Source organism: Oceaniferula flava, assembly GCF_016811075.1.
GTDB lineage: Bacteria > Verrucomicrobiota > Verrucomicrobiia > Verrucomicrobiales > Akkermansiaceae > Oceaniferula > Oceaniferula flava.
Genome location: NZ_JAFBGL010000011.1, coordinates 1 through 57,671 on the forward strand (window position 1 = coordinate 1; position 57,671 = coordinate 57,671).

The window sequence follows — 57,671 nt, forward strand, 5'->3', positions numbered from 1 at the left end:
CGCGATCGACGTCGATCGCCTCCTGGGTTTCCAGGTCGATGGTGTTGGTGTCGTAACTCATGTTAGATTAGATCTTGGGGTTGCAATTATGCGTTGGCGAATTCGCCTTCTTTAAGGAAATCGTAGCCGCTTTCTTCAAGCTCAAGCGCGAGATCCTTGTCGCCAGATTTCACAATCTGACCGTCGCTCATGACGTGCACGTAGTCAGGCTGGATGTAGTCGAGCAGACGCTGGTAGTGGGTGATGATGAGGAATCCACGGTCGGGGGAACGCATGGCATTCACACCCTTGGCAACGATCTTGAGAGCATCGATGTCGAGACCGGAATCGGTTTCGTCGAGGATGCAGTATTTAGGCTCGAGCATCATCATCTGGAGGATTTCGTTGCGCTTTTTCTCACCGCCGGAGAATCCTTCGTTGACGGCACGGGCAGTGAACTTGCGATCCATTTCCAGCACGTCCATTTTCGAGTAGAGGTTCTTGTAGTAGGCCACGGCATCCAGCTCTTCACCTTCTGGAAGGCGAGCCTGTAGGGCGGCGCGGATGAAGTTGGCATTGGAAACGCCGGGAACTTCAGCCGGGTATTGGAAGGCGAGGAAGATGCCGTCGCGGCTACGCTCATCGACGTCTTTCTCGAGGATTTCTTCGCCGTCGAGGGTGACACTTCCGGAAGTGACTTCGTAGTCGTCGTGACCGGCGATCACTTTCGAGAGAGTCGATTTTCCAGAACCGTTCGGTCCCATAATGGCGTGAACTTCACCCTTGGGGATCTCAAGGTTGAGGCCCTTGAGAATGGGGGTTTCTTCGATGTTAGCGTGCAGGTCTTTGATGATCAGGCTCATGGTCTAGTAGGTATTGGTGATGGGTGTGTGGGAAATTAAATGTTGGAAAAAAGGAATGAAACAGGCGGCTCGTAGGCCTCGAGGTCTAGCCTTGTGGCACACGACCACGCAGGGTGATTTCCAGGTTGTCGATTTGAGCACCTTCGGGGAGGTCGAGAAGATCGCTCAGGCTGGCACCTTGTTTGAGAGGGATGTCGATGATTTTACCGCTGGCTTCATCATGCAAATGCGCGTGCTCGGAGAGATTCGGGCAATAGCGTGATGATTCGCGTTCGAAGTTAACCTGACGGACAACGCCGTGCTGCACCAGGGTTTCCAGGCAGTTATAAACGGTGGCGAGCGAGATGCTGGGCATGTTCTGCTTGGCGCGGTCAAAGACCTCACCAGCTGTTGGGTGATCGCGGTGGGCCATGAGGACGTTGAACACCTCGCTGCGCTGACGCGTCATCCGCAGCCCCTTTACCTTCGGTAGGTCTGTTGATTTTGCGCGAGTCACTTTGTTGTCCATAAAGGTTCGATGTTTTCCGCCTCTGGAAGCGGGTGCGAGGGAAACTAGCTCAGCTGTGACGACTGACAAGCACGAATTAGAATTATTCTAATTCTAACGAAATGGCAGCGGTCGACTGTCGCATGAACTGATTACCGCGTGCAGGCAACACAAAAATGCCGCGCGACGGCTAGAAATCCGGCTACCACCAGATCAACGCGCAGGCCATCACTGCGAGGCCGTAGCATAATCCGCCAATGCTGAGCATGACGTAGCGATCGTTACTTTTCAGAGCCCAAGTAATGGCATCCCGCATGGTGTAGGGCATCCCAACCCAGAACAGGCCTTTGAAAATCATGACGTAGGCGAAAATAGGGACCAGCAGACGGCTGGCGGGGGGCTCCAGGTAGGCGGCGTACAGTAACGGCGCAGCAGCCATCAGGGCGAGCAGACCAATCGCACGCACGGTGAGGAACTCTTTCACGTGCACGATCATGCCGTAAGCGGCGATGGGAACGAGGATGCGCAAGATCGGCTTTGCCTTATTGAACTCGCCCAGATCCATGTGCAGCGAACTCAGCACGCCGAGACGCTCCGGAGCGATCAGCAGCCAGAACCAAGTCATCCCAATGCCCAGCAGCCATGGGCCAAGCACGCGGTTCCTTGGCAGCTTTTGCAAGAAATCCTTACTTCCCTTGGATTTCCACAGCATCCAAGCGTGCAGAACAATCAGCCAGATGCCAAGTGCGATGCCGGCAACATCGAGCGGTATTTTCTCGTAAGGGTGCATAAGATCAGTGGAACGCGGCGGATACTAGGGGGAAATGAGTGGGTGAAAAGGCTTATTTACCATCTGCACTGTCTGGCAGGTAGGGAGTGAGCACCGAGATACAATCGTATTCCGATGCCTCAAGCACAAATCGTTGTTCCTGATCGATAAACCACTCCGGCAATCGGGTGCCTACGTCGAGCTCAATTTCATAGCTCGGTATCTTTTTCCGAAGCTCGTAGCTCATGCTTTCCTCGCCGGGAATCCGCTTGATCTTGCCAGTCAGACTCATGCCCCAAGTATTGAATTCAATGCTGCCGTCAGGCTTGGCGATTTTCAATGTCACGGCGTGACCACCTTGTTTTTTCCGACCGCTGTAGGTGGTGACGTAGAGAACCGTGGCATTGGCCCCCTGCGTGTATTTGGCCAAATTCTCAGGGCTGTAATCGTAATCAAAACGGTGCGTGAAGGCGACCGGAGTGTGCATTTCCTCGCGGAAAAATTGCTGCATGTTCTCGGCCAGCCTAGACGCTCGGGTGCCGGAGTTGTTCCTTGTTTTCATCCGCCGGGAGAGTCGGTCGTGCAGCCAGTCGACCTGCTTGTCGGCCGCCTTTCTCGACTCGGGCATCTTCACCCAGCCGGACGTATGCCACCAGCTGATGAACATCGCGTAGCTATTGGGCACGCAGTCGCTAGCTTTCTTGCCGTAGTCGGCTTGGTTGAAGTTCGGCACATTCCGCCGGGTGACCTGATCATGCGGAACCTCGCTGCGCCCCGCGACTTCGACTTTTTTATCCGCGGAAACCTCGACAACTTGCCCAGGTCTCAGTTTCAGGGAAGTGGGACCACCGGGAGCTTTTTTCTCGGCGGCCTGCATGGCACGCCGTTTGTCGCGGCGGATGCGCTCGGCATCACGCTGCTTGATACAGCGTTCAAACCAGAGGCGGGTCGTGGAACTGAGACCGTTGATGTTCACCGGAGTGGGAGCCTCCCGCCCACGGATCATGAGGAAAAGGGTGTCATCTTTGCGATGCATGAACTTCGCGGTCAGGACACGGCCATTTTTTCCTGTCCACGGACGATACTCATTCAGCTGGTTCCACTCGGGCAGCCGGGGGCTTAACCGCCCATCCGCCCGAACGTCCGCCGAGGTGCCAGCCCAGAGCATCAGCCCAAGAAGGGTGAGGAGCTGTGGGAAATGGAGGGGTTTCATGGGATTGTTTTCCCGATGACTAGCTCAACACCGGCGTGCCGTAAAGGGAGAAGCCGGTCGCCTCCTCAATGAGGACATCGAAGACCTCACCAGTCATCCGCTTTTCATCACCATCGAAAATGACAATCTTGTTCTGCCCGGTGCGTCCCATGAGGCGCTCCTTGTTGGTTTTCGACGGCCCCGTGCAGAGGACCTGCTGTCGCGTGCCGACGAGCGCTTCATTCTTGGCCACCGCCAGTTCGTTGACCACTTGCAGCAGGGCTTGGTTGCGCTCCTCCTTAACCCGCTCGGACAGCTGACCGTCCATTTCCGCCGCCGGTGTGTTGCGGCGTTTGGAGTAGCGGAAGACAAAGGCATTATCAAACTCCAGCTCCTTGACGGTATCCACCGTGGCCTGGAAGTCCTCCTCGGTTTCGCCCGGGAAGCCAACGATGATGTCGGTGGTGATCGCGAGATCGGGACGGGCCGCCTTCATGTTCTGGCAGATCTCGACGAACTTCTGGTGCTTGTACGGACGACGCATCTTTTTCAGAATCGCATCGGAGCCGGACTGCATCGGGAAATGGATGTGGCTGCAGAGTTTCGGCAGGTAGGTGAAGGCCTCCACCAGGTCAGCGCGGTAGCCGATGGGGTGTGGCGAGGTGAAGCGGATTCGCTCCAGGCCATCGATCTCGTGCACTGCCTCAAGCAGCTGAACGAAGGGGCTTTTGCCATCGACCTTGGGAAATTCGGTGCGACCGTAGAGGTTGACGATTTGGCCCAACAACGTGACCTCCTTGACACCTTTGGCCACCAGCATTTTACACTCCTCGACGATATCGACAATCGGACGACCGCGTTCCTTCCCCCGAGTATCCGGGACGATGCAGAACGAGCAGCGCATGTTGCAGCCCTGCATGATGGAAACGAAGGCAGTCGTTTGGTTTTCCTGCGTCACATGATCGCGGATGGTGTTCTGGCTGTCTTTTTCCTCCTCGATGTCACAGACACTTTCGCCTGTTAACGAGTAGGAGGGATCGTCCATACGCATTTCAAGACGCTTACTGAGGATACCATCCACGTATTCGAACACCTTGTGGTATTTCTGCGTGCCCACCACCACATCGAGGTGGGGGATGTTTTGGAACAACTCGGAGCCGCGGCTCTGGGCCATGCAGCCCATGTAGCCATAAACCACATGAGGTTTCTTCTCACGGTGCTTGCCCATCATACCCATCTTGCCGAGCGCTTTCTGCTCGGCCTGATCACGCACACTACAGGTGTTCACCAGAATGGCGTCGGCATCGAATTCGGACGGGGTCACGGTGTAGCCACCTTCGACAAACATCCGCGCCACCTGCTCGGAGTCGCGTGCATTCATCTGGCATCCGTATGTCTTGATAAAAACCTTGGGCATAGCGTTTGAGCCGCATTTTGCGGGAGGGGCAGATGTAAAAGCTGCGCGCTAAGAATCAAGTCTATATCTGCGCTGAGCCACGACATCAGGTAGATTCCAATGACCGCCGACCCAACATTCTTACCCACGCCCTAACCAACCTGACACGGAAGACGATTCATCATTTCCAAAAAAACTGCTAATTATCAAGTAATGCTCTTTCCATCAGTGGAGTTAATTAGAACCACTATGATGAAAACTTATCACGTATTGCCCCCCTCCCCCCGATCTCGCGGCGCCCGTGGCTTCGCGCTGATTGCCACCATTTCGGTGATGGTTCTACTCGTCATGATCGCTCTGGCGATGCTGAGTTTATCAACCATCAGCACTCGTAACGCATCCCACGAGGACGCGCAATTACAGGCTCAGGCGAACGCCCGCATGGGCCTGATGCTCGCCCTAGCCGAACTGCAAAAACACGCCGGCAGCGATCTCCGGGTCACCGCCGACGGCTCCATCCTCGGCAGCTCCGTCGCCGTGCCCCATGCAGTGGGCGTTTGGGAGTCGTGGTCGCCCGCACTGGCGCGCAACACCAAGGGGAGCGCACCGAATTACGATCAGGAAAAGCAGAGCCGCTTCCTCCGCTGGCTAGTTTCCGGTGAAGAAAGTGAACTCACCCAGCGCAATTGGCCAAGCACGACTGCCAACGGTCAGCAGATCGACCTCTTTGGAACTTCCCACGATGGCTTCAGCTTGCAAGGCCGACTGATGCCGACGGAAAACGGGCAAAACCAAGGAGCCTATGCCTGGGCCGTCAGTCAGGAAAACACCAAGGCGAAAGTCAGCGTGGCAGGCCCCGAGCTGGCCGACCGAGAAACCAATGACGACCTCCAAGTCCAGCCACGCCCCCACGTCGGCCAGAGCGGTGTCTTTTCCCAACCTAACGCCGGCTGGAACCGCCGCTCAGCCCAGCTACTTAACTTCCGCCAAGTCAGCCTCGATAGCAGCATTAACACAGGAGGAGACGCCCCCAGTGTAGGGGCCGACTTCACCACCTCGTCCTACGGCTTATTGACCAATGTCGTCGATGGCGGGTTCAAAGTCGACATGAGCCTCGGTTTCGAAATGAGCGATACCGACTACGCCAGGGACAGCTGGTCGGTGGATGGCGAAACCATTGCCAACCCTTTCCGCAAGAGCTCAGTGAGCGATTTCAACGTGCCTGCCAGCTACGCATCACAACGCCCGCTTTACGAGCCGATCACCGACAGCGGCACCTACAGCCACGAGCGAGCCTGGAAGAGAACCAAGGACCAGGTCCACTCGCACTTTCCAGTCACCGCGGTGCCCACCTTTGACACCTTGCGATCCTATTACCGGATCCCCCACCACCTTTACCAAAGCAGCAAGGGCGTGACCGTCTATGAGCGACAAGGCGACCACATTGCAGCCGGTGAGGGATCGCTTTCCGCCGGTTACACCCGTCCACCACACATCGCAGCCAATGGTGCCAGCACCCAGATGGCGGTTCGACCTTTACTGGATCGGATCATCTACATCTTCAGCATCACCCTGAGTTCGGACAACACCCCACAATACGCCATCACCCCGATCATTACCTTGTGGAACCCCTACAATACCGCCTTGGAAATCGAGGGTGCTGTGGCTTACCCATGGTTGGACATTCCGATCCACCGCGATTACCGCGGAACCTCCAGTGGGGCCTCGATAAAAAAGGCGACTTACATGTCGAGAGATCTGACCGAAGGCCCACTGGACGCCCAAGGCCGCCAAATTGAGCCATACATCTTCGCCGCCATCACCGCGGACGGAAATCCGATCACCGGAACAGCCCAGCCGATCCAGTTTGAGCCCGGCGAGGTTCGAGTCTTTGCTCCAGCTTCCTCCACCATGGTCGATCTCACCGCTCGCGACAGCACACCTCGACAGCGGACAATTTTCATGAAACCGGTCGATAGCATTTCCGACTGGAACCTCACCGGCGGCATCAGCTTCACCCCCTATGAAAATGGTAATGCCGACTTCGTAATGACCTCTGGCGACTACGTCAACGTCACCTTCCAGTGCCTCGATGACCACCCGATCTGCATCGGCCTGAGTGACACAACCATGGCCAAAGGCAGCAGCAGCCCCGCCGAAGGAACCCGCAGCCAGCTGATCACCGACGTGCTCGACTCATCGTTCGGAACCACCGCCCGGGACGATGGCACCTACTACGTCAAAACGCCGGACATCACCTACTCCCAACTCAAAGAAGAGCCCTACCCGGCCTTCACCCTCGAGGTCTATCACCGCGTTGCCCAGTCCAGCGGCAGCGTGCAGAATGCCGATCTCGTCTACACCGGCAACCCACGCCAATCGTCTATGAACCCCTACGTCACCAAAACGGGGTTCCAAACCGGTCCGCAGTACAAAGCCAGAATGCGTGCTATTTCCTCGCTCAACGATGTCATGGAAATCGCCACCTCGGGGCTGAACCGTCCCGCTGCCTTCTACGGTGCCGGGCAGTCGTCCGGAAGTGGTCGATCCCACCTGTCATTCTTCGAAATTCCGCGCGCTCCCTTACTTTCCTTGGCCGCCTTTCAGCATGCCGACCTCGCACCCAGCCCCTTCGCTCCCGCAAATCAAGCCGGCAACAGCTGGGCCAGTGCCTACGTGCCGCGCGATCAGGTGATCGATGGCAACGAAGGTCTCGAAGTCGACCACAGTTACCTGGTCAACGAATCGCTCTGGGATGGCTATTTCCTCAGCGGCGCCGCCCCCACACTGGCTCCAGGCAACAGCGGAGGCAGTAGCAACGTGTGGAACACTCCGGTCGCATCCGCCACCCGCTCACTCAGCCAGGTGCTGGAAGATTTTGCCTCCGACCCCAGTGCCAACCCACTGCGCAACCCTCGCATGCGCCTGCTGCATCAGAGCCTCCACGGCATGACACCGGCTGAATTTGCCGCCGCCATGACCCAGCCTGAAGCCTGCACCCAGATCGCCGAGCACCTGATGCTGGACGGCTCGTTCAACATCAACTCCACCAGCGTCAAAGCCTGGGTCGCCATGCTTTCCGGCCTGCGCGGAGCTTCGATCGAGCTTGGCGACACTTCCGGCTCCACCGAAGTCAGCGACACCCCCTTCCCCCGCTTCCGTGACCCCCTCGGAAGTGAAAACGATATCTGGCAGGGCTTCCGCAGCCTGAGCGACACCCAGATCGAACAATTGGCGGAACAAATCGTCGAGCAAGTCCGCGCCCGAGGCCCCTTCCTCTCGCTGGCCGAGTTCGTCAACCGTCGGGTGGAAGACAGTCCGCTGGGGCTGAGTGGTGCCCTGCAAAGCGCCATCGATGCCACCAACATCAACCAGGCCGCCCTGCAGGGCACGCTGGACGACAGCAAATACGACAGCTCCGAAGCGACTAACATTTCCCCCAAGAACACCGGAGTCGGCATCCCCGGTTACCTAACACAGGCGGACTTGCTGAAACCTCTCGCGCCAATCATCACCCCGCGCTCGGACACCTTCACCATCCGCAGCTACGGCGAAGCCAGAGACGGCTCCGGCGAAATCACCGCCACCGCCTGGGTGGAAGCCACAGTCCAACGCTTCCCTGATTTTGTCGATCGCAGCAACTCCGCCGACACCGCCATCGATGAGCTCTCCGCCGAGAACCAGAAATACGGCAGAAAATTCCGCATCGTATCGTTCCGCTACCTCGCAGCCGAGGAAGCCCAATCACTATCCCAATAACATTTCACCCGTATGAGATCCACCACCCTCGCGCTGCTCCTGAGCAGTCTCACCGCCGTCACTTTGCAAGCTGCCCAGCTCCATGTTCTGGCGTGGAATGAAGCCATCGCCGATCGCAAACTCGCCATCGCCCACGGTGGTGGTGACAAAAAGTCCACGCCCATCCTGCGCATGCACCCCTTCGCGCGATCCGCTCCCATCAAGATCCCGGCTGCGGCGGAAAACCTGCGCATTCTAGTCTCCGATCGATCTTCCGAAGATGGCAAACCTCTGCACCTCCCTCTGGAAATCCCATCCACCATCAAGCGCCCGTTGATTCTGCTACTACCCGACAATCAATCCACCGTTGGGATCAAGCCCCTTGTGTTAGACGACAGCCTGACCAACTTCCGCTGGGGTTCCCTGCGCATGATCAACGTCACCGGCAAGCCGCTGGTCTTCCGCTACGATCAAAACAACGTCGCCATTCCCGCAGGCTGGAAGCCGGTGGTCGTGACTCCGGGTGGGAAAAAAAGAAACATGGCGGTGTCCATTTTCCTCAGGGAGAATCTGAAACTTCCACCCCTCTATTCCTCCATTTGGAAACACCGCGAGGATCTGCGTCAGCTGGTGTTCATCGTGCCCTCGAAGAATAAAGAACGTGGCTATGTGGATTTTAAATTCATCACCGAGAACCGCGCCGTGGTGCAGGCCCAGAGAGCTGAGGCTGCGATGAAGCCGTAGTGCCCCACAGCCCTAGAAACCTCACAATTCATCACCGCACTCACCATCAGTCCATGGAGAATATTGAAGCTAACAGCTCTGCCGACGGTGACTTTGTCAACCTGATCGTCACCCACCAGCCTCTGATCCGCGGCCGCATCATCTCGCTGCTGCCCGGTGTCAGCGAAGTCGACGACATCATCCAGAACGTCAATCTGGTGATCTGGAACAAAAGGGAAAGCTACGCGCCAAAGACCAACTTCAAAGCCTGGTTGAACTCCATCATCCGCTACGAAATCCTCACCCACTGGAGGACCCAGCAGCGACGCAAGGAGTTCACTTTCCCAGAAGACGTCTTCGACCTCCTTCTGGAAGAATCCACCAGCCAGATTGATCAGGACATCATGGACGAGCGGCTTCCCGCGCTGCGTCTCTGCATCTCCACCCTGCGCGCCGAAGACCGTGCCCTCATCCTCCAGCGCTACGTCCACCCGACGTCAATTGCCGAGCTCTCCCTAAAAACCAACCGCAGCGCCAACAGCCTGCGCGTGGCCCTGCACCGCATCCGCACCAGCTTGCGCCTCTGCGTGAAAAGGCGTCTCAGCCTGAATGCCGCCACACCCAACTAATCTCCCATTTCCATGCCACCGAACACCGACCAGCTGCCTCTCGTGCAGAACCTCACTGAAGATCTCGAGGATCAAAACATTTCCCCGGAACGACTGGAAGAACTCTATACCCTCCTCCGGAACTCTCCTGAAGCCCGCCAAGTCTATCTGGAAAACATGAGCTTTGCCGCCCTGTTGCAGCACGAGGCTCGTAATTTGGATGCCCAGGACAAACTCCCCCAGATACCTGCCATCGATCGGCGCCAAGAGCGCAAGGCCATGGTGCGGGCATTCTCTCTGGCTGCCGCAGCCATCGTCGCACTGGCAGTGATCGCCCACTTCATCTTATTGCCCAAACAGCAGCCAGCTTACGCGTCCTACACCCTCTCCCCCGGTGCCAGCTGCACCATCAGCCACGCCTCCTCCACTGAAGACCAGCCTGAGGCATCCATCACCGCCGGCACCCGGGTGAACCTGAAATCCGGAGGACTCACCGTGAAGATCCCGGGGTCCACCACGGTCTACGTGCACGCACCGGCATCTCTACATTTCAAGTCCCTGCACGAAATCGAACTGCACTCCGGCGAACTCTGGGCGCGCTCCGAATCCCCGGAGGGCAAACTAACTATTCTCACAGAGGGATACAGCATCGAAGACATCGGCACCCAGTTCGGCGTGCTCCAGCGGCCGAACGCTCCGCTCGAGGTGCACCTGATCGAAGGCGCGGTGAAAATCCACCGCCACAAGTCCGAGGTGATCACCCTGAAACGACCCAGTGGCGTCTCCTTGGCCAACGCGGAGAAGCCCGACATGATCGACCTCGACTGCGGACCTTTCCCCAACCCGTTTGAAATCGTGCAAATCGATTTCGGTCCTGAAAACAGTATTTACGAAGTTCGCGATGATGGAACTTATTGGAACGAGCTCGCACGCACCACCACGCCAAAACGTAGCTGGCACAAGGCATTCTCAAACCATGTCATTAAAAACTCCCGGGGGACCAAAACCGATCTCGGCATCGTGATGACCACCAAAGGGAAGCTCAAAAACCACAGTGCCTTTGCCCTCGATGACCCCGAACGTGAGTTCGGCGATTCCTTGCTCGATGACTACCTCTACCTGCGAGCCGACGAGCCACAGACCAATCAAATTTTTTCCAGTGTCATCCTCACCGGCCTGAAAGCCGATGCCATCTACTCACTTGAAGTCTTTGCCTCCAGCAAGCTCTACCTTCTCGATGGCTCACCGGATTATCACGATACAGACCTCCGCGTGCACCACTCCGAGGGCTCGCTGGAAGATCGGAACGAGGCGGGATCTGCCGCCCCCATCGTCTTCAACCAACTCAAACCTGTCATCCATGAAAAATACGGCCCCGTGCTGATTCTCGATTGGGGGTGGATCCATAACACCACCGACAAAGAACGTGATTGGGCCCTTTTGAATGGTCTGATCCTCACGGAGAAATAACCGACATCAAACTTCATTCATTTTTATCAATAAACTGAGTAATGATCGAGACATGTCTGGAGTTCATTAGTGCTGGAAAATGTTAGTCGCGCAGAAATGGCAGCCATGAATGCATGCGGCTCTCCCAGTAGAGCATGCACGAGCATGACAAATCCCCCCCTCAGCCAAACAAAAAACAAACAGTTATACGAACATGACAACGATCACAAAATCACGCCTAACGACCGCCACTCTATTGTTAGCTGGCAGCATCTCAGCCCATGCTGCTCTAGTCGGTGAATGGACCTTCGATGAGCAAAGCTTGGCCAACACCGGCACAACAGAATCCGTCCACGATGGCACCTTCGAAGGCGGCACAGCTGCTTATTCAACGAACACGCGCAGTGGCAGTGGCTTCTCACTGATCATTACATCACAATCTGATACTCAAGATACGATCGGTGGTGACGTCCTATGGATTAACAACTCTAATTCTGCCGACGCTGGCTATGTCAGCACCTTTGATGGCACAGCCTTTACCGTTTCCATGTGGGTAGCTTCAACAGACGGAGTTTGGTATAACTGGGATACACTCGCTGAAAAAGGAAGCGAGGACGGTAACTCCGGCTGGGAAATGCGGGCGCGACTTAACGGGAACCACGGGCTGTATGGCAGCCTCTATCACACCGCTGGAACAACTCAGGTTAAAGGATTCGGCCCCGATGGTATTGTGAATGATCTGGTCGATCAAGACTGGCATCTAGTGACAATGTCCTATGATCAAACCGCCACAACACTCGCCGTTTATTTCGACGGCGTTGAAGTATCCTCAAACACATCAGCCAGCAGTTTCGATAGTGGTGCTGCACACGATTTGGTTTTCGGTGCACGTGAAGCAGGTAACCGAGGAGAGAATATTCTCATCGATAGCATTCAATACTACGACACCGCACTTTCATCCTCCGAAGTTGCCTCGCTGGCAGTTCCAGAACCCTCCTCCAGCGCCCTGCTCGGCCTTGGCGGTATCGCACTCATCCTGCGCCGACGCAAGTAATTCCCAGCAAGCCCCCTTGCTGACAACCACAACAAGCACGAACGGTATGAAACATAAAAATCTAACTGCAATCCTCATGGCGAGTGGACTCCTCAGTTCCCCCACCTGGGCAGCCACTTTCTTTTCCAATGACCTCAGCGAGGAAACTAGCGTGCTCGCAGACTTCACCGAAAATGAAGGGGTCAACGGCACCTGGAGCTACTCGACCACCGCTGTCAACGGCCAAGACGGAACCCTTAACACGGTGCTCACCAGCGGAGCCACCCTGACGGCGTCCACCGATGACGATAACGCCCGCAGCTACCTGGCCACCCAGTTCAAGGACTACGCCAATTTCTCCTGGACGGCACACATCGCGGTGGAAACCGGCAACATCGACCCGAAAAACTGGATCTTCTTCGGCATCGGGCCCGGCATTCCGGACACCACCTACTACAACGAACCACGGACCGGAGATGAGGGGATCTTTCTCAATTTCCAATCGGGTGTTTCCGCGCGCAAGGTGAAGGTCACCACCAATACGGGTGCCGTTTTAGAAGATACCGGCCTCTGGCGTGGTGACCCGGGTTACGACATTTGGATGCACTACGATCACGTCAACGAGACGATTCAGTTTGAACTGGACGACTGGAATGGCGGTCGTTTCAGCGATATTGATATCATCACGGACCCCATCTCCACCGTCGGCTGGCTGGAAGGCAGTGACAACATGAGCATCTACTTTGGCGGTAATGGCACCCAGACGTTTGGCGATTTCTCCGTCGTGGAAACCGTTCCTGAGCCATCGTCAACGGCCCTGCTCGGCCTTGGCGGGCTCGCACTCATCCTGCGCCGACGCAAGTAAAACGGTAGCAGGCAAACACTCCAAACCCCACCACTCAGGACGTCACGCTTCACCGCGTGGCGTTCTTTTTTTGCCCGGATCAACCAAGCTTAAAGCCCCCGTGGGTGCCTGACGTAATAACCCTTGGCTCCACGGCGCTGAGGCTTCCAGCGGGGGCCGGTGGAGTTCCAGGTGCCACCGGTGTCAAAGCGCAGACCGGCGATGACCAGGAAGACGTGGCCTTTTCTCACATAGACCGTCACCCAGTCGCCATAGCCCTTTTTCCCGTAGTCAAAAAATTGTTGGGAGACCAATGGCTTATCGAGCTTCCCGCCAGCGTTCAAGACGTAGGAGGTGGCACCTGAGCAGTCGTAACCACTGTCGTTGAAACTACGGTGTCCACCGCCGTAGACGTAAGGTTTGTTGGTCAACGAGTTCGCGGCTGCAATCATCTTCTTGACCTTGCGTGGAGCCCTCGGCGGGGCGGTGGCTAGCCCCTCAGGGCTGATATAGGCTGTCTTCCCATAATCAAACTTATGGATGATGTGCCGTTCTTTGGCCTTGAGCTGCGAGGAACATGAATTGAGTGAAAATGCCACCAGCGCAGAACAAAGCATCGTAAGGGGAATGCCTATATTTCTCATGAATATAGTTAACCATGACTAAATAAATAGATCAAATACGAAAATTGCTCATAGCTCCCAAGAGTTCGACCGATAAGATGAAGGTATGCATCTTCCCCGTTTGCTCATCATCAGTCTCATCCCCCTATCTATCCTTCAGGCGCGGGAGGCCACGGATCGGCCGAATGTGGTGATCATCTATCTGGACGACAGCGGCCACGGCGACTACGCCCACAACGGCAACCCGGTTATTGAGACGCCGAACATTTCCAAGCTCGCCAGTCAGGGCACCAGCTTCACCCAGTTCTACGTCACCTCCCCAGCCTGTAGTGCCTCGCGTTACTCCCTGCTAACCGGTCGCTATCCAGCGCACTCGCAGCTCGGCTCTTGGGTCATCGGCCCGGGGACTAAAAGCCACCTGCGCGAGGAAGAAACGACCATCGCCGAAGGCCTCAAGGCGGTGGGGTATGCCACGGGGATGTTTGGCAAATGGCACCTCGGCTCGCCCAATAAAAGCAACCAGATGTCGCCAGCCTCCCTGCCGCTGGCCCATGGATTCGATCGGTGGGTCGGCACCAACGTCTCCCACGATTATGCTAACTCGAAACTCCTGGCATCGGATCCCAAGGGAGAGGACCCCATTCCCGGCTATCGCGAAGTTGCTAGGAATTTGCCATCGGATGTCGAGGCGTCGGAGTCGCTGACAGGCCGCTACACCGCAGCGGCGGTCGATTTCATCAAGGCGCACAAGAAGCAACCGTTCTTCGCCTACATCGCCCACAACCAGCCGCACCTGGGACTCTTCGCGAGCGACGAGTTCAAAGGCAAATCGCGGCGGGGTTTGTTAGGTGATGTCATGGCGGAGGTCGACCACTCGGTAGGACAAATCATGGATACCCTGAAAGCCGAAGGCATTGAAAAAAACACCCTCATCTTCTTCGCATCGGACAACGGGCCGTGGGTGAAGTTCCGTGATGCCGCTCAACACAAAAAATACGGTGAGGCGCGGATGCACGTCGGCTATGCCATGCCTTTCCGCGATGGTAAAGGTTCCTGCTGGGAGGGTGGCCATCGGGTGCCCGGCATCTTCTACTGGCCGGGGGTCATCCCCGCTCAACGCCAGCTCAACCCAGCCAGCACGCTGGACGTTCTACCCACCATTTTCGCCCTAACAGGATCAAAACATCCACACACTAAAAAGCTCGATGGACGTGACATCCGCCCTCTCTTAGCGTCGAAGAAATTCCCCGGTCAACTGGCTGAATTTGAATTCTACTACAGCCACTCCCGTAACCAACCCATTGCCATCCGTCTTGGCCCATGGAAGCTAATGACTGCCATCCCCTCCCAAACTGGGAACAAATATGGCTTCCAGGCAAGCGATGAAAAACCGCTACTCTTCAACGTGGAACAAGACATCAGCGAGCGTATCAACCGCGCTGCCAAACATCCACAGCGAGTGCAGGAGATGTTAGAGAAACTCAAAAAACAACGCGGCGGACACTAAGTCAGCTTGCCGTTTACTTACTCTTGCAGCGGTGGGAACCACTCCATTTCCACTTCATCGAGGTAGCTAGCCTCTTGCAGACGTAACATCTCGATATTCAACAAGGCCGCTCTAGGGTCATCTTTCTTAAACGCAAAACCGTATCCCTGCGGCTGATACTTGAGTGGAGACAGCCTGAATTCCAGATGGTCTTTCCCTTCCAGATAATAACGTAGCTGTGGGCGATCAAAGACCACGGCATTGACTTTTTTTCGATGTAGCAGCTCCACTGCATCTGAGAGACTCGCGGCAAAGATCTTCCGACCATCGTGTTTTTCCACAAACTCTTCGCCAGGGCTTCCTTTGATCACCGCAATTCTTTTTCCTGAGATATCCGCAGCGCTTTCAATTTTCACTCCAGTCTCGCCAGAGAGAGCAATGGTGCCGGCTAGCCCAGCCAGCAACGAGGTGGCGGACAGCAGGGCGATCACCATCCAGCCACCTAACACAATCCGACCCAACACCGTCTTCGGAGCCAGATCACCGTAACCGACCGTGGTCATGGTCACCAAGGCGAGCCAGATTCCATTGCCAAGCCCCTTCACCGGACCTCGACTGAACGGGCCGTCGCAGGTCCGCCGTTCCACCACCCATACAAGAAACCCGACCACCGTCAGAATAATCATGAAAATGGACAGGGCGATAAAGAAGGTCTTACTGAAAAAAGGCTTCACCATGCCCCAGAGAGTGTGGCCCTGGTCGCGTGACAGAATCCCCAGACTGGAGCTGAAATAGGGCTGGGTAAACTCGAACTTTTCTTGCCGGGCCGAGGTGATGCTCACAGGCCCCACTACCATATCGATCTCGCCTAGCTCGAGCTGATCGAGGGCCTTGCCCACACTGGTAAAGCCACGGTAATCGTAATCATAGCCAGACTTCACGGCCATTTTTTCCCAGATGTCGATGGACATCCCCTTGTATCCCTGCCCGCCTTCCACAATGAAGGGTTCACTCCCGGCGACTCCCACACGCAGCTTTTTCTCTTGAGCTAGCCCCAAGCCACAAAGCACGAACATCAGGAGACAAATAGACGGCAAGAAGCGACGAGAAGAGGCGATCATAGACAGCAGCATAGCGAATTATCGGATCCGATTCAATCACGGCATTTTATCTGTATAAAATCGCTGTTCCCCTCCGTTTAGTAGGACTCACACCCGGTGCCCTGCGCATCCTGACACACCTCGCAATTTATGTTTTCAAAAGCCGTTACGTTCACACTCAGCAGCCTCGCCCTGATCGTTCATGCCACCGCCGCGCAGGATCCGGACCTGGGCGATCACCCACGCTTCGCCCACGCGATGCAGGTGGAAACACGCAGCATTGATGACTTCCCTGTGGTCTTCCACTACGGCCAAGTGCGCCCCGACTTCGAGGATGTTGCAGAAAATCCGCACCGCAGCCGCGTCAGCCTCGATGGTGAGTGGCAGTTCCGTTTCGACCCGAAATCCCGTGGCACCAGCGAGCAATGGTTTGCCACCGAGACCGACCTCAGCGACTGGAAAAAAGTCCAAGTCCCGCACTGCTGGGACGCCATGCCCGGCGGCAAGTTCTGGGACTGGAACGATCAAAGCAGCAGCAACCCACCACACTACAATGGCGCGGCATGGTATCGGCGCAGCTTTGAGTTCCAACCGAAAACTAACAAACGCCAACGCATCGCCTTCCTCGGTGTGCAGCAGCGCGCGCGGGTCTTCCTCAACGGCAAGGAAATCGCCCAGCACGAAGGCGGCGGCGCTCCGTTTTCCATCGATGTCACCGAGCATTTGAAAAGCGGCGGCAACACCCTGGCACTGAAAGTGATCCGACTCCCCAATTTTAAGAAAAAGAAAAACGGCAAGGGCTGGGACGAGCTGGAATACACCCACACGCTGCATCCGAAAGCGCCCGACTGCTGGCCCTACGCCGGCATCCACCGCAGCGTCAGCCTGATCGAGGAGCCTGCGCTCAGCATCCGCAAAAGCCAGATCCACAGCAAGAACGGCAGCATCCGCCACGCGGTGGTGGTTTCCAATCACGGCAAAGCCGATGCCACCACCCGGGTCTCGGTGAAGACCAACATCCCCGACACCAAGACCATCGTCAGTGGCCCGATCCAGCTCGCCGCCGGCCAGACACGCGTGGTCCCGATCACTCTCCCTGCCGGGGATCAGGCGAAGCCATGGTCGCCCGACTCACCCGTCGTCTACCAAAGCACCGCCACCCTGTTAGACAACCAGCAACAGGCCACCGACCAGCTCACCAGCACCTTTGGCATCCGCGAGTTCCGCACCCGTGGCAGTCAGTTTGTGCTCAATGGCAAGCCGATCTTCCTCAAAGGGGCGTCGGTCTACGGCGAGCACCACAGCCGCGGCGCAGCGCTCACCAAGAAAGACCACCAGGAGCTGTTCGGTCTGCTGCATGATAGCCAATCGAATTTCGCCCGCCTGCACGTCATCCAGCGCGACCCCTACGCCTATCAGCTGGCCGACCAGCAAGGCATCCTCGTCTGTGGCGAGTGGGGTGGATTTTGGTACAAGGAAAAGTCGATGCATGCTCAGACGGTCGACCCCCAATCGATCTATCAGACCATGGGCCGCTGCGCCGTCTGGGATCTGATGAACCACCCCTCCGTTGTGCTCTGGGGCCTGAACAACGAGTGCCACCAGTTCTGCAAGGAATACGAACCCTTCCTGAAAACCAGCCGTGAGCTGGTGCAGGAGATCGATCGCTTCCAGCAGCTTCCCATCACCTGGGCCGCCTGGCACCCGCACAAGGGACAGCCGCATTTCGAACACGCGGATGCCGTAGGTTTCAACGAATACCGCGGTGCCATGGACCCCTTCGAGCTGCTCGACCCCGACATGAAAAAGGTCCGCAAGCAAAACCCAGACAAGCCGCTCATCATCCTCGAGAACGGTGCGTGGTCGAAGCGTGGCAGCCGCGGCAGCGTCACCAAGAAGAACAACGAGAACTGGCAGGCCGACCTGCTCAAACGTCAATGGAAAGTCCTCAGCAAGCACAGCCCAGCCTTCGCCGGCTACACCTACTGGCTGCTCACCGACTACCGCTCACGCAAACCCTACACCGGCAACAAAGGCCAGAACGGTTACTCCCGCATGGGCATCTACGATCACGAAAACAAACCGAAACTACTCGTCCGCGAAGCCTTCAGAAATCTGGAGAATCCGCTCGAGCAATAAGCGGCGCCACGGATAGGTCCTAAGGTTTGGGCTTTTCTGGGGCCGCGAGCCGCTCTTCTCCGTCGCCGGGCTTCGGTGGCTTGGTCGATCTCTGATAGGAGGCTTTCTCCACCTCGCCGTTCGGTTTCTTGAAAACAAAGTCCGCTCCCTTTTCAGTGATCTGATAATCGACCTGCCCGGTTTTCCCCCGCACATCATACTGCAGCGAAAAACCCTTTTCCACGTCACCGCTGAAGCCGGTAATCGTAGCTCCGTCGAGCGGCCGGAGGAAGGGGCGCACCGGATGCGTCGGTGGCCGGTCTGCCAGGTCGGCCTTCCCTCTGAAATAGGCCATCACATAGGGCGGTTTCAAATTTCCGATGTAGCGATATTTCCCCTGATCATCGATGTAGCCATGGCAGAGGTCCAAGGGTTTATCGGTGGCCGGATTGGCCAAATACACCGGGTGGCCATCCATGCCAAATGCCACCGGATTCCCCTTACCCACCGATTTTTCCAAATGCGCCGGGGCGATGTGGTAGTGGTAATCGTCGGCGCGACCACAATGCCCGCCCCATTGATCCAGCTCGCCGGCGGCATAGGCATCTCTGCCGCTCTGTGTCAGTGCGTGGAAAATCGGCACTCCGTTCACCGCCAGAGCGATCGGCCCCATGATGGTGAGCTCTTGCGGCTTGCCGGTGGTGATGACCGGTTTCAGGGGGATTTTGAAGCGTTGGGTGCCGGTAAAATCATGCGCCAGCGGCACCTGCTGCTGCCACGCCTTGATCCCCTTCATCATCGGGTGATCAGGCAGGCCATTGCCTTCGATGTATAAAAAATCGTCGTCCCAGGAGATCCCCAGAGTTTTGGCGAATGGCAGAAAAGCCTTCACCGCATCCGGCCGCTCCGTGGTGTTCTCGAGGGTGTATTTCCCCGGGAACTTTGCCTCATACGGCTTGACGTCCACCTTGGCGTGCTGGTGTGACTCGTGCGCGGTCGATACCTGCGCACAGGCGAGTAATAGCCATGCGATCTGTTTCATCGGTGAGTTCGGTTTACTGGTTTGTCTGGCTAGCTGGCTTCTCGCTGGCGTCGATCACGCCGCGCGGCCACGTTTTCGGCAAAGGGTCGCCATTCGGCGGACTTTTGATCGTCTTGCGGAAGATCACCGTGTTATCGAGCGCAAGATCTTGGGTCCAGATCCACTTGGCTCCTTTGAAATCGTTTTCGTAATACGGCTGCTTGGGGTCCACCGCTTGCTCCGTGTGCTCGACCGCTTGCGGCCAGGTGGAATCGTCGAAATCCGTCACCATCCAGTCCTTGGGGATGTCCCAATGTTGGGTCGTGGCACCCTGCACCTTGCCATTCAGCGGACCGCGGAAGAAGCTCTTCGCTTTCCAACTGGCATCCGTCACCGTGCCATCGCCGAACTTGAGAATAAACCCTGCATCGCCAATGTTGCTGTTGTTATATTCCAGCCCTGTTTTCGGATCGGCATTGTCCTTCGCCATCACCGCAATGGTCATCGGATACTCGGGTAAAATATCCACACTGACCACATTGTGCGGGATGAAGGAAATCGAGTCCACCGCCACCAGATTGCCATTGATGTAGAGCTTGAACCAATTGTCCGCGTAAACATTCGCCTTCACTGTGTCGGTGATGCGCGGCTTCGCAATGCGGGGACCTCGTTTTCTCTCCGGCCCCGGCTTTTGCTGCGCGACCACAAGGCCACCACTCAAGATCAGGAGACCACACATCGTAAGCTGTCTCATCTTCATACGAGACGTAACACCGCGAGTTCGACGAGGTTGCGGTGTCTTCCCATATGTCCTCATTTTTAAAGTGGCCCATCGCCCCCATGACTCTCCGCTAATCTTCGCGGAGGAGTTCGCGGGCTTACCTTTCAGTCAGATTGTTAAGAAAATAACCGTGACTTAGTTCGGCAGGGCATCCAGCGACTGCAAAATTTTTCTCACAATCGCCTCCCGCTTGAACAGGTCATCCATGCGCTTCGGGGTATCGATGTTGAGGGCAAAAAACACAGCGCCCGTGGGATGCTCGACCCAGCCGACCCACCAGCCGATGCTGCCGCTCCAGCCGGTTTTGGCGCGTAATATCCAATCGCGCCCGGCTTCATTGATCATCACATCCTTGACCAATCGCTGGGCATTGAGGCTCAGTGGCAGTTGGTTACGGTGCAGCTTTTGCAGAAACTCAATCTGCTCGACCGCTGAGACCCTCAAATTCCCCTCCACCCAGAACGGCGCCTTACCGGTGGGGTCGGCATTGCCGTAGTGGATCTTTTCCATGTAGGCCCGCTCACCGGCCTGACCGATCGCTTGCTCAAATGTCTGATACACCCAAACCACCGAATGCCGCATCGACGAGCGCAGCGTCTGGTCCTGGTTCCACGGTTCATAGAACCTCTTCTTGCCATCCCAGGGAATCACCTGAAATTCATCCTTCACCACCCCCGCATCAATCGCGAACATGGCATGCGGAATCTTGTAGGTGGACGCTGGGGAAAAACGGGTCGCCGCCCGCTTGCGATCATAGACAAAACTCCCGCGCGAATTCGCCCGTTCATCGACTACTACCATCGTTCCCTCAGCCTCAAACTCTGTGAAGACAGCCTTCCATTTGGGGCGGGAGACAAGCTTGTCTTCAGCTGCTGTGCAGAGGATAGGCAGGCAGGTTATTAATGCGGTTAGAGATAGGAATAATTTAGTCATTGGATTGAGTTCCTTGCTTCATTTCCTCCCGCGCAGCAGACAGCGCGGATGCAAATAAACCTGTTGGGACTGCGACAAATCCTAGACCGATCATCAAAACGATAAAGGTGAATATTTTCCCACCTACGGTGATCGGATAGATATCTCCATATCCCACCGTGGTCAGAGTCGCCACGGCCCACCAGAAGCTATGGAAGACCGATGCGAAGGTCTCAGGCTGGGCCTGGTTCTCGAAGTAATAGATTCCCACCGACGCTAAGTAAAACATGATCAGAGCTGTGAAGCCAAAGAGGATAAGCTCCTCGCGGGCGATCATGAATGCACGATGGTATCTCTGCATCGCAGAGCTATATCTCGCTAGCTTAAGTAGGCGAAACAGACGCAGGAGCCGAAATGCTCTGACCGAACGCAGATCAATTCCGGTAGCGACATAAAACGGCAGGATCGCAATAAGATCGACGATACCAAAGAAGGACCAAGCATAGAAACCACGCGGACGCGAAAGGCAAAGACGCAGTAAATATTCAACGGTGAATAGGACCACCGTGCCAATCTCGAATGCTCGCAACCAGCCCTGATGTTGACTCGTTAGATTGGGAAGCGTTTCCAGAGCGAAGGAGATCAAGGACAAGATGATCAGCCCTTGAATGATAAAATCGAATCGGCCGAAGCTCACGCGGCCATTTTCATCATGGGAAATCATATTTTTCAGGAGAGTTGATCTAGAACATTGTTAGAACTATCTTATCCGAAGACTTATCTACAGAAAAAATTCGAGAGTCTCTCGATTGTGCCACATGCAGTGTGATTGGATAACGGACATTCTTGTTCCTTGTTTGCTGAAGTTGCCCATGGACAGGAATGCGCTCGTCCGCTCGCGCTAGGCTACAACTCCCCGCATCGAAGGGTTTGCACCCTTCGTTTTCTAACGCTTCGTCCTGCTCTACCCCGACGAAGGGTGCAAACCCTTCGCTACGTAGGCTTCGCTTTTTTTCACTCACCTCGTTTTCTATGCCGGTAGACCAGTAGCCCTGCGAGAAAAACGGACGAAAACATGGCTGCCGCCAGGTAACAGGTCACCTGAATGGTCTGCGTGATCAGCATGGGTAAAGTGCTCGTGGGATACCAGCTTGCCGGATAGATTCCCCTGCCGCTCTTGTAAACAATGTATCCGGAACTGGCTGCGACCACTTCCGTAGCGAGAACCACAACGAACACACCGAGCAGAATCCGCCGGACACGAACCTTTGGCCATTCCCCACCCCGCGCAGCTGCGGCACAACAGAAGCCAAGCAGTAAGCCTGGCGAAAACGATGCTCCGAATGCATAAACGGCAGCCAGGGTGGTCGGGTCTTCGATCCCCAACAAGGGATCATGATAGATGGTAAAATGCTCGGGAGCGATCCGCACAATATATTGATCGTGGCACACAGCGTAGATGGCAACAATGAACCAGACCTGCAGAATCACGGCGTAGGTAAGCGATCGTTTTTCGCTCAACAAGGGCTGCAACATCAATCGGGGCATCATGATCTTCTCTCAAGATAAGACGTTTGCTCCGAGTGTAAACAACATGCTTCTCAGACCCACATTGCAAACATGACTCGCCAAGCAGAATGACACCGTCGCGGCATCCAAATTTTGAGGAAAGAGAGCATCGCTATGACATGCGCGGAACCTTGGAGAGCCCCGTAACGAAGGGTTTGCACCCTTCGTTTTCTAACGCTTCGTCCTGCTCTACCCCAACGAAGGGTGCAAACCCTTCGCTACCTGAACCATTCGCCGGTTCAACTTTGATCAATAACAGCACGGGTTACCTCACGCACACGACGCTTGATCGGCCTACTTTTTTTTCTTCTTCGGCACGTGCACCAGGCGTTGTTTGTCGGCTAGCAGGCGGGGCTTGAGGTCTTTTTTGTAGTCGACATCTTGCACGTTGACGCCGCGTTCCACGGCGATGCTGGCGGCGGTGCCGGCGCTTTGGCCGAGGATCATGAAGGTGGGTTCCATGCGGACCGATCCGAAGGCAATGTGCGAGGCGGAGAGGGCCATCGGGACTAACAGGTTCTTGGCTTCCGCCGCCTTGGGCACGATGGCGCCGTAGGAGATCGGGTATGGGTGCTTGATGTGCAGGCCGACGTCGCCCTCGTTTTGCACATAGCCGTCTTGGGTAACGTAGCGCTGGGTTTGGTGCGAGTCCATGGTGTAGACACCGAGGCCAACGCTATCGGTGACGTCGGTTTTGCTCAGGCAGTCGTGCTCGGTGACGACGTGCTGGCCGATCATCCGACGGGCTTCGCGGATATAGAGCTGGTGCGACCAGTTGCCGTTATCGACAAACTCGTCCTTCGGCAGTCCCCAGGTGGACATTTCCTTTCGCACCTCCTCCGGCACCCTGGGATCGTTGGCGAGGAAGTACATCATGCCTTTCTGATAGGTCTCGTGCTCCTTGATGATCTCGCGTCGGCGTTCATAGCTGGCTTCCGGGTAATCGTAGTTGGCTCCGATGTTATCGGTGCTGAACGGGCCGTGGTTATTCTGGTCCGTCTTCTTGTTAGGCATCAGGTCAAACTTGCGGAAGGTCTCGTCCCAGCCGCTTTCATAGACGCGGAGGATGAGCTCGTATTGCGTGGGATCGTAGCCCTCAGGTTTGGGAAATGGGATACGATTGTCCGGATCGTTGGTCAGGCAGGCGCGGAAACAGTAAGCCTGGATCTTGTTATCACCACTGCCGTTTTCGCTAGGGTCCTCGGCGCTGATGCGTTCGAGCAGGCCGCTTTTCGGATCGCCCGGGATTTTATACGGGCTGATTTTAGCGGTGAAAAAATGATCGTGGTCGCGGCGATCTTTTTGCACGCCGTTGGCCGTTTCACCGTAAGTGGCATTGCTTTCACGGCCGACGTGGTAGCTCACTCCGGCGGCGGCCATGAGGTCCCCCTCGTAAGTTCCGTCAATGAACACCTTGCCGACAAAGCGGTCGCCGGCCAAGGTCGTGATGGCGGTGATTTTCCCATCCTTCATCTCCACACCGTTCTCCCGATCGAGCCAGGCGTCGCGCAGGACTTGGATCTGATGTTTCGCCACAAAGTCGTCCATGATGCCCTCCGCCACGTGGGGCTCGAACACCCACATTGCCTTGTCGCCCGGGCGGTTGCGATTGTAGGGACGCTTGTTTTTCCGATACTCCTCGTGCGTCTCCTGACGCCAGGCCTCCGGCTTCTCGTAGTGCTGCTTCACCGCCTGATAGAACTCCAGCGACAGTCCACCGATGCCGGCGGCGTGACCGTTATCGGTCCAACCCAGACCACCACTGGTCAGCCCACCGAGATGTTTGTCCGGGCTCACAATGATCACTGTTTTCCCCATGCGTGCCGTCTGCACCCCGGCCATCACCGCTCCGGAGGTGCCGCCGTAAATAATCACATCGGCCTGATAATCCTTGGCCGTAGCTGGTGAAAAGGCGGCCACGAGCCATGGCAAAACCAACAAAGAGCTGCGCGAACAGAGCGCCCGTAACGATAGAAGGATTTTCATCAGGCCAGACTAACGGCCAAGGAGACGGAGTCAAAATCTCCGCGTGCCATAATCGACGGCGGGCGGTCGACCGGAATCAAGTCGCCATGCCTCCGCAGTCGTTCGCAGTCAGACATAGTCGTTTGCAGACGGTCGTGCCGATTCGTGCTGGTCCTGTGGGGAGCCATCCGTCTACCACCGAGAGAACCCCCAAGGCCTCTAGCGGTTCCATTTGCGCACCGGGGTGCGAGAAAACGGGAGCTCGAGCTGCTGCCACTGCGGGCCGCGGTCGTCGCCATGTTTCTCGCCACGCAACAAACAAAGGCCACGCTGGCAAACAGTTTTCAACACATCGACAACCGGAAACGAATCAAGGGTGAATTTATTCATGTGAACAGTGTTCATAAAAGTAGCCTCGTGGTCAAGAAAAGTTGTTAAAAACTAATCCATGCCTGCGGAATCATCGTGACGCGGTGACTTCTGCACACACGGAGTTTGTCCAGGCTTCGCTTGCCAAGAGATGAGGGGTCCAAGAGCTCGAGACTGACTCGGCACCACAGCGGGATCAAGGCTCCAGCTCCAAGGCATCGCCCTCCTTCGGCGCTCTGACAACGCGGTCGACCGTGTGTTTGGTCACCAGGTTGCCTTTCACAGCCCGACCTTTCAAGGCGAGCTCACCGAAGCTGAACAGGCGCGACAGGCTGCGAAGGCGGGGGACCGGCTTGAGGTGGACGAGCACGGTGTTCTCCTCACTCTCCTTCTCGGTATCGTGCACCGCGAGATAGAGCACGCGGGTGCCTTTGGTGCCCTTGGTGAGGTTGTATTCCTTGTCGCGGGTGACACCGCCGACTTTGAAGCGCTTGGCATAGACGGCGCCTTGGCGACCATCGCGGTAGATCATGGAGAAAATCTTCTCTTCCTCCTTGCGGAAAACGGCGATGTGCTGGAGGCGCTTGCCGACGAAGGCTTTGTCCGCGACCTTGGAAACGCGCATCACACCTTCGCCATCGATGGCGATGATGTCATCGATCTTGGAGCACTTCTCAACGCTCTCCTCCTTCTTCAATCCCCAGCCGGCAAAGCCGTCCTTGCGGTTGACGAAGAGCGTCTCGGTGGCGGCGACCACTTGCACGCGGTTGACCACGCCGAACTCGGTGATCTCGGTGCGGCGCTCGCGGCCTTTGCCGTATTTCTTGATCAGGTTCTTGAAGTAGGCGATGGCGTAGCGTGTGAGCTGGGCGAGGTGTTTCTCGACCTCGGCGATATCGTCTTCGAGGCCCTTAATGATTTCGTCCGCCTTGAAGCTATCGAACTTGGAGATGCGTTTGATTTTGATCTCTGTTAGGCGCACGATATCTTCCTCGGTGACTTCGCGGTGCAGCAGTGCCTTGAAGGGATCCAGTCCCTTGTCGATGGCCTCGATCACGGCTTCCCAGGTTTCACATTCCTCGATGTCGCGGTAGATGCGGTTCTCGATGAAAATGCGTTCCAGTGAGGAGAAGTGCCACTTTTCCTTGAGTTCGCCGAGTTTGATCTCGAGTTCGATCTTAAGCAGCTCCTTGGTCTGGAAAGCGCTCTGCTTGAGGATCTCGGTGACGCCCATGAAACGTGGTTTGCCATCGAAAATGACGCAGGCGTTTGGTGAGATGGAGACTTCACAGTCGGTAAAGGCGTAGAGTGAATCACGCGAGGTCTCAGGGTCCACGCCGGCGGGCAGGTGGATCAGGATATCGGCCTCGGCGGCGGTGTTGTCCTCGATCTTGGAAATCTTGATCTTCCCCTTCTCATTGGCCGCCACGATGTTGTCCATCAGGCTGCCGGTGGTGACACCGAAGGGCACCTGGGTGATGCGGAGGATGCGTTTTTTCTCAATCTTGATTTCGGCGCGCACCCGGATCTTACCACCGCGCAGGCCGTCGTTGTAATTGCTGGCATCCATGATACCGCCGGTGGGGAAATCCGGATAGAGCTCGAAGCTTTCCTTCCGCAGCGCGGAGATGCAGGCTTCTAACAACTCGATGAAGTTATGTGGCAGCATCTTGCAAGCGAGGCCCACGGCGATGCCTTCAACGCCCTGTGCTAACAGCAGCGGAAACTTCAGCGGCAGGGTGACGGGTTCCTTATTTCGTCCGTCGTAACTGCGGGTCCACTCGGTGGTCTTCGGGTTGAAGGCGACTTCGAGGGCGAAGGGTGTCAGGCGGGCTTCGATGTATCGTGGCGCGGCGGATTTATCACCTGTTAGAACGTTGCCCCAGTTTCCCTGGGTATCGATGAGCAGTTCCTTCTGGCCGAGTTGCACCATGGCATCGCCGATGGAGGTATCGCCGTGCGGGTGATACTTCATGGTGTTTCCCACCACGTTGGCCACCTTGTTATAGCGACCGTCCTCCAGCTCGCGCATGGAGTGTAAAATGCGGCGCTGCACCGGCTTCAGGCCATCACAGAGGTGGGGCACGGCGCGCTCCATGATCACGTAACTGGCGTAATCTATGAAATAGTCCTTGTACATCGTGCCCAGGCTTTGCTGCTCGCGGGCATCATCTCCAAACTCAGGGTCCGGGGTTAAATCTAGTTCATCCATGGGGAGAAAATCGTCAGAAAAAGGGTATCAGGGAGAGGGTGAAGGTATTTAAGCACCCTTAAACACCGATGCAAGCCTGGAAGTCAGACTGACAGGCGAGGCCCAACGCAACCAGCCGCGCGAGCCTCTGTCGCCCAGCTCAAGCGATCTGTCATCGAGCCGTCCCCCGTGTGCCTAGCGAACGCCGGCTTTGAGTTCCTTGAAGCGTTTGCGCATTTCCACAAGCACCTGCTGATGCTCAGGATCATTCACCAGATCGTTCTCCTCGTGAGGATCTTTCTGGATGTTGAACAGCTGCTCAACGTCCTGCTCGGGCCAGTAGAAATACTTGTAGTCCTTGCGCACAAGAGCCTCCGAAGCGGGGATGAAGCTGGCTTTTTGCAGCGTGGGATGTTCGTAGAAAAACTCGCTGCGCCATGGCTCCTTGACTCCACCCAGGTAGAGCGGTGCGATGTCGCGCCCCTGCATCCCTTTCGGAGCGTCGATGCCGGCGGCGGAGAGGATAGTCGGAGCGAGATCGACATTCAGGGTAAACTCTTCGTTAGTCTCTCCATTTTTGCTGTCGGCCATACGTGGGTCATCGATGATCAGTGGCACGCGGATACTTTCCTGATGCGGATACCACTTATCAGCGAGACCGTGTTCGGCGTGGTAGTAGCCGTTGTCGGTGGTGAAAATCACCAGGGTGTTCTCGCGCAGGCCACGCTTCTCGAGCTCGGCCAGGATGCGGCCGCAGGTGGAATCGACCTCGGTGGCGAGACGGTAGTAATTTTTCATCATCGTCTGGAATTTCTCCGGCGTATCAAAGCGCCAGTGCCAGCGGTTGCGGCCTTCGTTTTTCTCGTTAAAGAACTTCGGAAGTCGGTTCCACGACTCCTCGGTGGCATTCACCGGAACCGGGATCTTCACGTCCTTGTAGAGCTCCATGCTCTCGGGCTGCGGCAGAAACTGCTTCGGGTGTCCGTCCTGGGCGTGGGTGGCGAAGAAGGCGACGGTGAGACAGAACGGTTTGTCGTCGGGCATCTTGTCGAAGAACTCCAGGGCATCGCGCTCGTTGCGTTGGGTGACGTGGATTTTCTCGCCGGTCTCGGTTTCATACCAGTGCTTGCCGTGGTAGAAGCGGGCAAAATCGTAGTGTTTCTTCGGATACGGGCCGTTGTGCCATTTGCCGACGTGACCGAGGTAGTAGCCATTGTCTTTGAGCAGACCAGGGTAGGTTTCGTCCCAAGGTGTCTGGAAGGCTTTGAACCCCTTGCAGCCGTGGCGCGACATCCATTGGCCGGTGTAAATCGACGCCCGACTCACCCCGCAGATGGCGGTGGTGACGCAGTTCTGGGTGAAACGGTAACCCTGCCCGGCCAGACGGTCGATGTTCGGCGTTTTCACCACCGGATTTCCTGCCACGCCCAAGGTGTCGTGGCGCCAATCGTCAGCGTAGAGCACGAGGATGTTGAGCGGTTTGTCAGCGGCTGAGCCGATCGCGCTGAGCGTCAGGGATGCGGCGAGTGTGAGTAAGATTGATTTCATCATGAGATGCTGGTGAATGAGGTGACGGATCGAGCGGAACCAGATGCCTGCCGAGATCGAGATTCCCGTGCCTCGGACGGCCCTTGTTTAGCTAGTCAACAAGCAGATTACGACTCCTCGCCTGCAAAGATTACAGGCTAATTTTAATCCCATCTCTCTTGGCTCTTGATTCTTCGTCGGTTCGTCCTAAAGAAAACCCATGCGAATTCTCACCGGCCTTCAACCCAGCGGCAAGCTCCACATCGGCAATTACTTCGGCGCCATGCAGCCCGCGGTCCAACTTCAGGACCAGGGGGACGCCTTTTATTTCATCGCCGACTACCACGCCATGACCACCATGGAAAATGCCGCCACCCATCGCGAGAACGTCAAGAACCTAGCGATCGACTTCCTCGCTTGCGGCCTGGATCCGGAAAAAGCCACCATCTTCCGCCAGTCCGATGTGCCGGAGGTGAACGAGCTCGCCTGGATCCTCTCCACCGTCTGCCCGATGGGCCTGCTCGAGCGCGCGCACTCTTACAAAGACAAAGTCGCCAAAGGCTTCGATGCCAACCACGCCCTGTTCGCCTATCCGGCGCTGATGGCCGCTGATATCCTGCTCTACGATGCCGAGCTGGTGCCGGTGGGCAAGGACCAGAAACAGCACCTCGAAATCACCCGCGACCTCGCCGGCAAGATCAACGATCGCTTTGGCGAAGGCACCCTCGTCGTCCCCGAAGTCCAGATCAAGGAGAACACCGCCGTGGTGCCCGGACTCGATGGTCAGAAGATGTCGAAAAGCTACCACAACACCCTGCCGATCTGCCCGCCGGACACCATGACCCAGAAGCAGGTGCGCAAGCTGGTGATGAAGGTGAAAACCGATTCCACTCCTGTCGAAGACCCCAAACCCACCGAAGGATCCATCGTGATCGACCTCTACAAACTCTTCGCGTCTGAAGCCGACGTGGAAAAAATGATCGCCGACCACCAAGCCGGCGGTATTGGCTACGGCGACTTCAAACAGCGCCTGTTCGATGCCTATTGGGAATACTTCGCGCCCATTCGTGCAAAACGTGCCGAGCTGGAAAATAACCTCGACTACGTCAACCAAGTCATCGCTCAAGGGGCGGAAAAAGCCCGTGCGGAGTCCACCAAGGTGCTCGACCGCGTGCGCAAGGCGGTGGGACTGCGCTAGCGAGCGGCAAGCATCAGCCATTCCTCGACGCCTAAGCAAGCCATTCTCCCCCACCGGCTGTGAGCAAGTCATCCAAGAAAGATAAAAAAGGCTGCGGCCTGCTTGGCTTTGCCATCTTCTGGACGCTGTTCAGCTCCATCTTTCTGGTCCTCGGCATCAAGTCCACCTACGATGCCATCCATCGCAGCCAGTGGCCCGAGGTCGACTGCACGGTCACCCATTTTCGCGTCAGCACGCGGAGTAGCGACGATCCACCGTTCCAGCCGAAAGCCCGCTTCACTTACGAGTGGCAAGGCCAGAGCTACACCGGCGACCAAGTCTGGGCGAAAAAGAAGGGCGAGGAGGATTACGAAGACCTCGCCGAGCTGATCGAACAGCACCACGCAGGTGAGCTGGATCGCTGTTATGTCAATCCAGACGACCCCAGCGAAGCTGTTCTGTTAGCCAAAGGAGATGATCTTTGGGGCGGCATCATCTTTGCTCTGGTAGGTGGGCTTTTTGTCGCCATTGGGATCGGCCTGATCTTTACCGATCGCATGGCAAAGAAACAAGAAAGCGCCGCCCTATCGTCGAAAAAGACCAAGAACAATGACGCCCCCCTGACGATCCTGGTGCCTTTTTTCAGCCTCTTCGGACTGGCAGGTTTGGGGATCTTTTTCTTCCTCGTGGTCCCTTCCGCGAAGAAATACATCGATGCCCAAGGCTGGGTGGAAACACCGGCCAAAGTCATCTGGAGTCGTGTGCGCTCGCATAGCAGTGACGATGGCACCACCTACAGCGTGGATATTTTTTACCGCTACAACTTTGATGGTCGGGTTTACAAATCGAACAACGAAGGCATCATGTCCGGCAGCTCCAGCAGTGGACGCTCGAGCAAGGCGGCCAAGGTTAAGGAACACCCGCCGGGGAAAGAAATTACCTGTTATGTGAACCCCGAGAAACCCTGGCAGGCGATGCTTTCGCGCGAGCTTGGTTGGTCGGCCCTCTTCGCCCTCTTTCCCCTCCCCTTCATTGCCGTCGGCGTGGGTGGCTTGTGGTATACCCTGCGCAAACATGCTCGGGAAAAGGGCGCCTCTAACCAGTCATCGCCCTACCGGAAAAAGAGCCGGAACATCCGCCACCGGGTCGCCCTCCGGGATGCGGGTGGTGCCGGTGAGAGTTCCGCAAGCCGCCCCGACCCGCTGACATTCAGCCCGGCGAGTAGTCGGCGAAAATCCTTCCTCGGCGTGCTCGTCTTTGCTCTCTTCTGGAACGGACTGGTTTCTGTCTTTGTCACCATTGCCGTCAAGTCCTGGCTGCGTGACGATCCTGAATGGTTCCTGACGATCTTCATCATCCCCTTTGTCTTGGTCGGCTTGGGAGCCTTGATTTACTGCTTCACGCGTTTCCTCGCGATGTTCAGCCCAGCCGCCTCACTCCTGCTCAAACCCGGCGCTGTGCCGCTGGGAGGTCAGGCCACTGTCACCTGGAAACTCAAGGGCAACGCCGATCGCATTCAGCACTACGCCATCTACTTGGTGGGTGAGGAAGAGGCGCAGTATCAGCGAGGCACCGATACCGTGACCGCTCACGAAACCTTCTACGAAGAAGAATTGTTAGAAACCAAAGACCCGCGCAAGATTCGCCGCGGCACGGTGGAAATCGATCTTTCGAAGCAACGCGACATCATGCCCAGTTGGAAGGGCGCTCACAACCGCATCAAGTGGTCGCTCCAAGTTCGCGGCAAGCTCTCACTCTGGCCAGACATCAAGGACCGCTACGATATCGATGTCCTGCCGCTCGACATTTCAACCCCATCCTAACATGCCAGCCGACATTACCATTGAGGTCGATTATCAGAACACCCAGTTCACCCCGGGTGATACCATATCCGGCAAGCTGCGCTGGCAGGCACCGCGCGGGGAAAATAAGATCGCACTCCGGCTGTTCTGGTTCACCTCCGGACGCGGCACCCAGGAAGTCGAGGTGATCGATGAGCTCAGCTGGTCTACCTCCCAAGGCTCCGCGAACTTCTCCTTCCCCCTCCCCCATGAACCCTACAGCTTTGCCGGCAGCCTGATCGAGCTCACTTGGGCACTGGATGCGGTGTTTCTGCCATCCGAAGAGGCCTCCGAGCGCTTTGAGTTCGATCTCACCCCCGATGGTCAGAAGATCAGCCTGAGTCCGGTGCAGACTGCGAAGACGAAGGAGAAAAAGAACAAGTGGTTCAGCGTGACCAATAACCGTGCCTGATGCTGTGAATGCCCGCAGCAATCCATTTGCCACCGATCGCACAGAGCTGCTGCTCAGCTATCGGCCCGAATGGATAGGCACCACGAAAGAGGAGTTACTCGCCAAGTGGCAACAGCTCGATCAGCGGGCGACACTCACAGGTCGGCACGGCGCTGGAAAATCCACCCTGTTAGCATGGTTCCGGCAACATCTCCTGCAGCAAGGACAGCAAGTGATCCACCTCTTCCTCAACCGCCAATCCAAATCTTTCAGCGAGACCGATTGGCAGAAAATCCGAGAAGCCGCAGGCAAGTTCATTCTGCTCGATGGAGAAGAGCAACTCGGCTGGCGAGCGAGGCGGAGATTCTACCAGCTCGGCCAGGCGGCGGAGGGATTGTTAGTCACGCGGCATCGGCCAGGCCATTTACCGCAGCTCTGGGATCTGCAACCAGACATCGCTGTGCTGCAACGTTGCATCCGCCGGGTTGCTCCTGATTACTACTCCGACGTGGAGCCTCATCTGCCCCAGTGGTGGCAAAAGCATCGGGGAAACATCCGCGACATCCTGCTGGAGTGCTACGATTTTCATCGCAGCCGGTAGATCTAGCCCTCGGCCTTCTTCTCCTGCTTAATCAACCAGCAGAGCCCGATGACAAAGCCGACGACTCCGACACTTGCCGGAACGCCAAGAGTCAGCAGCTCACGGTAATCACGCGGCTTATCATTGATCTCGGCTTCTGAGGGCATTGCTGGCAAACTAGGCTCCTGCCATTCGCTCCAAAATTCAGTGTGAGTGTCCGGGTGCTGGCCCAAATCCAAGCGTTCCTTTATGTAGTCACGACGAGCAAGATTGCGTGCATCGGCCACCTTGCGTGCAGCGACATACCAGTCTTCCACTGGCTTTGTATTTCTTAACAGCACCCTGCCGGAGTCAGCCACGTGTTCGCGCACGTCTGGATCATAATGAATAGACTCCGCACCATTGGCTTTCAGTTCTTTCATACGCAGGTTGGCTAACAGCACCAGCGAGCTGTTCTCCCGCTGCATCAGGGCGCCCATCACGGCGGCGTGAACATCGAGGCTCCGCCAAGCGGCTCCCAGCCGAATCAGGCCAGTAAGACCCTCAACGGCCTTGTTAGGATCTGGTTCATCCAACATATCCAGTAAAGACACAGAGTCTCCAGAGCCCAGAAGCTTGGCCTGGTAGGCGGGCATTAACCACCGCACCGTTTTCAGCTGGTATTTTTCACGTCCGAAGTGTGCGTCCGGATTCAGTTCGATTGCAGCAGCAATCAATTTCTCACCATGAGCAATATCGGTATAATCGGCCTCCCTTGCCTCGCGTCCCTGCTGGACCCAGCGGTGAATGTAGAAAGTTCCCAAGTTCGCAAGATAGCGATACTGATGAGTGTCCTTTTCCTCGCCCTCCGGCAATTGATCGATCTGCTGCTTCTTTTCAGCCATCACTGCAATCGCTTCATTACTTCGGTTCAAGCGATCGAGAGCTACGCCGGCATCATCGTAAAGGTCCAGCTTTTCAGGGTGCTTCCCAAGTTCCTCGCGGACGCGCTCGAGACGCATCTGGTAATATTCATCCGGGTAGCGATCGACCCAACCTACCAGCGTGTAAACCAGATCCATTTGCCCCTGGGCTTCGGTCGCCAAAGTGTCACGATCCCACAGGCAGGCGAGCATCATTGGACAAGCTGCGAGGAGCAGCAGAAGAAGACCAAGGCGTTTTTTAACGGAACCAAAAAACATACCTTAGGACCGACTGCGAACGTTTCGTTCTTCTGAATTTACCTGTTTCATCATGGAGAATTTCGAATCGTCCGCTTCATTGGAGTTTTCGCGCGCGCCCGTGCCTACCGCCAGCTGCGGGCTGGCAGTCTGTGGGGCGATCACAAAAGCAACAAATTTCATTAGGAGGAATCTTATCACGTCATAAGTTCGAGTCAAATTCCGATCTCCCCCAAGTAATCCTCAAGCGATCTGCAGATCTTCATATTTATCATAAATATTCAAACAGCCTCTTCCATACTTCGAAAAATATGAAAACAACGAAACTTATCCAAGATTTCACAGAATAAACCCGCGACACATGGTGACAAAGCCGATGCCATGATGAATGAAATTGATCAGCTCATGATTCGATTTCATCCATCTACATCTCCGAAAAACACTAAAGCCGTATAATCACAGCCAGACCTCCTTCAGGCCGATTCTCACAGCGGATGTCTCCGCCCAGTCCGGTAATGCAGGTTTTAGCAATCGCCATGCCCAAGCCACTACCACCATGCTCCCGAGCACGCGCATCATCGGGTCTCGAAAAGGGTTCAAAGACCTTCTCCAGCCAAGCCTCAGGTAGCCCAGGACCTTCATCCTCCACCGCGATCACGACACCCGAATCCGAAGATTCGACACGAATCGCGATCATTCCGGTTTCATCCGTGTAGCGAACTGCATTGCGCACCAGATTCCCGATCGCACGCTTCAGTAAATCGCCTCGGCTTTGAATCGTAAGACCTTCCGGAACACTCAAAGCAACAGGCCGGTCTCCAGCTTCCCTAGCAACCACCGTGGAACAGAGATCCAGCAGATTGACTGTTTCAAATTCCAACTTATCCGGTTTCAGTGAAGCCTTTGAAAAGTCGAGCAGTTCATTCACCAGCTGGGATAACTCCTCCACCTCCTCGTTCAGATTCCCAAGGCGCGATTGATCTTCGTCACCGAGCTGATGCTCTAAAACCCCGAGCCCCATTCGGAGCCTAACCAAGGGAGAACATAACTCATGGGCGATATCGCCGAGGAAACGCTTCTGTCCGGTGACGTATTCATCAAGCCGCTGTGCCATGCCTTGGACCGATCGGCTCAAGCGACCTAACTCATCGCTCCGATCGCTGGCCACATCGATCTCAAACTGCCCTTCGGCAATGCTCTCCGCCCCTTGGGTCAAAATCCCCAGACGTCTGGTAATACGATAGACAAAAGGCACCCAGATTAATGCCGTCACTAACAACAAAGCAAGTGTGGTGAAAAATAACGGCGTCCACGAAAAGAACACCTGACTGGCATTGTCTCGTTTCCAAACAATCAACATCAGATCGTTCGGTTTCCGATTTCCAGCTTCGATCCAGAAGTGCAAGGCTGCCATTTCATGTTTCGGTGCTCCGAACTCGCCGATGGCTTCGATATCAATCCTTCCCATGCGACCGTTTCGCACGTCCGGATCACGTCCCGGCCCTCCTGGTGGCCCGTCATCCATCAGGGCATCCAGATGATTTTCCTCGGTCATCTCAAGTCGGCGGCGGCGGCCGGGTCGACCAGCACGAGGCGGATATTTCTCCTGCAGTTGTTGAGCCAGATCGCTAGGTAGCTCGCGCTCACTGCCAGCCAACAGGCGTGCTCCATCGGGACTGACGAGCGCAAGTTCCACGCCATTGGCATCGCCAGTATGTTCAAGAATATCATTCCATTCCGAGAGCTCTGAGCCATTGAGCGCCGGCATGAGCAAGCGCACCATGGACTCCATCCGGCTTTCCACCGTATTCTCGATCAGTGAGTCCTTACCGAGACCGTAGCTGCCCTTCAGCACCCAGCCTAACAAGCCGACGGCAATAAGCAAATTCAACAGCAGGAACCAAAGAATCCGAACCGACAATGGCATGCCTCGCATCACGTTTCACTCCCTCCCTCACTGACAATAAACTGGTAGCCAATGCCGCGAATCGTGCGGATGAAACGAGGCGCCGCGGCGTTGTCACCCAGCTTTTTCCTCAGGGCCGACATGTGCACATCGATCGACCGGTCAAAGACATCGAATTTTCGATCCGAGACGTCGTCCAGCAGCTGTTCGCGAGATTTCACCCGACCACGCGAACGCATTAACGAGGCAAGGATGGCAAACTCCAAGGCTGTGAGAGTCAGCTGCTCACCATCCAAATGCACCTGATGGGTCCCCTCATTGAGTTGGAGACCGTTGACCTCGTATTCGGTCTCCTGCGTCGCCGCTTCCGACACCGTTAGAACCGACCGCCGCATGACAGCTCTCAGTCGGGCCAAAAGTTCGCGGGTAGAAAAGGTCTTCGGTAAATAGTCATCCGCTCCGATCTCAAGACCCACAATTCGGTCTGCCTCCTCCCCCATTGCCGTAAGCATCAAGACTGGAACGTTCGAGGATTTACGCAGTTCCTTGAGCATCTCGAAGCCGTCCATCTCAGGCATCATCACATCTAGCAGAACAGCGTCAAAGTTTCCAGCCAGTGCCGCCTCCAGCCCTGCCGCACCTGTGTGTTTCATGGCCACCTCATAGCCGAGAGGGGTGAGGTAATCACGAATCAGCCCGCACAATTTACGGTCGTCATCCACTACTAAAATTCTACGTTGCTGATCCGACTTCATCTTGAGTGTCATGAAATTAGCAGCGGCGCCCCCCTTAAGACCAATCTATTTACATAATCTTAATATTTTATCCTCATTTTCAAATCAGCGCTTAACAGAGACAGCTTAGTGTCCCAACAGAATCAAGGCGATGTCCGATGCGGATGCCACCGAGATTTGCACATATCGCCAGGAAACATGTAAGGCGGACACCATACTTTTATTCCTGAGCTATAAAACCTCGCACTGAGTGGAGATCTGTCTGGTAGTTGACAGGCCCACAGCGAACTTGGCCCCACCTTGGCTGCTGTCAGAGTGGGGCCATTTCTTTTTCTTCACAGCTTAAAACACTTACCGAGAGTCACTTTACCGAAACTTAACAAAAGAATCTCCTAAAGCAATCATCCCTTAACAGAGTGGGGCCAAGTTACAGACGCATTCGTAATCCACACACACATTAGGTTTAGGTATGCAGTATTGACTACATAACACCTGAATCCCGTTTCAGCTCCGGTTGGGACGGGATTCTTGTGGGATGTTTATTTGCTCCCGCGTGGCTGGCCAGAGGGCGACTTAGTTAAAAATGGTGAAGCCGCTTGGGGTCTTGCAGCTTTCCGGTCGCGTCGAAACCGACCCCTTCGGAGGCAAGCAGTTCCAGCTTCTCTTTGAGCTTTGGCCCCATCGTTTCGCCTGAATACCCGCCAATGCCGCCATCTGTTTTAATCACCCGGTGACAAGGAACTTCCGGTGCGAGTGGGTTTCTCTTGAGCGCTTGTCCAATCGCTTGAGCTGATCCACAGTCCAGCGCTCGGGCCATTTCACGATACGTCACCACCTTCCCCACGGGAATCTTCATCAAGAGCGCATAGACACTTTGCTCGAAAGCTGTGGATTCGCGGCTCATGGTGCGAAGTTGTTATGAAATTCAGCTCCATCGTAAACTTTATGGCTCACCAAGGTGCCGGTAGCAGGATCGATGAGATAACTCGCGGTCCAGGCCTCCGAGCCATCGCCAACGTTGACGTAAATATTGAGCTTACTCCCACTCTTATACACACCAAGATGCTTGATTTCGTTCATCCACTGCGAGCCTAGGTAGCTGTAATTCGCTGCTGGGATGGCCACACCTTTGCCATCGATGGATACCGTCAATTGATCAACCATATACTGAGCCGGAGGCCGACTCATATCGCCATAGACGAGCTCCAGTGCGCTGTCCTTGGCGGTGGAGTATTTCCGCCAGTCCAAGGCAACAATCACCTCCCGTCCGGTATCGGTGAACTGCATCACCTCATGCATCCCGTCCACCGTGTGACGCTCCGGTGTCACCACCTTGGCAACCGGCACAGAGCTCGGGGAATCACTAGCTTGAGGAGCGCAAGAGGCCATGATCAGGCCGATGCATAAAAAGGTGAACTGGTTTATTTTCATGATACAAATGGAATGAGGCATAAGTGCCAATAATATCCCAACCCTAACGTGAGCCCTTCCTTAGCATCAAGCGAATAGTCAAGGTGTCACGCGCAGCGGCCAATACAGCGCGATCTCTGACAAATTAGACAAGTAGTTTCATGGATTAGAACAATGACAATGGCTATGAGGGCTGGCACTTACTTTTGCCTCAGTTACAATGCTCATTGCACTTCGATGAGTCACCCACATCTAGAATGAATCAGAACCACCGAACCTCCATTTCCTCTGTCGTCCAGGCTATGCTGCTTTCGATCCTTGCGGTATCCATGGTCACTCTAGTGGCTGCGAAGGAGGTCAACTTGGCGAAGGGTGCGACGGTGAAGGCATCAAGTTCCCATGCCAAATATCCGGCGGCGAAAGTGGTCGATCAGGTGGTCAGCGATGCCTCCCGCTGGGTGGCCGACAAAGGCGAGCAAGCGGGCTGGATTGAGTTGGCATTTGCCAAGCCGGTGACCATCCGCACCGTCGATGTCTATTCGGGATGGAAAAAAGATCAGAAATCAGTGCTGGCGGACTTTGACATCAGTTTGAAGATCGCGGGCAAGTGGGTGACACCGAAGTCGGGCCGCATTCGTCACAACAAGGATGACGAGCGCCGCATCTACATCGAGGGCGAAAAGGTTAGCCAGCTGCGGCTTAGTTTAGTCGGTTCGCATGTCGGGCGGATTCGTGAAATTGCGGTGTATGATAACAAGGAAGCAGAAGGTCTGTTAGCGCATGCTCGCCAAGGCGGCAAAGACGCTGCCATCGATCGCTCCCGTCACCAGATCGCGGTGAACCAGGTGGGCTATGAAACCGGTCGCTCGAAACGGTTCACCGCTCCCTTGTCGCCCGACGGCACTGAATTTACTCTGACTCTTAGAGGATCGACCGATGTGCTCTACCGTGGCGTGATCAACAATAAGAACGGTGACTTCAGCCAGTTTCGCCCCGAAGATAGTCAGCAGCATTACCTGATCACCCTGAGCGGAGGGTCACTGAAAACGAATCAAAGCGATCCGTTTCTGATCCGGGAGAATCTTTACGACGAACAATTCTGGCAGCCGGCGGTGGATTTCCTGATCGATTCGCGCTCCGTCGTTGGCACCCACCCCAGCGCCTACGGGGGATGTCCATGGCGGGACGGCACCTATTACGATGCCATCGTTCCGTCGCTGGTGCTCTTTTACCTGGCCGACACCAAACGGATCGACGGCATGCCGAAGCAGATTGACTGGCAGGCGGAAAAGGCGCGAGTGACAGCGGCGAATTTCCCCTTCGACGCCAAGAACCCGGGTTCCGAAGGCGTGATGGAGGCGGTGCGCCAATACTATCAACTCGAGCCGCCCAAAGCCGATGCTCCGGATGTGGTGAAAATGATCCACTGGGGGGCGGGCTATTACCTGGTCAACCCCGCAACCAAGGACCCAAGCCGTGACCCGGATGGCCGGAAAATTCATGCGCAGACGATCGAGCAGGTCGCCTACGTGGTGTGGGCCTGGCCGGCGCTGAAAAAGTGGTTGCCGCAGTCGTTCTACCATCAATGTTACGCACTTTGTGTCAACAACTGGGAGCCATCGTTAGAGATCAACCCGTGGTGGAAACCGAGCTCTTACGTCACTGCAAAATCACTGACGAAATCGCCGAAAAAGAAATTGCTCCACCCCTTCAAAGGTCGTCACGCACCAGGACACTCGATTGTTCCCAACCTGATGATGTATGAGGTCGCCCAGCGTGAAGGACGCAAGGGCGCGGAGAAGTATCTCAACGCGGCGGTGAAGCAGGCCGAATGGATCATCAAACATCTCGACTGGAACGACCCCCGCACGACCAAAGGCCACCGCATGAGTGAGCACCGCACGATTCCCAACCTGGTGTGGTTGCTGCAAAAATACCCGGACCATGCACCCGACGGTTTGCAGGAAAAAATCACCGAGTGGGCGAGGGTAGCGGTTAGTCGATCAGACAACATGTGGGACTTCCGCCGTTATGACCTGGAAGATCTCTGGACGATCCCTGCGATGAACGAAGTGGGAAACTCCCTGAGTGTTCCGGCGATCGCAACGGCTGCCGCTTGGGTGGTGGATGATCCGCAGCTCAAGCAGCGGCTTGAGGAGCTGGCCACGGCATCGGTCGATCATGTCTTTGGCCGCAACCCACAGCTCGCCGCCGCACCGCACAAGCCGGACATGGGTTTCCCCGAAATCGAACGCGGATGGCCAAGGGGCTATAAGGACAACGTCTGCGCACGCTTGGAATTGTGTCGTGGCTCGATCTCCAGCTTACCAGGCAGTGGCGCGTATCCGTTCAAGCCGGGTGGAGATTTTCGTCATCCTGAAGGCTGGGTGAACTACGGCGCCAGCTGGTGCATCAGCCTGTCTTATTTTAAATTCGATGCGGCGGCCACCACGCCCTCAATCAATCTTAACCCATAAACCATGCACACTGCCGACTGGACCGTTCTCATTGCCTACCTCGGTGGCACCGTGCTCATGGGAATTCTGTTAGGTAAGCTGGTAAAAAACTCAGCGGACCTCTTCAGCGCCGGTGGCGAGTCTCCCTGGTGGGCGAGTGGCCTGAGTGCCTTCATGACGATGTTTTCAGCGAACACCTTCGTGGTCTGGGGCAGCATTGCCTTCGGACTGGGTTTGGTGGCGGTGATGATCAACCTGATGTATGGTGTGGCGGCATTGTTGGCCGGATACTTCATTGCCAGCAAGTGGAAGGGCATGGGGATCGCGACACCGGCGGAATATGTGAGGCTTCGATTCGGCAAGGGGGCGCTGCACTTTTACACCTGGTCGATGATGGTGCTACGCGTCATCGGCACGGCGGCCGCGCTCTATGCTCTGGCCAAAATTCTGGTCGCACTGATGCCGCTGGGCGAAGGAAATCCGCTGCGGGATCCGGAAACAGGCAATCTGTCGCTGCGTTATGCGATCCTTATTTTCGGCAGCATCGTGGTGCTCTACACCATGATTGGCGGGCTCTGGGCGGTGTTGATGACGGATGTGCTGCAGTTCATCATTCTGAACTTGGCGGTGCTCTTTGTCGTTCCGCTGGCGCTCGGCCGTGTTGGAGGAGTGAGCGGATTCATCGCCGATGCTCCGGAAGGATTTTTCAACCTGGTGAATGAGGCCGAGGGATACACCGTCTTTTTCCTCGTCGGCTGGGCGGCGATCCACTTCTTCATGATCGGCGCCGAGTGGGCATTTGTGCAGAGGTATCTTTGTGTGCCGACCAAAAAGGACGCCCGCAAGAGCACCTATCTTTTTGGCATACTCTATCTAGTGAGCCCGATCCTCTGGTTGCTGCCGCCGATGATTTATCAGGTGATTGACCCCGGTGCCGACCCGGAGCAGGCCTACATCCTTTCATGCAAAGCGGTGCTGCCGATCGGCATGGTTGGCCTGATGTTAGCGGCGATGTTTTCCGCCACCGCCAGCATGGTGAGCTCCCAACTGAATGTGTTTTCCGGTGTTCTAACCAATGACATTTACAAACCACTGGCGAAAAAAACCGACAGCAGCTCGATGGTGAAAGCTGGTCGGTTTTTCACCATTTTTCTTGGTGCCCTCCTTATCTTCATCGCCTTGGAGATTGAGAAATTCGGACAGGTCAAGGATCTGATCATCAGCATCACCTCGCTGATGGTGGTGCCTCTTCTGGCTCCTTCGATATGGGGCTTGTTCAGTCGGCGCATCAATGGACGCGCCGTTTGGATCACTGGCTTGAGCGGCTTTGCCATCGGTGCGATCATTCGTTTTGGCTTTGGCGAAAACGGCTGGTTCGAGAGCATGACCACGGCGAACGACTGGGTGGTCGCCAACGCATCCTTCCTCAAAACCTTTGTCGGTGTGATTTTCCCGGTCATGGTTCTCGGAGCCATCGAGATCATGTCGCGCGGTGAATCCGAGGGCTGGAAAGCCATCGCAGCACTGACCAAGCAGGAGGACGAAGCGGAACATCAGCGCAGCACGGGATCCAATCCAATCGCCGCCAAAGTCGTCGCCTGGTGCCTTGCCGTCTGCTCCTTGATGATGTTCTCCCTGATCGCCGTCAACGACTCGAACTCCACCGTCGTGCTTTCCATCTTCGGTGCCATCCTCGCGGTGATTTCCGGCGTCATTTTATTCGTCTGCCGCAAGTCCGCGGCTACCCAACTTTCCCAATAATTTTCCACTTTTCCAATGATTACAGAAACAGCATGTGACTCACGAAGCCTCCGTGAAGAAGAAATCGAATCCGACCTCGTCATCGTTGGCGGAGGTTTAGCAGGTGCGTGCGGCGCGATCACGGCGGCGCGCGAAGGCATGAAGGTGGTGCTGGTGCAAGATCGGCCGGTGCTGGGTGGCAATGCCTCGAGCGAAGTGCGGCTCTGGATTCTCGGCGCGACATCTCACCTAGGAAATAACAACCGCTGGTCGCGCGAGGGCGGTGTCATGAACGAAATCATGGAGGAAAACCTCTACCGGAACCGACAGGGGAACGCGTTGATTTTCGATACCATTCTGTTGGAAAAAGTGATCGAGGAAAAGAACGTCACCCTGCTGCTAAACACAGCGGCCTATGACGTCGAAAAATCCGACCCCGACACCATCTCGGCCGTGCGTGCCTTTTGTTCGCAGAACTCGACGCAGTATCGACTCACCGCTCCGTTGTTCTGTGATGCCTCGGGCGATGGCATCGTAGGATTTCTTGCCGGCGCTGCCTTCCGCATGGGGGCCGAAACCAAGGAGGAGTTCAACGAAGGTTTTGCCCCGGACAAATCCTACGGCGAGCTGTTAGGACACTCGATGTATTTCTACAGCAAAGACGTGGGCACCCCGGTGAAGTTCACCCCACCCAGCTGGGCGCTGAAAGACATCACCAAGATCCCGCGCTACCGCCAGTTCAGTTCGAACATGCAGGGGTGTAACTTCTGGTGGCTCGAATACGGTGGTCGACTCGATACCATCCACGCCACTGAAGACATCAAGTGGGAGCTGTGGAAGGTGGTTTACGGTGTCTGGAACTACATCAAAAACTCCGGCAAATTCCCCGAGGCCGATACCATGACACTGGAGTGGGTTGGCCATATTCCAGGTAAGCGCGAGAGCCGCCGATTTGAAGGCGACTACATGATTCACCAGCGCGATGTGGTCGAGCAGACTCACTTTGACGATGTTGTGGCCCACGGTGGCTGGTCGGTCGATCTGCACCCTGCCGACGGGGTTTACGCCGAAGGCGCGGGTTGCAATCAATGGCACTCCAAGGGTGTTTACGGCATCCCCTACCGCTGTTATTACAGCAAAAATATCAACAACCTCTTTCTAGCAGGACGCATCATTAGCGCCACTCATGTGGCCTTCGGCACCACGCGGGTGATGGCCACCTGCGCGGCCGGCGCTCAGGCGGTGGCGGTGGCTGCGGCACTTTGCAAAGAACGCTCACTGCAGCCACGTGACATCATGGACGCCAAACATCTTGGCGATCTGCAAGTGCGGCTGGATCGCATTGGCCAGTTTCTTCCCGGGAAAACAATCGTCGACCCCGATGATCAGACGGCGACCGCCGCCATCAGCGCCAGCTCCACACTCAGCCTCGCCGAGATCCCGGCGAACCAGGACTGGATGTCATTGGACCACGGATGGGCAATGCTGCTGCCGCTCAACACAGGAGCATGCCCCCGTTTTACCTTCGAACTCAACGCGCAGCAGGCGGGGTCTTTGCGGGTCGAGCTGCTACGCTCTCAGAAAAAAGGCAACTTTACCCCGGACGAACTGGTCGAGACGATTGTGGTTCCATTCGAAGAAGGCGTCGGAAACATCACCGCCCAGTTCCAATCTCACATCGACACCGCGGGTTACTATTTCATCAAATTATGCGAATCCCCTGGGGCCGAAGTGCGCCTGAGTGGCGATCGGCTCACCGGGGTGCTGGCCGTGACCAATGCCTATAACAAAGCCGTAGCCACCTCGAGTTTACAAAGTCCGCCCGAGGGCATCGGCATTGATAGCTTTGAATTCTGGCTGCCCAAACGCCGACCCGAAGGATGTAATTTGGCGATGGGCATTGAGCCCGCCATTGAGCTGTTCAGCCCGGACAACGTCTCCTCCTACCCCTCGCGCCCGACGGAGCTGACCAATGCCTGGATTGCCAGCCCCAAGGATCCAGCACCCGAGTTACAACTTCAGTGGCAGGATCCGATCGAGATCAGCCAAGTGACCCTTGAGTTTGACCCTGACTGGGATCACCCGATGGAATCGGTGCTGATGACGCACCCGGAGGAAGTGGTGCCCTTCATGGTGAAGGATTTTGACCTGTTGACCGATGACGACCAAGTCCTGGCCGAAGTGAGAGACCACCATGGTGCCCGCTACAGCCTATCGCTCAACGAAGCCCTCAAGGTGCAGTCTTTGAAAGTAAAAATCCACGCCACCCACGGCGCCCCCGCCGCTATCTTCCGTGTTAGAGTGCTGTAGGCTGTAAACTCCGTCTACCTTTTGGTAGCGACGTTCAGTTGTTTGATCCACTTCCTGAAACGCTGCGGCCAGTCGGCAGCTTTCGGGGATGGGAAATTGAACGCCATGTGGCCGCCGCGGTCGTAAATTTCAAGTTGCACTGGAACCTGTGCTTTGCGAAATGCTTTGGCCATCTCTTCAGTGTCCTGAGTGGGTGCTGTTAGGTCATCGCTAGCACTGAGGATTAAAGTGGGTGGGAGTTGTGGGTGGATGGCCCAGTCGGTTACCTTATTCTGTTTATTTAGCCAGAGAGCGGCGAGCACCATGAAGTTGGGGTGACCACTCAGTCTTGCAAGTGGGTCTTTAGCATTCGGGTCGCCTCTATCATGTTTGCACGCCAAATTCAAAATCATGTTAGAGCCAGCGGAAAAGCCAATCATTCCGATACGCTCTGGATCTATCTTCCACTCTCTGGCGCGACTCCTGACCAGCCGCACGGCTCGTGCCCCATCCATCCAAGCGTCCTTGACGACATTGGCTGAAGGAGGAGATAATCTATATTTTAGAGAACAGACTGTGTAACCGTCCTCTAAAAACTCGTCAACGGCTCCAAGACCCAGCGGGCCGGAGGCTAGTTTCTTATACCCACCTCCTGAGCAGATAATCAGTGTGACTCCATTTGCACGATGCGGGCGGTAAACATCAAGCGTGGGAACACTAACGTGAAAGACACGTCCTTGCGGTAGGTCCTTCTCCGGCGACAGCTTAGCGGCAAGTCCGGGGGCAGCCCCATGCCAAAGCCGCAGCTGTTCATACGCCAATATCTTTGGGTGGCCTAAGGCCGGAAGAAGTGCCGCCATCCATTTGTCTGACATCTTCTTCGCTCCAGCCGCATTGGGATGCACCTTGTCTTTGACTGTATCAACCTTCCAATCGAATCCATCGGCCTGGTTCACGAGTGTTATGCGCACCCCCTCTTGTAATAGACGCGTTGCCAGTGTTGCCAATTCTTGGTTCAACTCAGGAATATACGAATACTTGGGGAGCTTTCCGGCCGGAATCACCTGGGCCAACAGAATGCGGACCTCAGGATTAATCTTCCTGAGGTTGTTAATGATGGCTTCCGTATCGCGGATCATTCCAGGCACAGGCTTGTCTTTGCTGAAGCTATTGTGACCCGAATGAATCATGACGATATCGGCAGGATACTTCTTGTAGATGTTTTTAGAGATACTTAACAGGTAGCCAGTGCTCTTGCCTCCGTATCCAGCATGCGCTGAAACAGCATCTGCTCGCGGCCCAATGAATCTAACCGCAATTTTTTTTTACGTAATTCGGGAACCAAAACCTCACGATAACAGACAAAACTCTTCCCGCCGGCTGTCATGGAGTCGCCGAGGGCGAGAATCGTCGGTGTCGTTTCCGCAAATGCTAAAGTGGCCGTCGAAAAAAGAACCGCCATGCAGCTGTAATATAACCTGATCAACATTGGAATTTTGCTCTACTTGAAAACGTCTAACGACCAGGAGTCGCGCCATGGAATCGACATCTTGCTGCCTTTCAAAGTGATGGGTAACCAGATGTAGCCACTCTCATAGGGGTGGTCGGGTTTATTGATATCGAACATGGCAATAAATGCATTCTCCTTGCCTTCGACTTTGAGGATGAAGTTAGATTGTCCGCCGAAGGTCAGTTTGGCGCCGAGTTGATTGTGTGGGTTTTTGCCGGACACTGGGTTTTTGGCGGGTGTCCACGGCCCGGTGATCGAGTCAGCGGAAAACTGCCGCGCGGCATTCGGTCGCCAACCGGTGGATCCAGAGGCCAGCATGATATATTGACCCATGTGCTTCAACAGCGCAGGGCCTTCGGTGTGTTTGGTGATGCCTTTGGCGACCTTGTAATCGCCCTCGGGGAGCAGGTAGTCGTCACGCATTTTACCGATGACGAATTCCTTGTTAGGTTTGCGCACGGCGAGGTGATAGAGGCTGCCGTCATCATCCTTAAACATGGCAAAGTCGCCAGTGCCATTGGCTGAGTTGCCACCGAGAAACTTGTGTCGGTAAGTGAACGGCCCCGTCGGATCTGGCGAAGTGGCTACCGCAGTGTAGGCAATTTTCGTCCCTTGGCCGCGGAGATAGAGCTTAAAGAACATCACAAACTTACGGGTCTTTTTATTAAAAATAACCTTCGGGCGGTCAGCGTTACACTCATGGGTGAGGTCTTCATCCTCAGGCCGATCCAGGCTAAGCATCATGCCTTCGTTCTTCCAGTTCACGAGGTCCTTGGATGAGTAACAGCGAAAGCCACCGTCCGCATGGGTCTTTTCGGAGAGCCCCTTGATCTTGTGGGTGCCATACCAGTAGTAAAGGCCCTCATGGAAAATGACGCAGCCACCGTGAGCATTGATCGGTTTGCCCTCGGTATCGTTCCAGACTTGCCCTGGCTTGATTTCATTCCGCAGCTGCGCGTTTGCTGCTGTGGTGGCGACGGCGACGATGCACATCAGCACCGCGCACCCTGAGTGACGCCATGCATGGTAAGAAGTAGGAAAGATGGTAGGTTTCATGGGATGGGATAGAATAGTGGCAGGATTGTGAGACGAGACTTTGGCCGGACTCAAGGCTGAAAAAAGGCGGCTTCTGCCAAGAGAAGTCGCCTTTTGAAACGTAGTGTAGGTTTGTAGGTCGTTAGAGAATCAATTCTCCGAGCTATTGCCTATTTCTTACGACGCAGCACCAGTGCGAGGCCACCGAGGCCGAGTAACATCGCAGAGCTGGGCTCAGGGATTACAGTGACGGTGGCATCCAGGCTAACGTTATCAACGTCAGAATACCGTGTATCTGACCCTGAATTATCGACCCAAGGAATATAAAACGTCACCGTCGTGTCCGTAAGACCGTTAAAATCAGCATCTGAAATGTTACTTCCCAAATACGAGTCACCGTTGAAGTCGATGATATTTGTCGTTAATGCTTGAAATCCGCCGCCTGAGGAGACTCCAATTTGAGCAATCGTATCGTCGACGACATCATCAAACCCTTGAATACTTGTGTAGATACGTGCGTTGCTATACTGAAAGGCATTGGTTACTTGGGTATCTATGGAGAGCGTATTAAGATCCATGGTGTATCCATCTGCCACGGTGACTGAGAAGCTTAAGAAATTTCCGTTCGTGAAGGCTGCTCCTGTGCTATTGTCAGTATTGTCATCTCCAGAAAGACGCAGGTTATCAGATGCTCCGTTATCAGTGAGATCTCCATAGTTTCCTACTGAGAAGTCGGACACGGTAACTCCAGGCGTAACGCCCACGCTATTGGTTAAACTATAGGCGGTAAAATCATAATTGGCAATGACTACAGCCTCGGACACGCCAACGGTCAGTGGCAGAATCACCGCGGCAAGCGCTGCGGATTGGAAAGGTTTCTTCATATCGATTGTTGGTTAATTTCTTGAGGTGTTCGTTGGTTGATGATGGTGCATTCTCCGAGCAGGGGTCTGATGACTTGCAGCGGATCATGACCGAGTAGAGAACCTCGATCTGGGTTAGATCGAAAGTTAATTGATCTATCCATTGCTCGAGGCGAGCAGCCCAGGTTCACGGAGTGCACCTGCGCGACATACAAACCTAACTATTTCATTAGAAACCGTCTAGAGTCTGAACCATCAATTCGATTGTCTAATTTATCAAAATTATTATCACTTCTCATGATACCCCCTCGTTGCAGACGGGTCTTCGGGAACAGCATCACGCTTCAGCAATTCACCATACATTTTGGACTTCAACTTGACCCACTTCGAGGGGCTTGACCACTTGGCGTTTGGCAGCTGCTTTTCCCATGCCAGATAGAGTTCTTGCATTTCCTGCACTTTTTCAGGATAGAGTGCGGTCAGATTCTTCGTCTCGCCGATGTCCTCTTTGAGATTATACAGTCGCCAGCCGTGGTGTTCGTGACCGATGAGTTTGTAGTCGCCCACACGAATCGCATCCTCAATCGATCGGCTCCAGTAGAGCACCTCGTGCGGCTCGCCCATATTTTCACCCAGTAGAAACGGGATCAGGTTGACGCCGTCGAGCGCTTTCCCAAGATCAAGTGGAGCACCGGCTGCCCGAGCACTGGTGGGGTAGATATCGAGGGCTGAAACCAGTCCTTGATAAGTCCCTCCTTCCGGGATCTTGGCAGGCCAGGAAACCACAAAGGGAACACGCTGGCCGCCTTCGAACTTGGTGCCTTTGTAACCTTTCAACGGGCCGTTGTCGCTCCTGCTTGCCGAACTGCCACCGTTGTCACTGAGAAAAAATACCAGCGTGTTTTCCCGCAAGTTCAGCTCCTCCAAGGTCTGGAGAACGCGGCCAATGCCCTCGTCCACCGACCACAACATGGCGGCAAGTTTTTGCCGTGGGTGACCCTCGAACATTTTCAGATGTTCCTTCTTGGCATGCATCGGTGTGTGCGGCGCGGTGTAGGAGAGGAACATGCAGAACGGTTTATCCTTGGCTTGTTTGAGATAATCGACCGCGACATCGGTGAAGTAGTCCGTCAGGTAGCCATCCCACTTCGCCAATTTGCCATTGTGCTCGATCGCTCTGGGGTCACCCAGTTTCTCATTTTTCCTTGGGAAATAGGATCGGCTGCCTTCTCGCAAACCGACAAATTCATCCCAGCCGCGATTGGTGGGGTAATGTTTCTTCATGTCGCCAAGGTGCCACTTGCCGACATACATGGTCTTATAGCCACCGGCCTTCAATGCATCGCCCATCGTTTTCTCGGAGGGGTCCATGCCCTTGCCGTGCGGTGGTGTATTTTCATGATGCCCGAATCGCTGCTGATAGCGCCCGGTCATGATGCCTGCGCGCGACGGGCTGCAGGTGGTCCCCGAGGTATGCGCATCGGTGCAGACCATGCCGCTGGCTGCCAGGCGGTCGATGTTAGGAGTTTTCATCGAGGTGCCGCCCATGAATCCGAAATCATTGTAACCGGCGTCGTCGAGTAGGATCACCAGAATGTTCGGAGCTGGTTCGGCGGCACCGACGGAGCTGACAGCTCCGAAAGAACAGGCGAACAGAGCAAGTAAAAATCCTTTTTTAGACATCATGTTTTTCATGGGAGATTGACAAGTGAACGGCGTAGTGTGGCGTCCCACGCAGCGAACAATCTCGTCTTCCCACCGCCATTGTCACTATTCATATCTGTGAAAATGATGGTCTGATTTGTCAGAATGGAGCGTCGCACATGACCGTTCTCGAAACCCGAATACTGAAGAGTCGAATAACCAAGCCGCTGTTCTATTGCGTCAGGGTGTAAATACTCCGGTAGCTTCCCGGCGTGTAGGAGGTTTCCTTTTTAAACAAGCGCGTGAAGTGCGCGACCGTGGCAAAGCCACAGGAGTGCGCCGTTTGTTCGATGCTCAGGTTCGTGCGGGTAAGAATGAGTCGTGCCCGTTCGATGCGAAGCCGGAGGATTTCATCGGCCACGGTGCGCCCCAGATAATTTCGGAACCTGGTTTCCACGGTGTTGCGCGATCGCTCGACATGTGAGAGCACCGACTGGGCATTGATGGTTTTATGACAGTTCGCCCTGATGAAACGCATCGCCTTAACCAGCAGGGGGTCGTCACTGGCAATCGCATCGGTGGAGGCTCGCTCGGTGATGGTGAAATTCTGAGGCACAGGAGCGGCGAGATCTTCCTGGTCGATGAGGTTTTGCATCCAATGACAGGCCAGTTTGGCCATCGTCCGGGAGTCGTGGCGCACACTGCTCAGTTCAGGGTTGGCCAGGCTGCACATCACGGTTTCGTCGCCCAGTCCCAGCACGGAGATGTCTTCGGGAATACGTTTCCCTGCATTCTTAATACACATCTGCAACTGCAAGGCACGCAGGTCCGTGCAGGTAAAAATGGCAGTGCGTTTCGGCAGCGAGAGCACCCATTCGGTGAGCTCCGGAGACCCCTCCGGGTTGAATTCCTCCCGCTGGTTCAAATCATGGGTGATTCGTTGGTCGGGGGCGTGATAGACCGAGGCGGAAAAGCCCCGCGAGGCAAGTTCCTGAAGGAATGCGGCCTGATGCTCGTCGGAATAACGCAGCCCCGGATAGCCGCAAAAGGCAAAGCTAGAAAATGCCGCATTGAGAAAAAACTCGGCGACCGATCGAGCCATCAATTTTTGATCCACCTGAACCGATGGAATCTGCGGATGCCCGCTACTGCCTGCAATATCCACCACTGGATACGGAGCAGCAGCAAGGAAGTCGGCCAAGTCAGGATCATAAACACGCGTGATCAAGCCGTCGCCATCCCAGTCCTCCAGCCACTTCGGCACGCCTGCTTCCCGATGGTGTTCATGTAGGATAATCTGCCACGGGCCATGCTCCTTGGCATACTGGGCGATGCCTTGGATCAGGCCTCTGCTGAACGAACGTCCGGTTTCGATCATCACACCGATCCGTGGCTCCGGAGATCCGGCGAGTAATTTGTCAGACGGTTTTGGCATGTAAGAAATCGATGGTGCGGTGGGAAATCGTGCACCAAGTCTGTTAAAAAATGGTGCTACGGAGCTGTTAGTCGGGGCCATTCTCCGAGAATTGATAAATTAGACAAGGAAATTTCATTTTACACACTACCAACACATCAAAATGATGAGTCCGGCTTATGACTCAAATAATCTCTCTGCCCCACTCGATGGCATACTTTGCGTGCAACAAGCCCTCTTCCGGCGCGTAGGTTTGTGCTACGCCCACGTTATTCGAATCGACGAACATCACCTTCCCCCAGGCTGCTGCACCGGGCCGAATTACTGCAACGAGTGCGATTGGAATCACCCAACAAATAACCACTAACAAGCCCATGAAAAAAACCACCCTCCTTACCTTGCTGATGACCACCCTGCTCTCCAGCGTGGCTCATGCCGGACTCAAAATCTACTACATCCGCCACGCTCAGGGTGGCCACAATGTGAAAAAGGAATGGCAGCAAAAAGGAGTGCCGGAGGCAGAGTGGCCGGCCTATGTTGGGAATCCGAATATGTTTACCCCTCAGGGGCTCAAGGAGGTGGTCGGAGCGACGAAAAAACTACAGAAGTATCGATTCGATTTCATCGCCAGCAGCCCACTCTGGAGGTGCCGGAACACAATCCAACCGTATCTGAAGGCAACGAAACAACAGGCTGAAATTTGGCCGAAGCTCAGAGAAGCGCCCGGCATGCGAAGCATCCTTTCCGAAGACTTGCCTGAGGTGAAGGAAGAGATCTTGAACCGTGGTAAAGCCATTCAAATCGAGAAGGACGAACAGAACCACTTTTTCCTCAGACCCGATGGCAAAAACCACTACGCCTCATATCCCAAAGGCTGCGCCGAAGAACTGAAAGTGGCCTACACGAAGCATGTCTCACAACACGTGATCGCCTTGATCGAAAAACGATTTGGAAACACCGAGAAGTCCATCTTGCTGGCGGGGCATAACAGCTCCGGGGTGTCGTTGCTCAAGCTGCTGCTCAAGGAAGAGCCGACAGGAAAAGCCCGGAGAGGCCTCGGTAATGCAACGATCTGGATGGTGGAACGGAAAGACGACGGGTCCTACATCTTGAAAATGTATAACGACGAAGCCTACGTCACGGAGCAGCTCGAGAAGGCACGTTAAAAAAGGGTTTCCCTATCTATGCCCAGCTGACTACTCCCCCACTTCGTTACCAGTTTTGGTGCTTGCCATGGGATCAAGAAACCGGCAATCACTGGCTTCTGATCGGCCATTCCAACACACACATCGTATGTGTCGGAAAACTGTTTGTCGCAACTGTTAGTGGATCTAACGGTAGATGAGCTGAGTCGTCACCGAGGCGTCACGATCGGAGACAAAACGAATCCAGTAGGCTTGGAATTCTTTGGGGAATTCGTGAGTCACTTCTTGATCGATATCATCTACGGTGAATGTGCGGTAGTTCACCCAGTGGCCGGTGCCTGTGAGGTCGACCTGGGCGGTGATGCTGCATTTTTCCGAAGCGGAAATCGCGAGTGATTTGTGATCATAGCCGGTCATCAGATAGGGATCGGATGGCTTGCCTGCTTTCACCTCGGCGTCTTTCCACGGGCCACCTTTTCCATGCGGCTTGCCGAGCTTCCAGATGTCGTCGATGGCACCGGCCCAGAGTGCTGTTTTGCCATCGTCCGAGGTGATGGTGTGCTTGTTTTGATCCGACAGATAGGTCTGTCCGGTCTGATCTTGGGCGATACCGGACATGATCAGAAGCCCTCGATAGGAACAGAAGTCGTGGATGTAGCGATTGTGCGTGGCAATCGCGCGGAGTTTGGAAATACCGCCGGCATTCCGTGCGGGCAGTTCGTAGAAGGTGCCGTGGGCGTTGAGCAGATCGCGTTCGGTGGCGACTTCGCGAGCAATGCGAGCACTACCGAGCGGGTGTGAGCCGGTCAGTTCCGCCTTGGGAAGGCGCCAGCGTTTGCCTTGTTCATCGGTGTAAATAACGGATGCGGCATCCGTGCTGAGAGCGGCGGAGGGGATGGCGGTGTGCTGCTTGGTGTGGCTGTGAGCAGCTTGGTCATCCGTGCGTTTCAGCGTCAGGTCGTCTGCCATTTCGTAGTAGCCGATGTCCTTGCCCTGGGCATCCACGGCGGCGAACGAGAGTGTGCGTTTGTTTTTGTCACGCGCACGGACGAGACCTCCTGTTAGCTGGTCGGATGTGGCCAGACCATTGAACATGGCATCGGCTTTGTCACTGCGGCTATCCTCGTTGCGGTAGGTGAATGCGGCGGTGGCTTTGGGGAGGTCGATGTTGCTGGTGATGCGCACCCAAGTGCCGCTTTCCTCGGCTGTGAAGGCCGTGAAAACATAACCCTTCGCGGCCACTTCGATCTGCTTGAGCGGGGTCCAATTTCCATCACCTTGTTGGTCCACCTCGAGGGTGAAGGTGACCGCTTGATCCGCTTCGTGGCTGAGGTGCAGGCCACGGATGTCGTAGCCTGAGAACAGATAGGGATCGGATGGCTGCTTGGCTTGCACGGCTTCCTTTTCCCACACCGCACCACGACCAATCACGGGGCCGAAGTGATCGAGCTGATCCGGCGTCACAAACCAGAGGTTCGACTGCGACTGCGGAGCCGCGATTTCGCCCTTGGCTTTGCGCTTGTTGAGGAACTCGGCCTTGGCGGTGTCGTCACAGCCCATGACAATGTGGTCGTTCCAGCGAGTGAAATCGCCGATGACTTTCAGGTAGTTGCTGCGTGGTGCGATGCCGGACGAATTGTCAGGTGTGAAGGTCTTGGGGAATTTCCAAAACGTGCCGTGCATGGTCATCAGGTAGTCGTCCTCGCCAATGTCGCGGATGCGTGGCCACTCGGTGTTCCAACCATGGGCACCATCGTAGGAGTGGGAGCCTTTGGGCAGACGGTAAAAGGTCCAACCTTTCTCTGGCATGCGAACGCCGAGCATGAGCGAGCGGTAATCCCAGCCGACGGCCCAGATTGGGTCGGTGGCAGGGTTAGCACTGCCGTGAATGCCGCCAGGGCCAGTGATCTCGGTGAACTGATTTCGTCGGACAATGGTCCAGGCCTTGGCCTTGCCGTCCCACTCGGCGAGCACACCGGAGGGAACGTCCGGGCGAGTTTTTGCGGCCTTTCCGTGTTCGCCGTTGTTGGAATAGATGTAAACACCCTGACCGGAATAGAACCCTTTGCCATGGTAGCCGGGGAGGTTGGCCTTGCGTTTCTTGGTCTTACGCTGTTCGTCAGCCCAGAGTTCCTTGACCTCGAGAGATTGCACATCCACTTCGTAAATCCCCTCCTCCATCGTGGCATAGACCATTTTCTCGGCAGGCTTTGTGAGGTGCCGGGCGTTGCCAGTGAGACGACCAAACATCGCCGTGTGTGGGATAGCGCGGACTTGGCGATCGGCATCGATAATATACGGTCCGATGAACAGCTGATTGGACTCCTTGTGGATCATCCGGTTCGCCGGAGTGCCACCGACGGATTCGGGTCGGACGATTTGTTTTAAATCCGGGGTAATTTCATAGAGTTTGTCAGACGATCCTCTCGGCGCATGAGGCGCATAGGTGATGACCCAGAGTCGGTCCGCCCACGGCACAATGGCTCCCGTTCCACACTCATTCTCGTTATTGAACATCGCGAGGTGCGGGTAGATGCCGGAGATTTGTTTCGGCGGAGCAGAGTCTGCGAAGCCCGAGGATGTCAGGGCGGCGAATGCTACGAGGAGTTTAAATTTCATATGATCGGTTTGATAAATCTGGGACTTTCGAAGGAAGAATGATGGTTCTGGGACAATGAGATAGTGGCCTGTGAATTAGCTCGCTGGGACTTGATCGATGATCGACGCCGTGCTCATGATTTGAGCCCATCTACATGCATCAATGTTGTAGCAGACCCGGAATAACACAAAAAATATTGCTTCCTTTCAGCAGCTCGCGGCCATGGTGCAGCCCCTGCAAAAAAAATGCACTTTGATGTGTTAATCCATGTGGCCCGCAACACTCCCTTAATAGACCAATACTAGGTGTTTCATTTTAAATCATGAATATCAATCATGATCCACCCAAGCAATTGGCTACCAACCAACAATGATTATGAAAAACACAACCTATCTAAAATCCTCTGTTCTTGCAATGGCCACATTGGCTGCATCAGCCTCGCTGTCTCAAGCCGTCGTACTATTCAGTAGCATCGGAACAACGGCTGGAACTACCAGCAATATTACTGATGGTAACAATGCCGGTAAAGCGCTTAATTTCGTCACGGCATCAGGAGACGACTACTCCCTCGACACAGTTCGACTTAGCCTAAGCGGTGCTACCACAGATGAGCTTAACAACGTAAACTTAGCAATTTGGTCGGATGACGGTACTAGCGCTCCGATCGGCACGCTTCTTAGCGATCTGTCATATACTGGGAACTCTACTGGGAACATATTTGAATTCGCACCCGACTCAGCGATTACTCTTGCAGCTAATACGACTTACTGGGTGGCGCTTGCGAGCTTTGATAACACTGGCGAGAGCGTCGGCTGGGAAAGCTTTACAGAAGCTGCGACAGGAACCGCTAGCAATACAGCTGGCTTGTTCGCGACAGGCGGAACCGGAAGCAATCCGGGGGCTTGGACTTCAAGCTCCGGTCTGTTAAATGCTTTCGAGGTTAATGGAACCGTCGTTCCAGAACCCTCCTCTGCAGCCCTTCTCGGACTTGGCGGACTCGCGCTCATCCTCCGTCGCCGCAAGTAATCCGAGAGGGTTAACATCGATCAAGGCTCTCCGTCCCGCCCGCTCCATGTCGGCGGGACGATTTTATTCTGAAACTTGTGTTACCTCGCTTGCTTGGCTACACCTACCCATATCCATGGATAGTTCCCACGAACATCTTGAGCTGATCAAACGCAGCCAGTCCGGCGACTTGGATGCGTTTGGCGAACTGGTGCGTGCGCATCAGGGATGGCTGCGTGGCTGGCTCCGTGGGCAACTGCGCGACTGGACCGCCGCCGATGACCTGGCGCAGGACGCATTCGTCACCGCCTTTAAAAAAATCCGAGAGTTCCGTGGCGATGGTAGCTTCGAGGCCTGGCTGCGGTCGATCGCTCACAACCACTTCCGCAATCACATCCGTAAAAAACGCGAAGACAGCATCGGTGGCGACCTTGAACTTCAGGCCTTATTGGATACAGGCGATGACGATGAGTTTGCGGTAGGAAACGATACCATCGACGCCTTAAAATTCTGCATGAGCAAGGTCAAGGGGCCGTCGAACGAGCTGTTGCACGATCGCTACGTCACCGGAAAATCCGTCCAGGAAATCGCCGCCGAACAAGCGCAGGGATACTCCGCCATCACCATGAAACTTCATCGCCTGCGGAAATCGCTGGCAAGCTGTATCGAAAACCAACTCGCCGCCGAAAACGCATGAAACCCGAATCCACCGAGGAACTGATCGCCCTGCTCGTCGAAGGAGAGCTCCACACCGAGCAAGTGGCCGAGCTGAAGCAAAGGCTGCGCAAGAATCCCCAGCTGGCCGCCGAAGTCCGCCGTCAGATCGCCCTGCACGGACAGCTTAGCATTGCCTGCGAAGATGAACTGGCCAGCGAGCGGATGCAGCGGCAGATCATTAGCAAGGTGGCAGACGCGGAAGCGGAGGGTTTCACCAGCCAGGTCACGGCCCGACTCAGCCGACGCCGATCCACCCGACAAGTGCTCGCCCTGGCTGCGGTCATGGCTCTCTGCGCGACGGCTATTTTCTTCTGGAACCTCCCTTCTTTGTCCACGGAGCAGACAACCATCGCCACTCTGATGCACAGCGATGGCGTCCAGTGGCATGGGGAGCGTCTGACCGACGGAGCGGTCGTGCAGGCAGGCGACTCGGTTCGATTCGACTCCGGATTGTTAGAACTGGAACTGGCAGGTCGCGGCACCCTGGTCGTCGAGGGACCGGCGCATGTCGATTTCCCGGCAGCCGACCGCGCTGTGTTGCATCGCGGCAGCCTGGTGATGCGAGCCACGGAAAAAGGTCACGGCTATCGGGTGGAAACCTCCCAGGGCAGTGTGGTCGATCTCGGCACGGAATTCGCCGTTTCGGTATCGGACGACGATGTGGTGGAGACCCACGTCATCGACGGCAGCGTCGAAGCGATTCCCTCGAAGGGCGAGTCGGTCACCCTGAAAAAAAACAAAGCATTCCGCCTGCACCCCGAAGGAGGAGAAGCGATCGACGCCGATGTGGGAAAATTCTACACCCGCATGCCCCCGCGCCACGATGTAGCCGCGCAGTTCATTCACTGGAATTTTGACGATTCCAAGGGACTTCTGGCGCGCGCTCAAGGTGAACTGGGCAGATCAAATGGACAACCCAACGATCTGGTTTTCTTCGCGGACCCTCCTGGCACCACGCCGCAATGGATCGATGGTGCGCGCGGCGCGGCTCTGCACTTTGACGGTCGCGGTGCCTATGCCGAAAGCAACTACCGCGGCATCGAGGGAGGCTCCCCACGCACCGTGAGTTTCTGGGTCCGAGTGCCCGAAGATTTCATCCTGACGCAGGGTTTTGGGATGGTTTCCTGGGGTCGAAAAGCCGATCTCGGCGAAGCTTGGCAAATTTCCGTCAACCCACTGGTGAAAGATGGTCCGGTGGGACGCTTGCGGCTGGGACTGCACGGCGGACAGATCATCGGCACCACCGACCTGCGCGATGGCAAGTGGCATCATATCGCCGTGGTGATGTATGGTGGCTCGCAGCCGAACGTCG

Annotated in this window: 47 protein-coding genes (1 of these 47 running past the window's edge); 19 read left to right on the plus strand and 28 right to left on the minus strand. The window is 55.5% G+C overall.

From position 1 onward, the window contains the following. Nucleotides 1-86 precede the first annotated feature (86 nt). The 5 genes from sufC to miaB form a co-directional block, all read right to left on the minus strand. Nucleotides 87-842: a Fe-S cluster assembly ATPase SufC gene (gene sufC / locus JO972_RS14590; RefSeq protein WP_309490813.1), complete on the minus strand. Its 756-nt coding sequence runs from the start codon at nt 840-842 to the stop codon at nt 87-89. An 85-nt stretch (nt 843-927) separates the two neighbouring features. Further along, on the minus strand, nt 928-1,350 hold the full coding sequence (locus tag JO972_RS14595) for a Fur family transcriptional regulator (protein WP_309490814.1): 423 nt from the start codon (nt 1,348-1,350) through the stop codon (nt 928-930). 181 nt (nt 1,351-1,531) lie between these two features. After that, nucleotides 1,532-2,119, minus strand: coding sequence for a hypothetical protein (locus tag JO972_RS14600; RefSeq protein ID WP_309490815.1), 588 nt, complete (start codon nt 2,117-2,119; stop codon nt 1,532-1,534). A gap of 52 nt (nt 2,120-2,171) precedes the next feature. Beyond that, entirely contained in the window at nt 2,172-3,311 is a 1,140-nt protein-coding gene (locus JO972_RS14605) for a hypothetical protein (protein ID WP_309490816.1), read from the minus strand. Nucleotides 3,312-3,330: 19 nt separating this feature from the next. Beyond that, nucleotides 3,331-4,707 (minus strand): tRNA (N6-isopentenyl adenosine(37)-C2)-methylthiotransferase MiaB, encoded by a 1,377-nt coding sequence (gene miaB / locus JO972_RS14610; RefSeq protein WP_309490817.1) that lies wholly within the window; start codon nt 4,705-4,707, stop codon nt 3,331-3,333. 228 nt (nt 4,708-4,935) lie between these two features. Between miaB and JO972_RS14615 the strand changes: the two genes are divergently transcribed. The 6 genes from JO972_RS14615 to JO972_RS14640 all read left to right on the plus strand — a co-directional run bounded on the left by JO972_RS14615 (nt 4,936) and on the right by JO972_RS14640 (nt 13,102). Continuing rightward, entirely contained in the window at nt 4,936-8,445 is a 3,510-nt protein-coding gene (locus JO972_RS14615) for a hypothetical protein (RefSeq protein WP_309490818.1), read from the plus strand. A gap of 12 nt (nt 8,446-8,457) precedes the next feature. Further along, nucleotides 8,458-9,168: a hypothetical protein gene (locus tag JO972_RS14620; RefSeq protein ID WP_309490819.1), complete on the plus strand. Its 711-nt coding sequence runs from the start codon at nt 8,458-8,460 to the stop codon at nt 9,166-9,168. 53 nt (nt 9,169-9,221) lie between these two features. Beyond that, entirely contained in the window at nt 9,222-9,776 is a 555-nt protein-coding gene (locus JO972_RS14625; RefSeq protein WP_309490820.1) for a sigma-70 family RNA polymerase sigma factor, read from the plus strand. Between the two features lie 12 nt (nt 9,777-9,788). After that, complete coding sequence (locus tag JO972_RS14630) at nt 9,789-11,225, plus strand: FecR domain-containing protein (RefSeq protein WP_309490821.1); 1,437 nt, start codon at nt 9,789-9,791, stop codon at nt 11,223-11,225. Between the two features lie 193 nt (nt 11,226-11,418). Continuing rightward, nucleotides 11,419-12,258 (plus strand): LamG-like jellyroll fold domain-containing protein, encoded by an 840-nt coding sequence (locus JO972_RS14635; RefSeq protein ID WP_309490822.1) that lies wholly within the window; start codon nt 11,419-11,421, stop codon nt 12,256-12,258. A 76-nt stretch (nt 12,259-12,334) separates the two neighbouring features. Continuing rightward, complete coding sequence (locus tag JO972_RS14640) at nt 12,335-13,102, plus strand: PEP-CTERM sorting domain-containing protein (RefSeq protein WP_309490823.1); 768 nt, start codon at nt 12,335-12,337, stop codon at nt 13,100-13,102. An 89-nt stretch (nt 13,103-13,191) separates the two neighbouring features. On the opposite strand, the gene JO972_RS14645 is transcribed toward JO972_RS14640, so the two are convergent. Next, complete coding sequence (locus JO972_RS14645) at nt 13,192-13,725, minus strand: NlpC/P60 family protein (protein ID WP_309490824.1); 534 nt, start codon at nt 13,723-13,725, stop codon at nt 13,192-13,194. Nucleotides 13,726-13,810: 85 nt separating this feature from the next. On the opposite strand from JO972_RS14645, the gene JO972_RS14650 reads away from it, so the two are divergent. Further along, nucleotides 13,811-15,211: a sulfatase family protein gene (locus JO972_RS14650; protein ID WP_309490825.1), complete on the plus strand. Its 1,401-nt coding sequence runs from the start codon at nt 13,811-13,813 to the stop codon at nt 15,209-15,211. A gap of 17 nt (nt 15,212-15,228) precedes the next feature. Here the strand turns inward: JO972_RS14650 and JO972_RS14655 are convergent, their stop codons facing one another. Continuing rightward, the gene (locus tag JO972_RS14655; protein WP_309490826.1) at nt 15,229-16,266 is read right to left on the minus strand and encodes a transporter substrate-binding domain-containing protein; all 1,038 of its coding nucleotides are present in this window, start codon (nt 16,264-16,266) and stop codon (nt 15,229-15,231) included. Nucleotides 16,267-16,440: 174 nt separating this feature from the next. Here JO972_RS14655 and JO972_RS14660 point away from each other — a divergent pair, with 174 nt between their 5' ends. Further along, nucleotides 16,441-18,429 carry a glycoside hydrolase family 2 protein gene (locus JO972_RS14660; RefSeq protein WP_309490827.1) on the plus strand — a complete coding sequence of 663 codons (1,989 nt, stop codon included), beginning with the start codon at nt 16,441-16,443 and terminating at the stop codon, nt 18,427-18,429. Nucleotides 18,430-18,448: 19 nt separating this feature from the next. On the opposite strand, the gene JO972_RS14665 is transcribed toward JO972_RS14660, so the two are convergent. The 9 genes from JO972_RS14665 to JO972_RS14705 form a co-directional block, all read right to left on the minus strand. Then, a complete protein-coding gene (locus tag JO972_RS14665; RefSeq protein WP_309490828.1) occupies nt 18,449-19,450 on the minus strand; it encodes a YHYH protein in 1,002 nt (333 codons plus the stop codon). A gap of 13 nt (nt 19,451-19,463) precedes the next feature. Beyond that, nucleotides 19,464-20,183: a hypothetical protein gene (locus JO972_RS14670; protein WP_309490829.1), complete on the minus strand. Its 720-nt coding sequence runs from the start codon at nt 20,181-20,183 to the stop codon at nt 19,464-19,466. Between the two features lie 162 nt (nt 20,184-20,345). Continuing rightward, nucleotides 20,346-21,143 (minus strand): class D beta-lactamase, encoded by a 798-nt coding sequence (gene blaOXA / locus JO972_RS14675; RefSeq protein ID WP_309490830.1) that lies wholly within the window; start codon nt 21,141-21,143, stop codon nt 20,346-20,348. Continuing rightward, complete coding sequence (locus tag JO972_RS14680; protein WP_309490831.1) at nt 21,136-21,846, minus strand: ion transporter; 711 nt, start codon at nt 21,844-21,846, stop codon at nt 21,136-21,138. Before JO972_RS14680 ends, blaOXA begins: the two co-directional genes overlap by 8 nt. A 290-nt stretch (nt 21,847-22,136) precedes the next feature. Beyond that, nucleotides 22,137-22,673 (minus strand): hypothetical protein, encoded by a 537-nt coding sequence (locus JO972_RS14685; protein WP_309490832.1) that lies wholly within the window; start codon nt 22,671-22,673, stop codon nt 22,137-22,139. 312 nt (nt 22,674-22,985) lie between these two features. Further along, nucleotides 22,986-24,677 (minus strand): FAD-dependent oxidoreductase, encoded by a 1,692-nt coding sequence (locus tag JO972_RS14690; RefSeq protein ID WP_309490833.1) that lies wholly within the window; start codon nt 24,675-24,677, stop codon nt 22,986-22,988. A 198-nt stretch (nt 24,678-24,875) separates the two neighbouring features. Continuing rightward, complete coding sequence (locus JO972_RS14695; RefSeq protein ID WP_309490834.1) at nt 24,876-25,046, minus strand: hypothetical protein; 171 nt, start codon at nt 25,044-25,046, stop codon at nt 24,876-24,878. 175 nt (nt 25,047-25,221) lie between these two features. Next, nucleotides 25,222-27,237, minus strand: coding sequence for a DNA gyrase/topoisomerase IV subunit A (locus tag JO972_RS14700; protein WP_309490835.1), 2,016 nt, complete (start codon nt 27,235-27,237; stop codon nt 25,222-25,224). 174 nt (nt 27,238-27,411) lie between these two features. Further along, nucleotides 27,412-28,764, minus strand: coding sequence for a sulfatase family protein (locus JO972_RS14705; RefSeq protein ID WP_425498322.1), 1,353 nt, complete (start codon nt 28,762-28,764; stop codon nt 27,412-27,414). A gap of 199 nt (nt 28,765-28,963) precedes the next feature. Between JO972_RS14705 and trpS the strand changes: the two genes are divergently transcribed. Genes trpS through JO972_RS14725 form a run of 4 tightly spaced genes read left to right on the plus strand, consistent with a single transcriptional unit; the run spans nt 28,964 to nt 32,753 of the window. Next, nucleotides 28,964-29,941 (plus strand): tryptophan--tRNA ligase, encoded by a 978-nt coding sequence (trpS, locus tag JO972_RS14710; RefSeq protein ID WP_309490837.1) that lies wholly within the window; start codon nt 28,964-28,966, stop codon nt 29,939-29,941. Between the two features lie 59 nt (nt 29,942-30,000). After that, the gene (locus JO972_RS14715; RefSeq protein ID WP_309490838.1) at nt 30,001-31,743 is read left to right on the plus strand and encodes a DUF3592 domain-containing protein; all 1,743 of its coding nucleotides are present in this window, start codon (nt 30,001-30,003) and stop codon (nt 31,741-31,743) included. A gap of 1 nt (nt 31,744) precedes the next feature. Further along, complete coding sequence (locus tag JO972_RS14720; RefSeq protein WP_309490839.1) at nt 31,745-32,173, plus strand: hypothetical protein; 429 nt, start codon at nt 31,745-31,747, stop codon at nt 32,171-32,173. Continuing rightward, nucleotides 32,166-32,753 carry a nucleoside/nucleotide kinase family protein gene (locus tag JO972_RS14725; protein WP_309490840.1) on the plus strand — a complete coding sequence of 196 codons (588 nt, stop codon included), beginning with the start codon at nt 32,166-32,168 and terminating at the stop codon, nt 32,751-32,753. The genes JO972_RS14720 and JO972_RS14725 overlap by 8 nt, the downstream gene beginning before the upstream one ends. A gap of 2 nt (nt 32,754-32,755) precedes the next feature. Here JO972_RS14725 and JO972_RS14730 read toward each other — a convergent pair whose 3' ends face one another. The 5 genes from JO972_RS14730 to JO972_RS14750 all read right to left on the minus strand — a co-directional run bounded on the left by JO972_RS14730 (nt 32,756) and on the right by JO972_RS14750 (nt 37,963). Next, nucleotides 32,756-33,913 (minus strand): hypothetical protein, encoded by a 1,158-nt coding sequence (locus JO972_RS14730; protein ID WP_309490841.1) that lies wholly within the window; start codon nt 33,911-33,913, stop codon nt 32,756-32,758. A 421-nt stretch (nt 33,914-34,334) separates the two neighbouring features. After that, nucleotides 34,335-35,819, minus strand: a complete 1,485-nt coding sequence (locus tag JO972_RS14735; protein WP_309490842.1) for a sensor histidine kinase — start codon at nt 35,817-35,819, stop codon at nt 34,335-34,337. 8 nt (nt 35,820-35,827) lie between these two features. After that, nucleotides 35,828-36,565, minus strand: coding sequence for a response regulator transcription factor (locus tag JO972_RS14740; protein WP_309490843.1), 738 nt, complete (start codon nt 36,563-36,565; stop codon nt 35,828-35,830). Between the two features lie 544 nt (nt 36,566-37,109). Next, nucleotides 37,110-37,436, minus strand: coding sequence for an MGMT family protein (locus JO972_RS14745; RefSeq protein ID WP_309490844.1), 327 nt, complete (start codon nt 37,434-37,436; stop codon nt 37,110-37,112). Then, the gene (locus JO972_RS14750) at nt 37,433-37,963 is read right to left on the minus strand and encodes a hypothetical protein (protein WP_309490845.1); all 531 of its coding nucleotides are present in this window, start codon (nt 37,961-37,963) and stop codon (nt 37,433-37,435) included. The genes JO972_RS14745 and JO972_RS14750 overlap by 4 nt, the downstream gene beginning before the upstream one ends. Nucleotides 37,964-38,199: 236 nt before the next feature. Here JO972_RS14750 and JO972_RS14755 point away from each other — a divergent pair, with 236 nt between their 5' ends. From JO972_RS14755 to JO972_RS14765, 3 genes are read left to right on the plus strand one after another with little or no spacing between them, the layout of a single operon-like run. Next, nucleotides 38,200-40,419 (plus strand): early set domain-containing protein, encoded by a 2,220-nt coding sequence (locus JO972_RS14755; protein WP_309490846.1) that lies wholly within the window; start codon nt 38,200-38,202, stop codon nt 40,417-40,419. A gap of 3 nt (nt 40,420-40,422) precedes the next feature. Further along, on the plus strand, nt 40,423-42,159 hold the full coding sequence (locus tag JO972_RS14760; RefSeq protein ID WP_309490847.1) for a sodium:solute symporter family protein: 1,737 nt from the start codon (nt 40,423-40,425) through the stop codon (nt 42,157-42,159). A gap of 15 nt (nt 42,160-42,174) precedes the next feature. Further along, entirely contained in the window at nt 42,175-44,448 is a 2,274-nt protein-coding gene (locus tag JO972_RS14765) for an FAD-dependent oxidoreductase (RefSeq protein WP_309490848.1), read from the plus strand. 14 nt (nt 44,449-44,462) lie between these two features. Here JO972_RS14765 and JO972_RS14770 read toward each other — a convergent pair whose 3' ends face one another. The 6 genes from JO972_RS14770 to JO972_RS14795 form a co-directional block, all read right to left on the minus strand. Then, on the minus strand, nt 44,463-45,746 hold the full coding sequence (locus JO972_RS14770) for an alpha/beta hydrolase fold domain-containing protein (RefSeq protein WP_309490905.1): 1,284 nt from the start codon (nt 45,744-45,746) through the stop codon (nt 44,463-44,465). Continuing rightward, on the minus strand, nt 45,662-45,889 hold the full coding sequence (locus JO972_RS14775; protein WP_309490849.1) for a hypothetical protein: 228 nt from the start codon (nt 45,887-45,889) through the stop codon (nt 45,662-45,664). Before JO972_RS14775 ends, JO972_RS14770 begins: the two co-directional genes overlap by 85 nt. 39 nt (nt 45,890-45,928) lie before the next feature. Then, nucleotides 45,929-46,993 carry a family 43 glycosylhydrolase gene (locus JO972_RS14780; protein ID WP_309490850.1) on the minus strand — a complete coding sequence of 355 codons (1,065 nt, stop codon included), beginning with the start codon at nt 46,991-46,993 and terminating at the stop codon, nt 45,929-45,931. Nucleotides 46,994-47,142: 149 nt separating this feature from the next. Next, a complete protein-coding gene (locus tag JO972_RS14785) occupies nt 47,143-47,856 on the minus strand; it encodes a PEP-CTERM sorting domain-containing protein (RefSeq protein ID WP_309490851.1) in 714 nt (237 codons plus the stop codon). A gap of 267 nt (nt 47,857-48,123) precedes the next feature. Beyond that, complete coding sequence (locus JO972_RS14790; RefSeq protein WP_309490852.1) at nt 48,124-49,521, minus strand: sulfatase-like hydrolase/transferase; 1,398 nt, start codon at nt 49,519-49,521, stop codon at nt 48,124-48,126. Nucleotides 49,522-49,711: 190 nt separating this feature from the next. Beyond that, the gene (locus JO972_RS14795) at nt 49,712-50,914 is read right to left on the minus strand and encodes an AraC family transcriptional regulator (protein ID WP_309490853.1); all 1,203 of its coding nucleotides are present in this window, start codon (nt 50,912-50,914) and stop codon (nt 49,712-49,714) included. Between the two features lie 353 nt (nt 50,915-51,267). On the opposite strand from JO972_RS14795, the gene JO972_RS14800 reads away from it, so the two are divergent. Next, nucleotides 51,268-52,059, plus strand: coding sequence for a histidine phosphatase family protein (locus tag JO972_RS14800; protein ID WP_309490854.1), 792 nt, complete (start codon nt 51,268-51,270; stop codon nt 52,057-52,059). A gap of 165 nt (nt 52,060-52,224) precedes the next feature. On the opposite strand, the gene JO972_RS14805 is transcribed toward JO972_RS14800, so the two are convergent. Then, nucleotides 52,225-54,657 carry a hypothetical protein gene (locus tag JO972_RS14805; protein WP_309490855.1) on the minus strand — a complete coding sequence of 811 codons (2,433 nt, stop codon included), beginning with the start codon at nt 54,655-54,657 and terminating at the stop codon, nt 52,225-52,227. A gap of 355 nt (nt 54,658-55,012) precedes the next feature. Between JO972_RS14805 and JO972_RS14810 the strand changes: the two genes are divergently transcribed. The 3 genes from JO972_RS14810 to JO972_RS14820 form a co-directional block, all read left to right on the plus strand. Beyond that, nucleotides 55,013-55,663 carry a choice-of-anchor R domain-containing protein gene (locus JO972_RS14810; RefSeq protein WP_309490856.1) on the plus strand — a complete coding sequence of 217 codons (651 nt, stop codon included), beginning with the start codon at nt 55,013-55,015 and terminating at the stop codon, nt 55,661-55,663. A 115-nt stretch (nt 55,664-55,778) separates the two neighbouring features. Further along, entirely contained in the window at nt 55,779-56,339 is a 561-nt protein-coding gene (locus JO972_RS14815) for a sigma-70 family RNA polymerase sigma factor (RefSeq protein WP_309490857.1), read from the plus strand. Beyond that, nucleotides 56,336-57,671 carry the 5' portion of a LamG-like jellyroll fold domain-containing protein gene (locus JO972_RS14820; protein ID WP_309490858.1) on the plus strand. The gene runs 251 nt beyond the window's last position, so the window shows 1,336 of its 1,587 coding nt (coding positions 1-1,336); the start codon lies at nt 56,336-56,338; its stop codon lies off the right edge, out of view. Before JO972_RS14815 ends, JO972_RS14820 begins: the two co-directional genes overlap by 4 nt.

Bases quoted from the DNA above. Each gene is read 5' to 3' on its own strand.
- sufC (WP_309490813.1), bottom strand. From the start codon at position 842: ATGAGCCTGATCATCAAAGACCTGCACGCTAACATCGAAGAAACCCCC.
- JO972_RS14595 (WP_309490814.1), bottom strand. From the start codon at position 1,350: ATGGACAACAAAGTGACTCGCGCAAAATCAACAGACCTACCGAAGGTA.
- JO972_RS14600 (WP_309490815.1), bottom strand. From the start codon at position 2,119: ATGCACCCTTACGAGAAAATACCGCTCGATGTTGCCGGCATCGCACTT.
- JO972_RS14605 (WP_309490816.1), bottom strand. From the start codon at position 3,311: ATGAAACCCCTCCATTTCCCACAGCTCCTCACCCTTCTTGGGCTGATG.
- miaB (WP_309490817.1), bottom strand. From the start codon at position 4,707: ATGCCCAAGGTTTTTATCAAGACATACGGATGCCAGATGAATGCACGC.
- JO972_RS14615 (WP_309490818.1), top strand. From the start codon at position 4,936: ATGATGAAAACTTATCACGTATTGCCCCCCTCCCCCCGATCTCGCGGC.
- JO972_RS14620 (WP_309490819.1), top strand. From the start codon at position 8,458: ATGAGATCCACCACCCTCGCGCTGCTCCTGAGCAGTCTCACCGCCGTC.
- JO972_RS14625 (WP_309490820.1), top strand. From the start codon at position 9,222: ATGGAGAATATTGAAGCTAACAGCTCTGCCGACGGTGACTTTGTCAAC.
- JO972_RS14630 (WP_309490821.1), top strand. From the start codon at position 9,789: ATGCCACCGAACACCGACCAGCTGCCTCTCGTGCAGAACCTCACTGAA.
- JO972_RS14635 (WP_309490822.1), top strand. From the start codon at position 11,419: ATGACAACGATCACAAAATCACGCCTAACGACCGCCACTCTATTGTTA.
- JO972_RS14640 (WP_309490823.1), top strand. From the start codon at position 12,335: ATGGCGAGTGGACTCCTCAGTTCCCCCACCTGGGCAGCCACTTTCTTT.
- JO972_RS14645 (WP_309490824.1), bottom strand. From the start codon at position 13,725: ATGAGAAATATAGGCATTCCCCTTACGATGCTTTGTTCTGCGCTGGTG.
- JO972_RS14650 (WP_309490825.1), top strand. From the start codon at position 13,811: ATGCATCTTCCCCGTTTGCTCATCATCAGTCTCATCCCCCTATCTATC.
- JO972_RS14655 (WP_309490826.1), bottom strand. From the start codon at position 16,266: ATGTTCGTGCTTTGTGGCTTGGGGCTAGCTCAAGAGAAAAAGCTGCGT.
- JO972_RS14660 (WP_309490827.1), top strand. From the start codon at position 16,441: ATGTTTTCAAAAGCCGTTACGTTCACACTCAGCAGCCTCGCCCTGATC.
- JO972_RS14665 (WP_309490828.1), bottom strand. From the start codon at position 19,450: ATGAAACAGATCGCATGGCTATTACTCGCCTGTGCGCAGGTATCGACC.
- JO972_RS14670 (WP_309490829.1), bottom strand. From the start codon at position 20,183: ATGAGACAGCTTACGATGTGTGGTCTCCTGATCTTGAGTGGTGGCCTT.
- blaOXA (WP_309490830.1), bottom strand. From the start codon at position 21,143: ATGACTAAATTATTCCTATCTCTAACCGCATTAATAACCTGCCTGCCT.
- JO972_RS14680 (WP_309490831.1), bottom strand. From the start codon at position 21,846: ATGATTTCCCATGATGAAAATGGCCGCGTGAGCTTCGGCCGATTCGAT.
- JO972_RS14685 (WP_309490832.1), bottom strand. From the start codon at position 22,673: ATGATGCCCCGATTGATGTTGCAGCCCTTGTTGAGCGAAAAACGATCG.
- JO972_RS14690 (WP_309490833.1), bottom strand. From the start codon at position 24,677: ATGAAAATCCTTCTATCGTTACGGGCGCTCTGTTCGCGCAGCTCTTTG.
- JO972_RS14695 (WP_309490834.1), bottom strand. From the start codon at position 25,046: ATGAATAAATTCACCCTTGATTCGTTTCCGGTTGTCGATGTGTTGAAA.
- JO972_RS14700 (WP_309490835.1), bottom strand. From the start codon at position 27,237: ATGGATGAACTAGATTTAACCCCGGACCCTGAGTTTGGAGATGATGCC.
- JO972_RS14705 (WP_425498322.1), bottom strand. From the start codon at position 28,764: ATGAAATCAATCTTACTCACACTCGCCGCATCCCTGACGCTCAGCGCG.
- trpS (WP_309490837.1), top strand. From the start codon at position 28,964: ATGCGAATTCTCACCGGCCTTCAACCCAGCGGCAAGCTCCACATCGGC.
- JO972_RS14720 (WP_309490839.1), top strand. From the start codon at position 31,745: ATGCCAGCCGACATTACCATTGAGGTCGATTATCAGAACACCCAGTTC.
- JO972_RS14730 (WP_309490841.1), bottom strand. From the start codon at position 33,913: ATGTTTTTTGGTTCCGTTAAAAAACGCCTTGGTCTTCTTCTGCTGCTC.
- JO972_RS14735 (WP_309490842.1), bottom strand. From the start codon at position 35,819: ATGCCATTGTCGGTTCGGATTCTTTGGTTCCTGCTGTTGAATTTGCTT.
- JO972_RS14740 (WP_309490843.1), bottom strand. From the start codon at position 36,565: ATGACACTCAAGATGAAGTCGGATCAGCAACGTAGAATTTTAGTAGTG.
- JO972_RS14745 (WP_309490844.1), bottom strand. From the start codon at position 37,436: ATGAGCCGCGAATCCACAGCTTTCGAGCAAAGTGTCTATGCGCTCTTG.
- JO972_RS14750 (WP_309490845.1), bottom strand. From the start codon at position 37,963: ATGAAAATAAACCAGTTCACCTTTTTATGCATCGGCCTGATCATGGCC.
- JO972_RS14755 (WP_309490846.1), top strand. From the start codon at position 38,200: ATGAATCAGAACCACCGAACCTCCATTTCCTCTGTCGTCCAGGCTATG.
- JO972_RS14760 (WP_309490847.1), top strand. From the start codon at position 40,423: ATGCACACTGCCGACTGGACCGTTCTCATTGCCTACCTCGGTGGCACC.
- JO972_RS14765 (WP_309490848.1), top strand. From the start codon at position 42,175: ATGATTACAGAAACAGCATGTGACTCACGAAGCCTCCGTGAAGAAGAA.
- JO972_RS14775 (WP_309490849.1), bottom strand. From the start codon at position 45,889: ATGGCGGTTCTTTTTTCGACGGCCACTTTAGCATTTGCGGAAACGACA.
- JO972_RS14780 (WP_309490850.1), bottom strand. From the start codon at position 46,993: ATGAAACCTACCATCTTTCCTACTTCTTACCATGCATGGCGTCACTCA.
- JO972_RS14785 (WP_309490851.1), bottom strand. From the start codon at position 47,856: ATGAAGAAACCTTTCCAATCCGCAGCGCTTGCCGCGGTGATTCTGCCA.
- JO972_RS14790 (WP_309490852.1), bottom strand. From the start codon at position 49,521: ATGATGTCTAAAAAAGGATTTTTACTTGCTCTGTTCGCCTGTTCTTTC.
- JO972_RS14795 (WP_309490853.1), bottom strand. From the start codon at position 50,914: ATGCCAAAACCGTCTGACAAATTACTCGCCGGATCTCCGGAGCCACGG.
- JO972_RS14800 (WP_309490854.1), top strand. From the start codon at position 51,268: ATGAAAAAAACCACCCTCCTTACCTTGCTGATGACCACCCTGCTCTCC.
- JO972_RS14805 (WP_309490855.1), bottom strand. From the start codon at position 54,657: ATGAAATTTAAACTCCTCGTAGCATTCGCCGCCCTGACATCCTCGGGC.
- JO972_RS14810 (WP_309490856.1), top strand. From the start codon at position 55,013: ATGAAAAACACAACCTATCTAAAATCCTCTGTTCTTGCAATGGCCACA.
- JO972_RS14815 (WP_309490857.1), top strand. From the start codon at position 55,779: ATGGATAGTTCCCACGAACATCTTGAGCTGATCAAACGCAGCCAGTCC.